Source organism: Vibrio sp. 1641 (genome assembly GCF_033339995.1).
Taxonomy (GTDB): domain Bacteria; phylum Pseudomonadota; class Gammaproteobacteria; order Enterobacterales; family Vibrionaceae; genus Vibrio; species Vibrio alginolyticus.
On the sequence record NZ_JAWOVP010000003.1, the window covers coordinates 1 to 57,671 of the forward strand.

A 57,671-nucleotide genomic window follows, 5' to 3' on the forward strand; every position below is an offset into this window, starting at 1 on the left:
CTTTAAAATACAAAACGCCCGATGAAGTACATCGAGCGTTTTAGTTAAAAAGTGTCAACCCATATCAGGACGGGTCAAATACTTCAAAAAAGTGACTAAGCGATGTTCGTCACCTCTAGGATCAGTTCGGCTTTTTTAGGTAAATAAATACTGAATTTACTGCCTTTTCCCCATTCAGACTCTGCTTTTAACTCACCACCCGTTTGGCTGAGAATACTTTGGGAGACCGATAGCCCTAACCCTGTGCCTTCTCGTTTAGTTGTGTAAAATGGCGAGAAGATTCGACTCAAGTTTTCTGGTTTAATACCGCAGCCCTCATCGATAACATGAATCGCGGCTCCTTTCACTTCGCCCTCTTCAATCCAGTCTTCACTGACTACTGTTAATGTTCCTTTACCGCTCATTGCGTGAATGGCGTTCATTTGCAAATTAACTAAGATTTGTAGCAAGTGGTGACGGTTTATCTCAACGGACGTATGCGCTTGTAGGTCAGTCACAAACTCAACGTCGCGTTTCTTGGTGCCAGTTTTAACCAAGGTGATGCTTTCATCAATGATAGGATTGACATGTTGCCAAGTGATTTCATCTTGAACACCGCCTTGGCGACTGTATTGCAATAAACTGCGTGTGATATTGCGGATACGATCAATTTGCGCGTGAATCGCATCAATTTCTTCTTGTACTCGACTTGCATCGTCACCCAATTCAAAATGGATCAATTCTACGTTGCCAAGAATCACGGCGGTTGGGTTATTAATTTCGTGAGCAATCCCCGCGGTGAGTTCTCCCAGCGCTGCCAGTTTTTCATGAACAACGAGTTTGTCGCGGGTTTGGTTGAGCAATTGAATATGCAGTTCAAGATCTTGGGTTTTTTCTCTCAGGCTTGCCGTACGCTCTTGAACTTTGCATTCAAGTTGAGCTGCGGAGTTTTTCAGTTCAATTTTGCGCTCTTCTAGCGCGTCTAACATATCATCAAACTGTCTGGCTAACTGCGCAAGTTCATGATCGGCATCTAATCCTAACGGGCCAATCCGTTTTTCTTTACCTTGTTGGACCTGCTTCACCACTTTGTGAATGCGTTCGATCGGTCGAAACAGATCATAAGAACCGCGATATACCATCACGCCAGAAACCAGCAATAACATAACCGTAATCAAGCTGATTTCGGCAATGTTGGTCATGTAGGCTTTAACGAATGGCCACATGAGGTAACCGGTATAAAGCATACCAATAACATTGTCGTATTGGTCTTTGATTGGTTGATACGCCGTAATATACCAAGCGTCATACACATAAGCGCGATCAACCCACTGTTCACCCTTAGAAAGTACTTGGTTATACACTTCGGCGCTCACGCGAGTGCCTATAGCGCGCCCTAGTCTATGATCGCTGTCTAAAGGAACGTTGGTGCTCACACGCAAATCATCGAGAAACACAGTCAACGTACCCACAGGGCGAAGGCGGTCATTATCACTTAAGTAAATGAGATCGCGGATTTGATCCACCAACACTGTACTGTTGTTAAGGAGCAAACCACCATCAAGAAAGCCGATCAAATCGTTCGCTTGGCTGTATACCGGAATCACGGTTCGACTGACTAACCCACGCGCCTCCCTGTCACCATCAGCAAGAATAGGCACTTCTGCTCGTTTGGCGAGTTCAGGATCGAGGCGTTCGAGTTCTTCTTTATTGAGTACATCAAAAAACGATTCGCGCTTGGTGAGATCCATAAAGCGGAATTTGTTTTCCATGGAATTAACGCGTTGGAAAGAGAGAAAATCTAAAGCATATCTTTTCTTCTGCTCTGTGACCCACTTTTGCAGGTCACCTTGTGGCGTTCCTTGATTAATGCGAATACGGAAATCGTACGAATCGGCAAACGCCCGCACGTAATTGGCTTGCTTTTGCTGTAACAACGTTACGCTGTTATTTGCAACACCAAGACGCTCCGAGACATCAAGCAGCGCATTTTGCCACGTGTAATGAATAGACCAATAAATGGTAATGCCGATCAGAGCTAACAACGTGAGGAAAATCGGCGCAGAGGTTAAGAATAACAAACGATAACGCACCATGGTTTTAAAACGGTGCGTCCATTTTGACAATCCTTTGTGCTGTGGGCCGTTAGTCGGCATATTCCTCATCCTCAGAATCCCATTCTTTGTATTTACGTTCTAAGGTCTTGCGAGCTACGCCCAAGTCGCGAGCAGCGGCTGATTTGTTGCCTTCGTGCAAGTTAACGACTTGTTTAATATGTGCTTTCTCGACTTCTTTTAACGTCCAGCTGTTTGGATAGCCTTCGCCAGTAAATTCTTTGCCTTCTTTAAAGGTTGGTAACTCAGCTGAGTGAGAAACAGTAATCGATACATTAGGCAGTGAATGCCCGCCATTCAGCTCTCGCCAATAGTGTGCAGGTGGTTTGCCAAGCAAGATACAACGCTCAATCAAGTTTTTCAGCTCACGAATGTTTCCCGGCCAATCGTACTCACTCATGGCTTCCATGTCCTCGTGCGCCCATTTGGGCGCGGGCATACCTAGCTCGCGCGTCAGCATGTTGCTGAAAAATGGCACCAACTCAAATAAGTCGGTTTTGCGCTCTCGTAGCGGACACACTTCAATTTTCAGAACGTTTAAACGGTAATAGAGGTCACTGCGGAAATTACCTTGATTGACCTCTTCTTGCAGGTTTCGGTTGGTTGCCGCTACGATACGGACATCAATACTGATCTCTCTTTCTGAACCGACAGGGCGAATCGTACGCTGCTCTAACACACGTAATAATGATGCCTGCATTGCAAGTGGCATCTCCCCGATTTCGTCAAGAAATAAGGTGCCACCGTTAGCAACACGGAACAAACCTTCACGCGATTTTTTTGCACCGGTAAACGCGCCCGATGTATGACCAAACAACTCACTTTCTAAAAGCTCTGGTGCAATCGCACCGCAGTTGATTGGCACAAACGGGCCCGTTCTCCCACTCGCCTGGTGAATACCTCGTGCAACTAGCTCTTTACCCGTACCCGACTCACCTTCCACCAAAACAGAAGCGCGTGATGGTGCAAATTGGTTAATAAGTTGCTTAAGCAGACGCGTTTTTTCTGAGCCGCCGATGATCTCTGAGGTATTGTGACGTTGGTAATCGCGTGTCATCGCGTACTGCATGCGTTCGTTCAAACGGCGATCCATACAGCGACTGACCGCTTTTAACATCTGCTCAAGGTTGAATGGTTTGAGGATAAAGTCGGAAGCACCGAGCTGTAGCGCTCGAATGGCAATTTCTAAATCCGCATAGCCCGTCATAAAAATCACATCGGCACGTTTGTCATCATCTTCAAACGCTTCTTCCCACTCAATTCCAGAACGCCCTGGCAGATTAATATCCAGTAAGATCAGATCATAATGTCGAGAATTACGCAGTTGTTCTGCTTCTTCGATGCTACCAGCTGTATCGACATGTGAAAAAAGCTTACCCAATGCCTTTTTCAAGATGGCTTGCATGCCTAATTCATCATCGACGACCAGTACGGAAAAGGCGCTATATTGTTGGTTTGTACTAAGATGGGATTGAGTAGACATATTTACCCCAGATGGATTTCGATGGGACAGAGTGTACCAAGTTTAAACAGAGATACCCTACAAAAAGTGCGACATTTTGTACCAACGCAAACTTTTATGCAAATAACCCCATGATTTAGTGCATAAACCAAGCACTTTAAGCTTGTAAAAGGTTGGCATCTTGTTTGCTATAAGGTGGATACGGAGCGCATTTAAGTGATCTCAGGATGTTGATGTTTGCTTATTCCAACACCCTAAGACAACTTGCGTATTACGCTAATCGCTCTCGTCCAAAAAGGCTTCTCCCTAAAACCTGGAGAGATTCCAAAGAATCATTGGAAAGGAACACATAAAAATGAAAAAAATTGCGCTAACTCTGGCTGCAACGTCAATCACGCTTGTAAGTTACTCTGCGTTTTCTGCTCAAGACGGAGAACACGTTCGCCTTGCAACCACAACCAGTACCTACCATTCAGGTTTACTTGATTACCTACTTCCACAATTTGAAAAAGACACGGGCTACAAAGTCGATGTTATTGCTGCAGGTACGGGTAAAGCCTTAAAAATGGGCGAAAACGGTGACGTAGATTTGGTGATGACACATGCACCAAAAGCTGAAGGCGCATTTGTTGAGAAAGGCTACGGCGTCTTGCCTCGTAAACTGATGTACAACGACTTTGTGATTGTAGGCCCGAAAGCTGACCCAGCAACAATCAAAAATGACGAAGGCGTGTTAGATGTATTCAAAGAGATCGCAAACAAAAACGCAACGTTCATCTCTCGCGGCGATGATTCTGGTACGCACAAAAAAGAAATGGGCTTCTGGGCTCAAACTAAAATCGAACCGAACTTTGGTGGCTACCGTAGCGTAGGTCAAGGTATGGGCCCAACTCTAAACATGGCGTCTGAAATGCAAGGCTACACCATGACGGACCGCGGCACATGGCTGGCTTACCAAAACAAATTGGATCTAGAAATTCTGTTCCAAGGCGATGAAAAACTGTTTAACCCGTACCAAGTTATTCTTGTTAACCCTGAGCGTTACCCAACGATCAACTACCAAGGTGCGAAGGCATTCAGTGACTGGTTGGTAAACCCTCGCGGACAGGAACTTATCAATGGTTTCCGCCTAAACGGTAAACAACTGTTTGTTGCGAATGCTGAGAGCAAATAACGCAATATGAATCTTGCTGATACAACACTGGAAGCGCTTCGCTTACTGGTGAATTTTGATGCAGACCTATGGGAGATCGTTGCGGTCTCCTTTAGTGTTTCTATTACGGCAATATCCCTAGTGGTATTGCCGGCTATTTTGATGTCCTTTGTACTGGCGTATACCGACTTTCGCGGTAAATGGTTTTTGTTGTCGATCGTAAATACGCTGCAAGCGGTCCCTACCGTGGTGATTGGCCTGTTGCTGTACATGTTGCTGTCGCGTGCTGGCCCTTGGGGAGACTGGCAAATGCTGTTCACTCAGAAGGCAATGATCTTCGGCCAAATGGTGATCTGCTTCCCTGTTTTGGTATCGATGATGCATGGTGCATTACAATCTAGCGACCGTCGTGCAGTGGAAACTGCCATCACGCTGGGCGTCTCCATTCCGCGCTTGGCAGCTACGATGATTTGGGAAACCCGCTTTCCTCTACTTGCGGCTATCATTGCAGGGTTTTCACGTATAGTGACCGAGGTGGGCTGCTCAATGATGGTTGGTGGGAACATTATGGGCGTGACGCGAAATATTCCCACGGCTATTGCAATGGAAAGCAGTAAAGGTGCTTTTGCGCAAGGAGTTGCATTAGGAATTGTATTACTATCTTTAGCGTTGGCTCTAAACTTCTTCTTATCAAGCATGAGAGGCAAAGGCTACCTCAGAACATAGAACATGAAGCAAACAAACGACTCACCTTTAACCCCATGTCGAGGCGAATTATGACTATAAAAATCACCGCCGAACAGTTATCCATGCGCTTTAAAGAGCGTGTGCTTTTCCACATCCCTGAGTTAGCCATCGGCCCAAATGATGCCATTTATCTCAAGGGTGACAATGGTGTGGGCAAAACTACCCTACTCAAAATCCTTGCTGGCTTGCTCAAACCCTCTACTGGCGATGTTGTTGCGCCAAAAGATACGTGGCTGAAAAGACTGACGTGTCGCAATGGTCGTGTCGATGTGATTTATCTCCATCAATCCCCTTACCTTTTTGACGGCACTGTATATGAAAACGTAGTCTATGGAGTGAAATATCAACAAGACACGCAAAAAGATAAGCGAGCTCAAGTTATTCACGCGCTGCGCATGGTAGGTTTAGAAACCTTAGCGGACGAACATATTTCCGTGTTGTCCGGCGGTGAAAAACAGCGCGTTGCCATGGCAAGGGCTTGGATCTTAAAACCGTCGATTTTATTGATGGATGAGCCAAGTGCGTCTTTAGACCAAGAATCCATTGAACGATTGGTGGTGATGGCGAAAGATCTTTTGGATCGCGGTTCCAGTATCGTGGTGACAAGCCATCAGGCAAACGCACTGACCGACTTATGTAAAAAACAGTGGTGGATTAAAGACAAGACTTTGATAGAGTCTCCTCTGTTGTATGTCATACCAAAAGAAACATCCCAAGAGAATGCATATGCTTCAACCAACACAAACTAGTTGGGTCATTTTGGCTGGTGGCCAAGCCAGCCGTATGGGTGGAAAAGATAAAGGTCTGATTGAGTTAAATCAGAAGCCACTCATCGAACACGTTATTGAACGTTTATCTCCACAAACTCCACGCATTTTAATTAATGCCAACCGAAACCAAGATGCGTACAGCAAATTTGGTTTCGTATTTAGTGATCAATTCAAAGATTTCCCTGGGCCTATGGGCGGTATTCACGCGGGTTTGATGCATGCTGAAACCGACTGGGTCGGATTTGTACCTTGCGATAGTCCACAAATTAACACCGACCTTGTCGAGCGTTTCTGCCAGGCCGTCAAAGAAGACAGCGATATTTTGGTCGCGCATGATGGTGACCATCAGCAACCTGTTTTTACGCTCTACCACAAGCGCGTACTGCCAAAACTCACCGCGTTTTTAGAACGTGGCGACCGCAAAATCATTCTGCTCTACAAAGAGTGCAACACCAGTTACGTTGACTTTAGCGACTCACCAAACTGTTTCGTCAACTTGAACACTCCGGAAGAACTGGCGCAATTTGGACAATTAGAATCATGAAACACACGCTAAACATTCCTATTCTTGGTTTTGCAGCTTATTCAGGCACAGGCAAAACCACGCTACTTGAAGCCCTATTGCCAAAGCTGACCGAAGCAGGTTTACGCATTGGCATGCTAAAACATGCGCACCACAACTTCGATGTCGATAAGCCGGGTAAAGACAGCTACCGTTTACGCAAAGCTGGCGCATCTCAAATGCTGATTGCTTCTCGCAACCGTTTTGCGTTAATGACAGAAACGCCAGAAGCCGAAGCGGAGTTTGAATTCCTATTAACACGTTTTGATGAAGACATGCTTGATGTGGTTTTGGTCGAAGGCTGCAAAAACATCGCGTTTCCTAAAATCGAATTGCACCGTGAAGAAGTCGGCAAGCCTTGGCTTTATCCAAACGATGAAAACATCATCGCTATCGCTTCAGACGGCGGCGAGTTGGACTCTGAACTGCCACAAATGAACATCAATGATCTTGAAGCGATTGCTCAGTTCGTTATTCAGTATGTTCAAGAAGCGAAAGCACCAAAAAACAAAGAGAAAGAAGCCGCATGTTGCGACACACTTTCTCCTGCTTTCCTTTCTGTGGTTCAAGGCCAAGAGAAAATCCTTTCTTTGGTGAACACGGTTTCGGAAATAGAAGCATGCAAGATTGAAAACGCCTATGGCCGCGTTCTTGCGGAACATATCGTTTCACCAGTAAATGTGCCGCAATACACCAACTCCGCGATGGACGGTTATGCCATCCGCAGTGATGATGTTGACCGTGATAGCTACCAAGTGGTTGCTGAAGTGATGGCGGGCCATGCTTACGATCAGCCTCTGGAAGTTGGTCAAGCAGTTAAGATCATGACTGGCGCACCAACACCACGTAACGGCGATACAGTGGTCATGCGTGAGCAAGCCACTCAAGAAGGTGACAAGGTCACTTTTAACGGTGCGAATATCAAAGCAGGTCAAAACGTTCGTCAAGCAGGTGAAGATCTCGCTATCGGCAGTGACGTCTTTACCGCAGGCACTCGCCTCGCCTCTCCAGAAATGGGCATGGTCGCTTCGCTTGGCTTTGGTGAAGCGAATGTATTCCGAAAATTGAAAGTTGCCGTGTTCTCCACCGGTGACGAAGTACAAGCGCCGGGAACAGAGCAAAAAGCGAATTCTATCTACGATTCCAACCGTTTTACCATCATGGGCATGCTTGAAAAGCTCGGCTGCGAGATCTTGGACTTCGGTATTCTGGAAGACAACGAACAGTTAATGATTGAAGCGTTGGAAAACGCATCGGCGCAAGCAGACGTGGTTATGACTTCTGGTGGCGTGTCCGTTGGTGATGCGGATTACATCAAACTTGCCTTGGATAAACTTGGTCAAATCGATTTTTGGCGAATCAACATGCGTCCGGGACGTCCATTAGCGTTTGGTCAAATCAACAACAAGCCGTTCTTTGGTCTGCCGGGCAACCCTGTGGCAGTGATGGTTTCATTCATCAACTTTGTTGAGCCTGCACTGCGTAAGATGCAAGGCGAACAAGGCTGGAAGCCTCTGAAAGTGAATGCCATCGCGACTGAAAACCTTCGCTCTCGACAAGGTCGTACCGAGTTTAGCCGTGGCGTCTATGAACTGGATGCAACTGGCCGTTTAACCGTTCGTACAACAGGCAAGCAAGGCTCTGGTATTTTGCGCTCAATGAGTGAGGCAAACTGTTTGATCGAAATCTCCCCAGCTATTGATACAGTAAAAGCGGGAGAAAGCGTGACAATTATCCCACTTCAAGGCAGAATCTAGCTCAAACTAGAAATTCAAAGGTCAGCGAGTCTGGCCTTTTTGTTTAATATACAGAAACCTTTTCAGAGAGACAGCTATGGCTCGCACCATTCTTTACACTTACAAAGACCAAGACAAAGAACTGACGTTCTCATACCAGCAACACCGCAACATTCAAGAAGCAGTTGCAGAAGCCGAAGGTATCGATATCACTGAGTTCCTAAAGATGGAGCAACAAATCGAAGCAGTGTCTGACACTAAAGCGGTGCGAAACTACCGCGACAACTACTTCAGAAAATTAGGCTTTAGCAAAATCACCCTAGCTCAAAAAGAAAACCTGGGCGTAGGCAAAAAGAACAAATAAGCTTAGCTGCAAACAGAAAACTCACGATTCGTCGTGAGTTTTTTATGCATGCTACTTTTGTTCATGATCCATACCCGAGCATACCGAAATTACTTAGGTATGTGAGTTACTTGGGTATACAAGTTACTTCGGTATATAAGTAAAAGCCCCGTTTAACCTTGAAAGTCTAAACGGGGCTTTAAATTTCTTCTTACTTTATATCGAGTAAGGTTTAAGTCATTACTTGATGTTTAAGAACGCAGCGCCGCGTACACCACCTGAATCACCGTGTTTTGCTTTGATGATCTTAGGACACTTAGCCAAAGACAATAAGTGTTTAGGGATGCGTTTTGGCATCTCTTCGTAAATCAATTCGAAGTTAGATAAGCCGCCACCAAGTACAACGGTGTGTGGGTCTGTTGCAGTAAACAGGTTTGCAAAGCAGATCGCTAGCAGCTCCATAAAGCGCTCGACGTGCTCTACTGCTTTCTCTTCACCCTCTGCGTGCGCTTTAATAATGTCGATCGCTTTCTTCTCTTCGCCGTAGTAATGCGCGTAAAGAAGCTCGAAGCCACGACCCGATAGGTAACTATCTAAACAACCTTTGTTGCCACAGCCACAGCCAAGTAATGGTGCGTTTTCGCCCAGGTGGAACCATGCGTCGATAGGAAGACGTGTGTGACCCACCTCACCCGCTACGTGGTTGCGGCCAGAGAATACTTTACCTTCGTAGATAAAGCCACCGCCAAAACCAGTACCAAGGATCAAACCTAGTACAGATGGTTCATCTTGAAGATCTTCGTCCCACGCTTCAGAAAGCGCGAAACAGTTTGCATCGTTTTCAATTTTTACGCTGCGACCGATTTTAGCTTCCAGATCAGCACGAAGTGGTTTGCCTTTTGCCGCAGGAACGTTAACTGTTAGTACCGTTGCATCATCGGCGTCTTCCATACCTGGCAAGCCAAGACCAATCGTACCTTCGCAGCCAAACTCTGTATCGTATTTATTCACCAATTCCGCAATGGTATCAACCAGCAGCTCGTAGTTGTCTGTTGGTGTAGGTACACGTTCCGTCGCTACACGCTCAAGCTTCTCGTTAAATGCACCAAATTCAATTTTAGTGCCACCGACATCAAAGCCGTAATACATGTATTTCTCTCCTAAAAAATGCTTCAAACGACTCTCAAAAATGGCTAGAGTCAAAAGTATAAACTGATGGCATTATCCATATCTGTACGCCTGCAAACCGTGACCGAATGCAGATTTATCCCCTCACCGAAGCCAGTTGAACAACATACCATCAACAAAAGCTCATTCCTTAGAGTCAGCTCTCGGTTTTCATCCACTCTTTGAAACGTTTCAAGTGTGGCTGGTTAGGGTCGTTTTTGACTCGAGTCTTGCTCAGCATGTAAGTTTCTCTGAAGGCTTCAAACCACAATTGAAGGCATTCCGCAGCTTTAGGCTCACCAGCTTGTTTTAAAACTAATGTCGCGACTTCGGCGGTTGAAAGATGCTGCTCATTCTCGGAGCGGCGCATGATGTATTCAGACAGAGATTCCGGCTCAATGGAAAGCACAGGCAAAGATTTAAGAAAATCAGAACGACGGAATATCTTTCGTGCCTCACGCCAGCTACCATCAATAAAGATCAGCAACCATTTTTTGTTCTCGACATCTTCTTTTACTAATCGCGCTGGCTCTAGATCTTCAATTAAACGAGAGGGATCATCCACATAGTCTGCAGGAAATACAATCACCGGTTGGTAACTGTCATCCTGTAGTAGCGCTAGCATCTCTTCAGACGGTTCTGTTCGGTTCCATTGATACACGTAAGTCTCTTGAATCGTATCAGCGATTAGACGACCGGTATTACTTGGCTTAAACACTTCGTTTTCAGAAACAATCAACATACATGCAATATTGGCCTTGATGTTTGGCTGAAGGTCGCACAAACAGTGTTGCTCAGAAACCTGGCAATATTGGCAACGAACCACTTTACATCCACGCGCGTTGAAAGGCTTGGTTGAGATAGATTGTCGGTACTGATATAAACGGTGGAAAGCGTGAATTCTCATGGTAAGTAATGCCAAGTAAAAAGTAGAGCGCGATTCTACTGATATTATGGTTTCGCCTCAAGATAAGCCCATCAGCAGTGTGTTGAAATAATTTCACTCTTATCTCGGTCATAGATAAAGAAATAAATAAGGGAATGACAGTGACAGAAACGACATTTCAAGAACCCTCATGGCTCAGATTAGGCTTTTTCCTTGGCGTATTATTGCTTTGTGCCATTTGGGAAAACAAATTGCCTAGAAAAACACTGACCGCTTCGCGCAGGTTTCGCTGGGTCAATAACTTGTCATTGGTCGCTTTTAACAGCCTAGTTATTGCTTTAATCATGCCTATCGCCGCCTTTCAAGCTGCGGTCATAGCTCAGGAGCAACAATGGGGGCTGCTGAATATTCTGTCCCTCCCCGATTGGTTAAACATTTTCCTAACCGTCATTTTGCTTGATTTCGTCATTTACGCTCAGCATGTTGTCTTTCATCATGTAAAACCGCTGTGGAAGATTCACCGAATGCATCACGCCGATCTCGACATAGACGTCACTACAGGCGCACGCTTTCATCCCTTCGAAATAATCATTTCAATGGGAGTAAAAATTGCAGCCGTGTTTATCTTAGGTGTTTCACCTATCGGAATTGTGGTATTTGAAATTGTGCTTAATGCGAGCGCGATGTTTAATCACAGTAATGCAAAACTGGCTTTATCTATAGACCAAAAACTGCGAAACGTCATCGTTACACCAGACATGCATCGCGTGCACCATTCAGTGATAGTAAAAGAGACCCACTCAAACTTTGGTTTTTTCCTTTCAGTTTGGGACCGGTTTTTTGGGACATACCGAGCTCAGCCTAAGTTGGGTCATGATGATGTTGTTATTGGTGTGCCGGAAATTAGAGACGAAGAAGAGCAAAGATTAGACAAGCTGTTAACGCAGCCCTTTCGCTACAATAAAGAGAAGAAGTAATGGTTGAAAAAATATTGTTGGATGAAGTATGTCAACAAAACGAATAGACCAAGCCTAAACCCCAGTTAAACACTACTTCATCAAGAACAGATTAGTTTTCTGCTAGCTGACGCTTTTTGTTTAGCTGAGTAATACCAACAAATAAACCAACAACACCAAGCACTGCACATGCCAAAGCATTGGTGTTCATTACTTGCTGTGCTTCTATTGAGCTGTATAGAAAAGCAAGGCTGAAGAAAGTGGTGGCAAAGCTCAAACCTGTCAGTACGCTGAAACCAGCAAAACTGGCCAAGTCTTTAAAATCGTTCATAACGAGTCCCTGTTTACAATCCTTAATCGAGTGTTGTGAAAATAATAATTAACGAAATATTTGGCGCGATTGACTATGTTTTCGCGCATTCCATAACCAGATAGATACCCCAAATGAGAACCCTAAAAACAGTGTCTTCATTTGTAGGGCGACGTTGTTATCCAATATTTCTAATGTATAGTGAGCGTGGGAACTAAAGATAACATTGGTTATAAGAATCAATAACATAACGACTAGGCCAGAGCGGCGATGCTTGACCAATAGATACGCTGCTAATAAGTCCAATAGTCCCAAAGCGCTCCAATACATATTCAACCAGCGTGGCGCAAAATCGTAAGGTAAAAAGCCACCAACAATGTTGTCATAAAGATGAACCACTCCGCCAACTGTCATAAAAAGGCATAAGAGAAACACGACGAATTTATCCATTACCGTTTCCTTATCTGAATGAATGAGCAAAGCATATAGAAGTCACTTAAACATTTGTAATCTCATCGCCATTTTTGAGATCGACAGTGCCATTATCAACACGATGAGAACAGTAACGGCTGCTCTACCTTCTTTATTTGCTTCTAGTAGAAGCATAGTGTTTGCTGTGGCGTTTCGCCCAAATCCGCCAATGCAATGACAGAATCCTCCTTTAAATCACGCCTTGGTTTATCAATTCTCGTACCTTTTCCAGCCCGCGCTGAAACACAGTATGTGCATTCGCGGGAAGGCCGCTCTCGACATCGTGCCAGAAGAACGCAAAATCATGTCCGCCATCGTCTTGCGTATGAAACAGCCATGAATTAGCGAGGCCAGCACACTCACACAAAACAAAATGCCATACTTGATTTTGAAAGCCACTGTCCCATGAGCATAAATATCGTGCGGAACGAACATGTGTGATACCAGACTCCTCAGCGAGCTCCCGCTTGGCTGCTATGATGTAACTTTCATCAAACACTTCAACAGTGCCCTTGACGAGCTGAACACCCGCCAACGGATGTTTAAAAAGTAGGATCTCTTGATTTTGATTACGTAGAACAACGGGGCAAACTTTATCGATCACAAAACCACTCCTTATGCTTCAAGTAAAAGGCTTTAGCTTTCTCTGGATATAAAGAAATCGAGTGAAGTTGCATGATTCATTCCTTTGAATTCTGACGACATTCTAGTCAACGAGTCCCTCGAACAAAGCATTAACATCACGTTGTGATAACTAAACCCTTTAGAAATGAACGAGATGAGATGTAACTCACTCTTGCAATGCAAATAGGAGCCATTGAATGGGTAGCCGTAACAAAAAAGCAGAACCGAGGTTCTGCTTTTAGTCGGTGGAAACATCTCATTTACTCGGTCTGATGAAGCTCATACTTGTGCAGCATTGCTTGCTGGTGCCCGGCAATTTCCGCCACTTGCTCAGAACTCTCAACCATAGACTCAAGCTGCAGCTTTGTGCGTTCGCCAAGATCAGAAATATGCGTGATGGATTGAGATACATCTGCCGTCGCTCGTTCTTGTTCTTCTGTAGCAACTGAGATTTGTTCAACACGTTCTTGAATGTGCTTAACCGCGAGGTTGATATCAGAAAATGTCGATTTCACTTCATTGCTGGACTGTAGCGCGTGGGTCATTTCTTCTCTTGAATCATTAACTGCTTGGCGCGAACGCTCTGCGGCAGTAATAAGCTCGCTCATCATTTCTCGGATGTTCGTAGTTTGTTGAGAGGTATCACTTGCAAGTTTGCGAACTTCATCAGCGACAACCGCAAATCCACGCCCTTGCTCACCAGCACGGGCAGCCTCTATTGCCGCGTTGAGAGCAAGTAAGTTGGTGTTGTCCGCGATCCCACTGATCATATCCACCATTTCACGAATCTGTTTAACACGCTGGTCTAGCTCTAACATTGACTGTTCATTTACATCCAAAGAGCTTTCTAATGACTCCAAACGTTCGCGGTTTTGTTCCACGACTTGAACCCCTTTTTCAGTGTGTTGGGTTGCAAGGAGCGAGTCCTGTGAAGATGCATTTGTCACCATTGCGATTTCACGAATAGAGGCTTCAAGCTGCGTTATGGTCGTGATCATACTCGACAACGCTTCATTTTGTGTTGCCAACCCATCACTTGTTTGTTCGGCTGCACTGTGACTTACTTCTGCCGTCTGATAAAGCGTTTCACAATTGCGCGTCACCGTTTGAATGGAGTCATGTGTGGAATCGATTACTTGATTCAACTTTCGTGCTACTTCTTTCAGCTCATAGGGGCCGACTTCTTCTGCCTTGTCACGAAAATCATGTTCGGTAAGTGCTGAAAGACGCGTTAGTACATTCCTTAACCCTCGGTTTGTCCATGACTTGAGACTAAACCAAGTAACCAGAATAATAAAAGAAATCACACACGCCGCAAACACGAGCACAACGCTCACCGATTCAATGGTCTCGTTGACCACCCGCTCTTTTTCATCGATCAACTGACCAGCGGTTTGGGAGATTTGATCAAGTAACCGCATGGTTTCATCCGCAAGCATCGAAGCCTGTTTAAACTCTGAACGTTGCAATTCCCCTTGTTCTAGTTTGGCGAGGATCAAACGCAGCACGCCCTTTTCACTAAAGCCTTGTTTCACCATCTCATATGGTGCGGTTAAGCTTGCATATTCATTTACTTCAGGATGAAAAGATTGGAAGTCTTCATAGGCGAGTTTAATACCTGCTATGCGATTTCGCATTTCTCGGTATTCTTTTTCGGCTTTGTTTAATTCTGAGTGCATCATCATGACTAAGAACGTACTTTCCATTGAGCTTGCAGAAGCAATGAAACGGTTAGCGGCATCGCTCGACTCAGGATTATCAGCACTAAGAAACGAACTGATTCGATTCATTTCCGGACCGATAGAGCTAAGCCCATAGCGAAACCCACCAACAGCGGCATCAATATCCATTTGAATTTGTATCACCGAAGATTGCTTCAACAAAATGGACTGCGTGATGTTATGTAAACGCGCTAGTTTGGTGTCTAACTCCTCCGAGAGTTGCTGCGCTACACCAGACGCTTCCACAACCAAAGTTGTGCTTTGAGTTGCAAGAGAGTCGATTTGCTCTTTTATGAGAGGCAACTCTTTCGGCTCAGTAATCTGCATACCATGGTTGAGTAGCTTAACCATCTCCAATACATTCCTGGTTAACTTTGCGTTTGCCATCGCGATTGGTAATGCTTTTTGCGACAAGTCTTCAAATTGTTCCCCTACCTGTTCCATTCCTTTGAAACTTGAGACAGAAAGGGCTATAACAAGAGCAATGATAGTTAAAAATGTTGCACTGACAGCCTGAATCAGTGAAAGTGATGTGCGTGAGCGTTTTCGCTTTGCCATAATCAATTTTTATTCTTTCTTAAGGTTGAATCGGTTCTGCAGTGATTCCGTCACATTTGTGAGACAAAACCGTGATTTGCAGCCCATACTATGGATTGGTTATGACACTAATATTTCAGTTGTGAGTCATAGAGATGACAGGTGGTGATTTGCGTCGAGTATATTTTCCTTTGATAATCAGTGTGCTACTAAGCGCCTGCTCTTCTGGGCCTGAGCCTAGTGAGCAAGCACAGATGACAACACCTACAAATCAGCTATTGTCGGACAACCCTGACTTGTTCGACTTTTACACAGAGTGGCACGGCACGCCTTATCGCTTAGGCGGGACACAGAAATCTGGAATTGATTGCTCAGCATTTGTACAAAAAGCGTTTATTGAGGCTTATCAGCTCTCGTTACCAAGGACAACGAAGCAGCAATCAAAGCAAGGTGTGGAGTTAAGTTGGACGGATGCCAAGCAAGGGGATCTAGTGTTCTTTAAAACAAGACGTACAACTTATCATGTCGGAATTTACTTGGGTAATAAGCAGTTCATGCATGCATCGACGTCTAGAGGTGTGATTATTTCAAGAATCGACAACCCATACTGGGCATCTAAGTTTTGGCAAATAAGAAGAGTTACAATGTAACTCTTCTCACTCTTTAACTGGACATTGCTGTAAGTTAAAACAATATCAGTCGTAAGTCGCAACAGCATTATCGAACAGATTTTTGACCAGAGCGATGTATTCATCAAGGAACGTGATCTGTTCATTGGTCGCTTTTTTATGCCATACCCCAGCCAATATCTCACCAAGATCTTCAACAACTGCATCAGCCTCTTTCAACAATTTGAAGCGTACGCTCGAGTGAAGTTCTGGATTTTGCTCAAAAATCGCCATGATGTTTGAAGCCACCATATCGGTGACAACATCTTCGATGCTTTCGGATCCAGTGTCGCCAATTTCGGTCGTAAAAATATCTAGATTTAGAGACAAGTGCTCGATAAGAGCGAGATATCCATCGGTTTCTAAAACCACTGTTTTTCTCCGTTTATTGCAAGCCTTCGAAGCTGAAAGCAGAATAGTTTCAATAGTAAGACATGCCGAGAAAATTTCATTAACTTATTTCATATTAACAAACATTCACGAACCAACTGGATGATTTTCAAACAATTGAGCTTTGCTTCACTGAATTCGGATACAGGGTTTCTTCAAACCTTTTTATATTTCAGCCATTTTCATGCAAACAGGTTTGGTTACGACCATTTTCTTTTGCACGATACAGCGCAGCATCGGCACTCTTTAACCATTGAGTGTGAGTTTCAAAATAAGGCTTATACTCGCAAACACCAATACTTATCGTGTAATTAATCAAAAAATCTTCCACTTTCACGATCTCTTGCTCAATTCTTTTGCGCAAACGCTCTGCGAAATAGCAAGCTTGCTCCTGGTTTGTGTGAGGAAGTAGTACGGTAAACTCTTCACCACCAAAACGACCGCAGATGTCACTGCTTCTTGCTGTTTTTCTCAACAAGGCAGAGGTTCGACGAATGACTTCGTCCCCTGTCGGGTGACCATAAGTATCATTCACCTTCTTAAAGTGGTCGATATCGAATATTACTAATGAGCATGGTCCGTCGATAACTTTTAAGTGAGCAAACTCATCTTTCAATGATTGCTCCCAATAAGCGCGATTAAATAAACCTGTTAAACCATCTTTGCGACTGATTTCCGACAAATGTTGATTTGTTTCTTTCAAATGAATGCGATTTCTCGCAGTTTCAGAAACATCATTGACTTGAATCGCTATGTGGCTGACCTCTCCTGAAAGCCCAATTAACGGCGTGATCACGATATCTTGATACATAAAATCACTGCTGTTTGAAACCGGAGAAAAATTGTTGAACTTAAAAAGGTACGGTCGGTTTTCCCAGCTAGAAAAAGAACGAGTTTCCAGATCGGCGGCAGCTTTTATCTTGGTTTCTAGCCAAGTTCTTGGCAGCTCTTCAAAATGCTCAAATAAACATTCACCAAGAATTTCTTGTGATAGAACGCCACTGTATGACTGCATAAAACTGTTCCACACACACACTTTATACTCTTGATCCAAAACAATAAGCCCTGAATCCATCGTATCGAGAATTTGTGTGACCCAATGAAAGTCTGCTATGTCCAGCGTGATATCGGACATTAGATTAGCTCCATGATTTCATAGATAATTTCTACGGATGGCTTATCAATTAAAAACAGTACCTCGCACTCGAAATCGAGCGCTTCTGCCATGTAGGTGTATTCGATAGTAAAGAGCTCACCCAACTCGCCTTGCTCTTCACAATAAGGTGTTAAGGTATCCACAATGCCTGGCTGACGAAGTGAGAACTGCTTGTCGAGTTGATCGCCCAACGATGTGAGAAATGACGAAACCAGTAGGTTAGAGATATTCAAGATGATTTCATTATGAGGCGTAAACTCAAGGAGGTAACCTAATTTTTCCCCTATCTGATTGATATCCCTACCACGTAAGCACACCAGTGCCTCTCCGTGAATACCACCACCGACAAACCTCTGCGCTACCGCAACGGAACTGTCACGCCCAACCACATCAACCAGTGTCATATGAAGCTCGCCGTAGGACAAAGGTCCAACATGAGGAACAGGAAGTTGGATGAACTCATGTAAATGGTCGGCCATAATCGCAGCCCCTTTACCAAGGGCAATGTTCGCAATTTCACGGAATTTGGCTAGTAAGGAAAGCTCTTCGCAACCCTGGTTTTTAGAATCAACCGAATGACTAGGTTTGAACGCATAATGCAGCCCTAATTGTTCGTATAGTGGGAGCACCTGCTCTTCTGTCAGAGGCTTAGCGATAAAAGCTTGAGCACCAAGATCGAGACAGCGCTGTTTTGCCTCTTGTTGAACATCTCCAGAAATAATGACGATTTTGGTCGGGTACTGACTAACAGGTAATGATTCGAGGACCTCAAAACCATCCATTATGGGCATCGTTAAATCGAGAAACAAAATATCGATATTTTGCTCAGCAAGAATATTAAGCGCCTCATAACCATCTTGCGCTTCAATAAGATGCAATGATGTATCTTGTACGATAGAACGCGCAATAAGCTTTCTTGCAACAGCTGAGTCATCACATATCAGTATTTTCATGCCACCAATGGAACTAACGTCAAAAAAATCATAATACCTGTTGTAAACGTTCATCTCCATATGCTAAGCCAACAAATCAGAGGCTTATAAGCGATTTGATTCACATTTATACAAATTGACTACACTAAGAGGAAGGTTTCTTTACTAAGTATGCTCAACATAGCGCCAACTCCCTGCTATTTATCCTAAACTATTGGTGGTCAAATAGATTCGCGAGGTTTTGTATGTGGCAAGCAATATCGCAACAGCTTTCTGATACTTTATTGTTCGATTACCAGATCACGGAAAAAGTAAGACTGTCTGGTGGGGATATCAGTGAAAGCTACATGATCAATGATGGCGAGCAACGTTATTTTGTGAAAATTAACGATCGCGAGTTTTTGTCTAAATTTGAGGTAGAAGCTGAAAGCCTGCATCTTTTGCGTGAAACATCCACCCTATTTGTACCTGAGGTGGTATTGGTTGGTAAAACCAAAAATGCCTCATTCTTAATTCTTAACTACCTTCCAACGAAACCATTAGAAGATGGTCCCAACAGCTTTAAATTTGGGCAGCAATTAGCTCACCTACACCAGTGGGGCGAGCAAAAAGAGTTTGGTTTTGATACCGACAACTATCTCGGTTCGACTCTACAGCCCAACAAATGGCACAAGAAATGGTGTGTATTCTTTGCTGAGCAACGCATAGGATGGCAATTACAGCTCCTTAAAGAAAAAGGCGTCACCTTGGTTGATATCGATGACTTTATCGATGTCGTAAAACAGCGGCTAGCAAACCATGCTCCGGAACCTTCTTTGTTGCATGGCGATTTATGGAATGGAAATGCGGCACTCACTGCATTCGGTCCTATCTGTTACGATCCTGCGTGCTATTGGGGGGACAGGGAGTGTGATATTGCGATGACGGAGCTTTTTGGTGGATTTCAACCAGAATTTTATCAAGGCTACGAATCGGTTATGCCACTTTCTTCAAGCTATGAAGAGCGTAAAGATATCTATAACCTTTACCATGTTCTCAACCATTGTAATTTGTTTGGCGGCCATTACTTGGAACAGGCTCAACTGGTTATTAATAAAATCATTTCTTATTAATTTGGAAGCCACTGCATATTTCAAGATGTAAAATCTCGAGGCACATCACTACAGAAGATCACCCTAAGCTCAAGGTTGAGTTTGGGGTCAAGTTTTGTACTTATTTCGACTCAATTAGCAACAACTCGACCTAATATCAAAGGAGACTTAACTTTGGATTGTGCCTATTTTCCTTGTAGGCAAAGTAAGTAAAGGGCTGTGCTTCCTTGATGAATAGTGTGTTTAAAAGCCCTGCGAGATTAGGAGTTGTTGTATGAAAAATTATACCGAAAGGTATGTAAAGTGCCCGCATTGCGGACACTCTATCGGCATTACATTGGATGCAAGCAATGGTGACCAAGAGTTTTATGATGATTGCCCAGCTTGTTGCCACGCTATCCACCTAAATATGCGAGTGGATGAGTTACAAGATAAGGTCGAACTATTTATCGATGACAATTACGAATAGCAGCTCGAGCATGTGAACATCAGAAATATAAAAACGCTTAAATGAAAAAGGAGCACTAGGCTCCTTTTTCTCATTCTAAAGCTGTTTTGCTGCAAGAACGCGCTCAACAGTATCAACAATTGCTTGAGTCTGAGGATCAAACTCAATATTAACACGCTCCCCTACTTGTCTCACTCCGAAAAGCGTTCGCTGCAAGGTTTCTGGAATTAGATGTACTGAAAAACGACACGCTTCAACTTCACCAATAGTTAGCGAGCAGCCATCTAAACCAATGTAACCTTTCGCTAATACATATTTCATTGATTCTTGCGGCAGTTGGAACCAAATCGTGCGGTTATTGGGCGTATCGATGATATCGACAATATCTGCCGTCAAACTAATATGACCAGACATGCTATGCCCGCCTATTTCGTCACCAAACTTAGCCGCGCGCTCAATGTTTACGCTATCCCCTTCCACCAGCTGACCTAAATTAGTAAGAGCCAATGTCGCTTGCATTAAATCAAAACTGACAAGGTTGCCTTCGATCTTAGTCACAGTTAGACAACATCCGTTGTGTGCAACGGATGCACCAATTTCTAACCCTTTACAAAGTTCATCGCTTAACTCGACAACGTGCGTTTGAAAGCGTTCTTTTTTATCAATTTTAACGACCTTCGCCGTACCCTGAACTATTCCTGTAAACATTTCTTTTTACCTATTGATTTAATACCAACTGTAGTCGAAGACTAAGCCCTAAACACTGCGCTACAGGTCGGAAATAAAGACCGCAGACGATAAAGCAACGGCTTAATGAACACTGGTTTGTTCTCATGCATGCTTCAACATTACCATGATTCGCTGCTGTTCTCAGTAAAAGCGTATCCTTAGCGTGGAGAGCGTCCAGTCACTGTTATCGACTATTCACTACCTAGCTATGGAATATAAACATACAATTGTTTATCATTTGCGCGGAGTTTCTCCGAGGCATTTTTTCACCTTATCGTGACTAAAATCAACCATCAGATCCGTTCACCACATCTTTTGCCCTCGAGTACTCTCATTCTTTCAACTTATTGTTCCGCTCTGGAGTATTTTTCGTGCATCGCTATAAAGAAGAAGCATCAAGTCTTATCAAATTGGCGACCCCGGTATTGATCGCATCTGTCGCTCAAACTGGTATGGGGTTTGTTGATACCGTAATGGCTGGCGGCGTTAGCGCCACCGACATGGCTGCGGTTTCTGTCGCTTCAAGTATTTGGCTACCATCCATTTTGTTTGGGGTGGGTTTATTAATGGCATTGGTCCCTGTTGTCGCACAGTTAAATGGCTCTGGTCGTAGAGTGAAGATCCCGTTTGAAATTCAGCAAGGCGTCGTCTTGGCATTGCTGATCAGTGTGCCGATAATTGCAGTCCTGCTTCAAACCCAGTTTATTCTCGGGCTGATGGATGTTGAAGCACTGATGGCTGAAAAAACGGTGGGATACATTCACGCCGTTATATTAGCAGTACCCGCTTTTTTACTTTTCCAAACGCTTAGAAGCTTTACGGATGGTATGTCATTGACGAAGCCGGCAATGGTGATTGGCTTTATCGGTTTGCTGCTCAACATTCCTCTAAACTGGATTTTCGTGTACGGCAAGTTTGGTGCACCTGAATTAGGCGGTGTTGGCTGTGGTGTAGCAACCACGATTGTTTACTGGGTCATGTTTGCCATGCTATTGCTGTATGTGATGACATCAGAGCGATTGAAAAGCATCAACCTATTTGGAGAATGGCATCGCCCACAATGGAAAGCGCAAGTTCGTCTATTCAAGCTCGGCTTTCCTGTTGCAGCAGCGCTGTTTTTTGAAGTGACACTGTTTGCTGTCGTTGCACTGCTCGTTTCACCACTGGGTCCTATCATTGTGGCAGCGCATCAAGTCGCGATTAACTTCTCCTCGTTGGTATTTATGCTACCAATGAGTATTGGTGCAGCAGTAAGCATTCGTGTCGGCCATCGACTTGGTGAAGAAAACGTAGATGGCGCGCGCGTAGCGTCACTAGTCGGCATTATGGTTGGACTAGCATTGTCCGTTCTCACAGCGATTTTAACCGTCTTGTCTCGTGAGTGGATCGCCGAGCTTTATACTAGCAACCCAGAGGTCATCACTCTGGCGATGCACCTGCTCGTGTTTGCCGCTGTTTATCAATGTACGGATGCGGTTCAAGTGATCGCAGCTGGTGCATTACGCGGCTATAAAGACATGCGAGCCATCTTCAACCGTACTTTTATTGCTTATTGGATTCTTGGCTTGCCAATTGGTTACGTCCTTGGCCGTACAGACTGGATTGTTGAGCCAATGGGAGCACAAGGCTTCTGGCTTGGTTTTATCATCGGCCTATCTTCTGCGGCCTTTATGTTAGGCGTCAGAATGCGTTGGATGCATCGCCAAGAGCCAGAAGTGCAATTGAACTTTTCAGTTCAATAAAAAGTAAAAAAAAAGCCAGCATCCGCTGGCTTTTTTGATCGAATAATCACACGGTTGAGTATACTTATAACAAGATTACGAAGCGGTTGATTTTGCTCTCTAGACAACGGATACGAAGTTATAAAAAAGGATATTTGTGCGGTCTATTTTATTGTTCTTAATCTTGCTTCTTAATGGTTGTGATAACTGGTTCAATCCAGAGAACGCCATGTTTGATAAGTATCATCAACGTGTAGCCAATGTATTGGACGTTTCTGCTATTCCAATAACACTACAGTCTACGGTAACGATTCCTGCGAAACGCGTTTTGTTCGAGCCATTGCCAAGGCTATCTATTGGCCTGCTAGAGAGCTATCAATTACGACAGTGCGGACTCTTTAATTTACTTGCCGAGAAAAACTCACAACTTGGCAAGGTGCAGGATGCCTTTCATGATTTTGATTATCAAACTGCCCTTTTAAGAGTCATGAATCGATGTTTATCCGAATTTCCACTTAGCGATGAAGAACGCGCGACATTGGCAGAGCTTTACGCAACCAAGTGGCAACATTTAGACATTCATCTCGACAACTTACTACTCGTAAGTGACGCCATGCAAAAGCAACTAACTGCCTCTGATTGGCTATCTCAAAATACGACGAATGATATTGCACGCATTAACGATGTCTATCGTATTTTCAGCGAAATGTATGATTTACCCCACCGCGCCGTCTCACGTCTACCCGATGTGGAAGTTACGCAATATCAAGAAGAGTTAGAGAAATCTCGTTTACTCGGACGACTTTACTATTCAATGGTAAATACATCCCTTTGGTTAAAAGCGACAACTCAGCTACTTGAGCAGAACCAGAGCAATGTATTGTGCGGGCCGAACAGAGACACCACTCAGTTCCGCTACTTAAGAAATGTCTTTCAATCCATTTACGTTGAAGAAGTGCAACCTTATTTGGCTTATTTAGACAGTACCTATCAACAACTTAATGATGGTGCCACTTTGGTGGAGAACCGTATGCAACTCCATGGTCACCAGTATGGCATCATTGAGGCACATAGGACATTTAGGCAAGAAACCCTAAACCACGTTCAGTTTTGGCAGGGTCTCTTCAAACGATGTGGCGTAACCGTTGGCAACTAGTAAGTGCAGAGCGTTCTATTCCTTCAACCTTTCACGCAAGAATCGAGCAAAACGCGGTTTACCAGTATGTGTAAAACCGTTATATCTAAATGTAATGGTTGAACCAATTTTCGGAGGCTGGCGACGCACTTCATCGGTAAATCCGCTACCGATGTAAAACTCAATGCCATTTGGTAAGCGAACTAACATTGCTCCCATCATACCTAATAAGCGCCCTGTTCCTGGCTTATAACCCACAACTAACGCTTCATCATCTGCGTATCGTTTTAGTTTAAGCAAATCACTACCGCGTCCAGCCTGATAGCGGCTTGATACCTTCCGCAACATCACCCCTTCACCGTCGGATATTGAAATTTTATCCAACTGTGTGAACAGATGAGCTTCATTTTGAATGGCTCGGTGCTCGACATATTTGATATGAGGCTGGTCGACTTCAAGCACTAAATCTTTGATGTTGTAATAACGCTTCCGATAATCACCAGCGGAATATGGCATATCAAAGATCATAAAGTCGATGTGTCGCCAAGCAGACTCAACAGGAGTTTTATCTAATACCGTTTGCTGAACAAGATGGAAGTTACCTCTCCCAGCCCAAAGTTCACCGTCCAACGGATAATCAGGTAAAGGTCCTGTAAACCAATCTGGGGCGTAGATTCGATTACCATTTCTCGTCACGAGATGTTGCCCAGTCCAATAAGCGCGAACACCATCAAGTTTTTCGCTATACCAATATTCAGACACATCAATGCCATCCTGATAGCTTTGTGCAAGAGAAACTGGTGGTGCGAGAGACGTATCCGCTTGAAGCTGTGAAGACGCTGCCATAACAGCCAGCGCAATTAATGTCATTTTTAATGGCATAAGAAGACCTTGTACAAAAAATCGTCTTTATTGAAACGTAAGTCCTCTCGATGACCTATTTATTACTAGTTGTTCTTCGACTCATAACAATCAACATTAGTAATAATTTGCAAAGATAATCATAAACTTTAGACGGGTTTTGCATTTAGTCGTTACACGTTATTCACTTAAGGCGGATGGTTCGTCAATCGAGTTGAAATCTAATCATGACGAGGTCCCCCGCTCTAATGACTTTTTAGGTTCAACACCTCTTATAAGCAAACCATTTCTCTGTGCATTTTTGATTCTCAATTTGAGAATCAGTCCTTTCTCAAATTGAACAATATTATCAACAGCGCTTAAACTTTTGATTTTTAAATAGTTTAAAATTGGCACGTTACCTGCTCTATATCCAATTAGAAAAACAAACGGAGACAGAGTCATGGAATTACGCAAACTAGAAATCAATCAAGACAAGTTAGCCATTGAGTTTTTTGGTGACTTAGACGCAAGCGGCTGTCGACAAGCACAACATCACATTGATGAAGTAATTCACAACAATCATCACAAAGAAGTCGAAATTAACTTACAGCACGTCCAATTTCTTGATTCTTCAGGGATTGGTGCCATTGTTTACTTATATAAGCGTCTAGTTGAACGTGAAAGAAGCATGAGTATTGAAAACGTATCAGGCCAACCTTTAGAAATCATGAGCTTGCTTCGTATCAACCATGCCATTCCCGTTAACTCAAAAGGACACTAAAAATACCGGTTTAAACGGAGGTTGGCATGGTAAATCTTATACGACGATATGTAGTAAGCGGTCTTGTTGTCGGCATGTTTGGTTGTTCGTCGTTTGACTACCCAGTACACGGGAAAGGTGGCTTGGCGGAAAGCTATCAAGATATCTCGATCGAGAATTATCAGTTTTCCCCAGTGATGCCTGACGAGCCTTTAGGTCCAGAACATGGGTTAAGGTTTGATTGGCAACTGACCAAGTTACATCTAGACGCACTAATCCAAGAGGGCGCGCGCTGGTGTTTTCCTGCGGCAGTTGTTCAGGCCCTTGAAAAACAAAATAGAATTGCGCGCGAGTTAGAAGGTGGGCTTTTACTCGACGCTGCCAACGACCTTGTGATTCAGCGTCGACGCTTAAACCAGCTCGAACAACAACTCGACTACGTACTGAGCCAAACCACTTGCACACCGCCCGATGATATTGAAGCACTACGTAGCGACCTAAACATAGTCTCGGATATCTATGCACTACTTAATATCGACAACCAGTTTGCTGTCGATTCAGCAGAAATCAACCCGAAGTACATGGGACATTTGGCAGAAGCAGCCTACATTTTACGTGACCACCCCAACCTATCTCTTGTAGTAACGGGGCATGCGGATGCAACTGGAACCCCCGATTACAACCAGAAACTTGCTCAAGCGCGTGCGGAACAAGTAAAGCGTTACCTAACCGTATTTGGTATCACTTCAGAGAGAGTCACTACCAAATCTGTCGGAGATAACCTGCCACTCTATGAAGGTGAAACATCTGCCGTGCGTTTAACTAATCGTCGAGTAAGCATCGAGGTTATTAGCCCTAATTCAGATAGCGATACCTCAATAAACCGCAACCCAACGGCAGGAGGCGCGCTATGAACACGATGAAACCATTTATCCTCTTAATGTTGTTGTGTCTGGTCGCGTGGGTACCTTCTTCCATAGCGGATGAGAGCAATACTGTTAAGGTCGGTGATTTAATACAGATTAACTTACCTGGAGAGGCGTCGTTAAACCAAGGGTTTCAGGTTGATCGTCGTGGACGAATTAATTTACCAGAAGTCGGCCCTGTATTAGTGGCCGGCTACAATGAACAACAACTCCAAGACGTGATTATCGACAGGCTAAAGACCGTGTATCGTGACGTTAACAACGCTCGAGTTTTTATTCAACAGCAACAGTTGTTAGTGTCCGTTCAAGGCTACGTGGTCAAACCCGGTGAATATACCTTACCTTCTGGGTCCAACATTCAAATGTTTGTGTACGAAGCTGGCGGCCTGCGCGCTGGGGCTCAGCTTGATAAAATGATCGTGAAACGTGGAAATAAAAACATTGAATTTGACTACAAACGCTTCCTTGATACGGGTGACAATAGCCAACTGCCAAAACTAGAATCACTGGATGTCTTATTTGTCCCCGCTTCCCCACTCGTAGGGAATATTGAGCAAGAGTTTGATGCAGCAAAACTCGCGAATTCAGGTGACAGCGCAGATTCCGCTCGTGCAATCAAAGTCTTTGGTGAAGTCAACGCACCTGGCTCGTTCTCATACAAGCCAAACACCACGCTAGTTGATGTCGTAATGCGAGCTGGCGGCGTGACACGATATGCCAGTGTTGAGCAAATTCGCGTGATAACAAACAATAACCCAACCATGTTTAACCTGAAAAAGTACCTTGATAGTGGAGACCAAAGCCTACTGCCGGAGATCCTGCCAGGTGCCACCATCTTTGTCCCAAAACAGGAAGAAGAAATCAAAGCAGGTGCAAATGTGGTTTACGTGATGGGTGAAGTCGCTCATCCTGGGGCATACGAAGGCAAGCAAGGCGCTAGCTTCATGGATATCCTCGCCAACGCTGGCGGGCCCACTCGCTACGCAGAATCTCGCCAAATTCGCGTTATAAAAGCCGATGGCAAAGTCATCAAATTCGATCTTACCGCGCATACAGAAGGACTATCTTCAGCCAGACCACCAAATGTTGGACCAGGAGATGCGATTTTCGTGCCGGAGAAAACCGATTTCAATGAGAAGTCTTGGTTAAAAGTAGCACCTAGTCGAGCGGTCGCAGTGATGGGAGAAGTTGTTCGCCCTGGACGCATCGAGTGGTCAGACGAAATGGATTTGATTGATCTGCTTGCACACGTTGGTGGCCCAACTCGACGAGCTGATACCACCAAAATTGAAGTCGCCAATAACGGTCAAATGACACAATTTGACTTAGACCAATACATTCTGGATGGCTCACCAACATCAAGCCTACCTCGAGTTTCCGCTGGTACAGTCGTAAGGGTACATGCATTGCCTGACGACCCATCCGATAATAAGTCGCAATGGGTAAGCCAAAGCTCTGACGCATCGATATACGTTTTCGGGCAAATCAATGCACCTGGGCGCTATCGTTTCACCGAAGATATGCATTTTCTGGATATTTTATCTGCCGCCGATGGACCGACAATGGATGCAGATATTCACAACATCCGTGTCACACACCGAGGCCTAGGTTATGCCAAAGTAAGTAAATTGAATTTATCGATGTACTTTGAAACAGGCGATGAGTCAATTCTGCCCCACGTTCGTCCTGGTGATACCATTTACATTCCAGAAAAAAACAAAAACTGGTTAGATCGTTCAAAAGAGTCCACGGTACGCGTATTAGGTGAAGTAAGAGACCCAGGGCGATACGTATTCAATGACAACATGACTGTGCTTGATCTGTTAGCGGAAGCAGGAGGACCAACTGACAATGCCTACCTTGAAAAGATCAGTGTGGTCAATATGTCTTGCTGCCAAGGCCAAGCCCGAACATTTGATTTGGTGAACTTTAGTAAAACAGCCAACATTTATGAGCTGCCAGTCATTCGCGCAGGCGACACAATTTACATTCCCCATAAAGACGAAAGCTTTGTTGAAAAAGCGAGGGCCGGATTAAGAGATATTTTACAAATCACCACAACCATCGTGTTAATAGGAGCGTTGTAATGACTATTCCTGCAACTCACGCTGAGATTGAGCAAATTTATCTTCAGAGTGAACAGAAAGGCCACAAAACGATTTGTGTTGTGGGTTGTAAATCTGAAGATGGTGTCACTTCCGTGGCGTCATCTCTTGCAGAGCGCTTGGTTTTAGCAGGCCACAATACTTTGTATGTAGACCTTAACTTGTTCAAACCCGCTTATCACACTGTTCACGAATTTGATGATGACGAGAAGGTTGGCCATTTGATCACACGAGAGAATACACATCAAACTTTAGTCGGCCTCCCTGCTCCATCTCTCGCCAGCACTCAGTTAGCGTACCGAGACCCAACAATGCTGAAACGAAACATTGCACAATGGTTAACGCAGTACGAGCGCGTCGTGATAGATACATCACCACTTCTCAGTGTCAACCGAAGCAATATTGCGCCTCAAGTGATTGCTGGCGTATGTGATGCTACTTTGTTAGTAGCGCATTATGGTTCTACGACTGCAACCCAGCTCGAGCAAGCCAAAAAGCTACTCGATGCTAGCGATGCGAACTTGATTGGTTCTGTACTGAACATGAAGCACACTCCAAGCCTGAAAGATGAGTTAATCCGCCAAGTTTCCAAGCTGCGTTTCTTACCAAAAAAGTGGAAAGAAAAACTGTCTCAGCAAATTAAAAAAAGCGAACTGTTTATGTTATAGGGAGCGCTATTATGACGATAAATAATACATTGACTATCGAGCAAGAATTAGTGGATGAGCATATTCTTCAGCAAATGATCAAAGATACGTGCGCCGAAATCATCCCTACCTTGATTGATCACTATGTCGAAGAGTCACGCGATCGCATGGAGAAAATAGAGCAAGCATTAAGCACAAAAGACCTTCAAACATTAGAGTTCGAGGTTCACACACTGGGCAGTTCTGCTCTCGCTTTAGGCAATCGAACGCTTTCAAGACAAGCAAGAATGATTGAGAAGTACTGTGTCGAAGGAAAAATACCAAAAGCATTGGAGCTTTGTGAAACACTTCCGCAACTCGCCAATGAATCGTTTGATGCGTTAGAAAAGCGAAAAGCTCAAGGGTTTGAGTAGTATCAGTGTCTTACTCCCTAGCGAAGCATCGCGTTTGATAAAGCGCGATGCCGACATCATCTCAGAAATTTAGGCTCCAAATTCAATCACCCTCGCCAAGCCACACACCTTTAAATTATTTGGGCATAACTTAATCAATTAAAAAGTATGGATTTTTCGCAAATTTCCTACCTTGTGCTAATACTTAAATAACGCTTTTCTCAAATTGAGAATTTTCAGCACTAGAGAGCTATAAACCACTCATAATGCCAAATAGTAGTGCTGACAAAAATCATAAAAAATGAAACAAACTACGTTGGGATGGGACTATGAGACCAAGGGTGTTACTGGTAGAGGACTCTACTTCACTAGCCATACTTTATAAGCAGTATGTGAAAGACGAACCTTATGACATTTTTCATGTCGAGACAGGTCGCGAAGCGATTCAATTTATTGAAAGAAGCAAACCTCAGCTCATCATTCTCGATTTGAAACTGCCCGACATGTCTGGCGAAGACGTGTTGGATTGGATCAACCAGAATGACATTCCTACGTCCGTTATTATTGCTACGGCACACGGCAGCGTCGACTTAGCCGTTAATCTAATTCAAAAAGGTGCGGAAGATTTCTTAGAAAAGCCCATAAACGCTGATCGCCTAAAAACATCAGTCGCATTGCACCTCAAACGCGCCAAATTGGAAGATTTGGTGGAAAATATTCAGTCCAAGTTTGATCGCCACAACTATCACGGATTCATCGGTTCAAGCCTCCCGATGCAGGCGGTATACAAGACCATTGATGCTGTTGCGCCAACTTCTGCCAGTGTGTTTATTGTGGGAGAAAGCGGCACAGGTAAAGAAGTTTGTGCTGAAGCCGTCCACCGCCAGAGCGACCGTAAAGACAAGCCTTTTATTGCAATTAACTGTGGGGCTATTCCACGAGATTTGATGGAAAGTGAGATTTTTGGTCACGTTAAAGGGGCCTTTACTGGAGCAACAACAGATCGAAAAGGTGCGGCGACGCTGGCACATGGTGGTACGCTTTTTCTTGATGAGCTGTGTGAAATGGAACTTGAGATGCAAAAGAAGTTGCTCCGTTTTCTACAAACGGGCACTTACACCCCTCTTGGTGGCACTCGAGAAATGAAAGTAGATGTGAGAATCATTTGTGCCACTAACCGAGATCCATTAACAGAAGTAGAAGAAGGTCGTTTTCGTGAAGACTTATACTACCGTGTGCACGTTATACCTATCGATATGCCCCCATTACGTGAACGAGGAAGTGACATCGTCACGCTTGCCAAGCACTTCTTGACCACTTACGCCAAACAGGACAAAAAGAAATTCTCAACAATCGACAGTGAAGCTCAACATATCATCAAGCATTACGAATGGCCGGGTAATGTAAGGCAACTACAAAACATCATACGTAACATTGTGGTGCTTAATAACGACGAAAAAGTCACGGTGAGCCACCTACCCGCTCAACTTACTAAAAAGTCTAAAGTGACGAAAACAACGACGCCTGCGCATGTTGCTCAAGAGTCAACAAACATTGCACCAATCACACCACCACCTGTTTATACTGAGGAACTTTCACCTTCTGCGGTCGAACCGTCGATTACCGCAGCGGAGCTGCCTGGTACACCGTCCTCTGCTGCTACCTCACCGTACTTTAACGCTGATGGAACCATTCGTCCTATGTGGCAAGTAGAGCGTGAAGCAATTCAAAACGCAATCGCGTACTGTGATGGCAACGTCCTCAACGCCGCTGTCATGCTGGAGTTAAGCCCATCTACGGTTTACCGAAAAAAACAAGCGTGGGAAGCGGATGAAATTAATCTCGAACAATCTTGATAAACCTGCCATTGGTGAAATTTGGATCTTGCTTGATAGCCGTCTATTCGGCGGCATTGAAAGTCACGTTATCGAGCTAGCTCGGGGATTAATCGCCTTTGGAAACAAAGCTCGAGTTGTGCTAACCACTGAGTATTCGCCAGCCGCTCAGATTGTACAGAAGGCAAAAGAAGCCGCGATCCCTGTGAGTTACTTAAACTATTTGTCTGGCGAGCCCAATAAAGCTTTAAAAATTAAGCACCTAACAAGCGCCGTCGCCAATCACCAACCCTCAGTGGTTCACTCCCATGGTTATAAAGCGTCGATTTTGTCGCGCTGCGCCAAACTGCTCACCCGAACGTTTCCTCGTTTGATTTCAACTTATCATGCTGGTGAATCGTCCTCAGGGAAGCTATGGCTATACGATTGGCTTGATAGAAGCTCAGGCAGCCTATCTGACCATTGCTTTGCTGTCAGTCCAAGTATTCAGCGCAAAGTTTTTTGTTCTTCAGAACTGCTGAATAACTTTGTTTCGATTCCCAACAGTCAACTCAACTATCAGGAAATCGCTTTTGTCGGCCGATTGAGTCAGGAAAAAGGCGCCGATCAATTTATTGAGGTAGCGAGGGTCTGTCCAACATTACAGTTTAGTGTGTACGGTGATGGCCCAGAAAAAGAGTCGCTTAATCAAACTGCCCCTTCAAATGTGACTTTCTTCGGCCATCAAACCGATATGGAAGGTGTTTGGGAAAATATCAGCGTACTTATTATCTCTTCTCGTTATGAGGGTCTTCCAATGGCGGCGCTTGAAGCCATGTCGAGAGGCATTGCCGTGATGAGCTTACGTGTAGGTCGTCTTCCAGATATTATCCAAACGGGTAAAAATGGTTTTATCGTCGAAGACATTCCCTCTCTTGCTAAATGTCTTCATGACTGGATGTCGATTGGTGAAGCGCAACAATCACTCATTCGCCAGAATGCTCGACAAACCATCATTGATGATTTCTCAGCGCAAAGTGTGATTCCCGTATTGCTACAAAAATATCAAATTGAAACGGATCACTAATCCATATTGGTTCTCAATATGAGAATGATGAGTTCCAAACATAAATATCATATAAGATTCAATCATATAAACTAATGGCATATTTTGGCATCTCTATTGCAGCTCAGCAGTTAACGCAGATTAATGATGAGACAGAGGTGACTTATGACTACGCCAAAACGCATTCTATATGTTCATTATGGTGATAATTGGATTCGCGGCAGTGAAGTGGTGCTTCTGGATCTCATTTCAGGAATCGACCGCAATAAGTTTGAGCCATTCGTATGGTCAAACTGCCAACCATTAATCGATAAGTGCCATTCGCTCGGAATTGAAGCGGAACATTCATCCTTCAATTTGGTTGGTGGTTGGAGCGCTCCACGCTGGGATATTAGCGGGTGGAATATCCTTATCAAACAAGGCTCAGCATTGATCGAAAAGCACAACATCGACTTGGTACACGTCAATAGCGGCGGCCCTTGTCAATGGATGTGTTTGGCTGCTCGCATGAATCATATACCACTTGTCACGCAACTTCATTGCCATTATACATTGCGCGATCGCTTCTCTCTCGGACTTCACCTCTCTCCAAAATTGATTTGCGTTAGCAAAGATGTTGGACGCGAAATTCTTCAGGACGGCTACCCACAAAACCAACTTCATGTCGTACACAACGGCGTGTCACTTCAAGGCGTGGATACACCCATCGACATTAAAGATCGCCTCGGAATCCCATCACAGGCCTTTACCTTTCTGTCGGTGGGTTCGCTGATTAAGCGCAAAGGGTTCGACCGCCTTATTCGCGCAATGCGCATGCACAACTACCACCACAACAACCCTCACCTTGTTATTGTTGGTGACGGCGAAGAAAGAGAAGCATTGCAACAGCTTGCCGCGGATCTTGGTATCCAAGAGCGAGTGCACTTTGTCGGGGAGCAACACAATGCCGGAGAGTGGATGTGTGGTAATGCAGACGCTTTTATTAGCGGCGCCTATGAAGAGGCCTTTGGTCTCGTGCTCGGGGAAGCGGCTTTAGCTCAACTGCCTATCGTGGCTCCTAAAACGGGAGGCATTCCTGAGTTGTTCGAGCATAATCACTCTGCATTGCTGTACCAGAACAGTGGAATGGCGAGCCTGTTAAACGCGATTCAACAAGTCATGCAAGACGCGGCATTAAGAAACAAGCTGGCGGAAAACGCTTACCTACATGCTAGCCAGAACTTAACGACGACTGCATCTATCAACGCTATTGAACGTATTTACGAAGGTGAACTTAATAACAACGCCATTACACCAATGCCAATGACTCACTGCATGAAGCCTCTTTCACGCTGGTTGAGCATCAATTGAGGAGCCCGGTCATGAAACGTGTATTGATGTTCGACGCCATCCCAATGCAAGGTGGATCCAAAATCGCGAATGCAGAGCTCCTTAAGCAGTGCGATAAGCTGAACATGATTGGTTATCTACTCACTACAAATCCAGAGCATTGGGCGTCACTGCTTAGTGATACACCGCGTGTGCAAGTTATAAAAATAAAACCATCACCATTTAACTCGACTCATGGACTGACCTACTGGTTGATGAACGCTTACTACTTTCTCCAACTTCTCTACGCGTGCATGAAGCTGCCAAAAATAGATAGCTTTTTGGGCCTATCTTGCCCAAGTAATGATATGCCTTTGTACTTACTACGATTAATTAGCAAAAAGCCTGTGGTACAGATGGTTCATGGCCCTATTGGACGATCGAGATCTGCTGGCTACTGCTTAGTAAAAGCATCGGCAATTTACTACTTGGCAAACACCCGCGAATCAATGGTAGAAGCATTACAGGCCTACCTCAAAACAGAGAAGCCAGCCACCGAACGCTATTGGTGTGGTTTGAATACATCTACGTTTGTTAATGGATTATCGAAAGATCGCTGGCCAAAACAAGCGAATCCGATTTCAAGCCGCGTTTTCTGGGCAGCTAGCTTACTAAAATGGAAGAACATCGATCTTTTGCTTGATGCTTTAACACTTGATGAGTCGAAAAAGATCAAATCCACCGTGTGTTACATCAAACCTAACGTGGCAGGTGTGGAATATTCAACACCGGACTTCAACACACAAGGTGTTGAATGGCATGAGTGCCCAAACAACTTAGATGAATTGCGTTCACAGTGTGGTGTGTTTGTTTCCACCAGTATCAACGAACCTTTTGGGTTATCTATTTTGGAGGCTCTCGCTGCAGGTATGTGTGTCGTCATTCCACATGATGATAGTTATTGGGACCGCGTGTTAACTCACGGCCGAAATTGTATTAAATACACGCCTAACAATGTGGCTTCGCTACACAACGCAATTCGCCTTTTGAATGAATCGCCGTGGATGAAAGTAACGATGGGTATCGAAGCACTTAATGTTTCTCAACTATACACAGCCGAACGTTGTTATTTGCCAATCGCCCAGCACCTTGCTGCCGAAATTGCTACCAACAATGATTGCACACTCAAGACACCGCGAGACATCAAAGGATATGATCATGTCTAAAGCAATGACCAACATGACGCTATTTGCTATCGCCTTAGTGATCAATAAAAGCATCAGCCTAATCATGCTGCCTGTATTGCCCCACTTTCTCTCACCAGAACAAATGGGCAAGCTTGAGCTTCTAACAACCTTTGGTGTTGTTACGACCTTGTTTGTCAGTTTCGCTTTGCATGAAGCGCTTTATCGATTCGTCGGCGTTGAAAAGGATCAAAATACGCGCACAAGCCTACTAAACCAGCTGTACTCACTTGCTTTACTCATCGCTGGCGTCGTCGCTCTTAGCTTGCTCACTATCATTTTAATCGCCCCCATTCCCGCGCCTTTTACGCGAGTCGAATTTGCTATTGTTATGTTTGCCATCGTTCTAGAAGGCAGTATTGCAATCGGCACTGCCTGGTTAAGAACACAAGACGACAAAGCAAGAACACTGCTTAACGTCATGGTCACTACCACCATTTTTCAGGTCATTTTTATCGTCGCGGCGCTGTCTGTTCATCCCCATGTTATTTCTGTTTTGTGGGGGGGCTTGTTGGCTGCTATTACTCAATTTGTTTGGCTGCACATCGTTAACCGTTACAATGTCACCCTTCCTAAGCTGACATTGGCAAAACAATACCTAAACTACTGCCTACCAATGATGATGGCCGGTTTAGTAGCATTTTGTCTCAATGGCGCTGAACGCTGGTTCATTGGTGCCAACACTTCTCTTGCGACGTTAGGGATTTACGCGATAGCGGTAAAATTTGCAGTGGGCATGTGTATTTTAGTGCAGCCGTTTGGCATGTGGTGGATGCCACGTCGATTTAACTACTTAGAAGGGCGCAAGTGCACTGAAGCAGTGCGCATCACACACTTAGGTATGATTTACATTACAGGTTTGAGTGTAGTGGTCGGCACATTAGCAATGGTGATGATCACCTACTTACTGCCAGAAACCTATCATGAGGCGGTACTATTCAGCTTATTCTTGCTACCTATCGCCATGTTAAAAGAATGGAGTGAGTTGATTAACATCTCCATTTTGTACAAGCGTCGTACTCGCTGGCTACTGGGTATAAATGTCGTCTCTGCGTGCGTTGCGATTGCTTTGCTGTTTGGCTTATCTTCTCTGGGTATTTATGGGGTGTTCATTGCGCTTTATTACGCACAACTGTGTAAGTTGGGCCTGACTTATGTAGTAGGCCAACAATGTATGACGTTGCCTTTTCACCTCAGTCTGATGGTTTTATTACAGATTATATCCGGTGTGGCACTGTTCCTGCTTCACTCTTCACAATCAATAGGAATCGCCATCGCAATTTGCATTTTGACATGCAGTTTGCTGGCAGGGATAGCCACTCGCTACATGAGTAAAGAGACGCTCAATGCTCTCACTCGATACATAGTGAAACGGCGTGGACAGGTGAAGAGATACTCGTTATGAATGAAACCAAGGTGAGAACAAAACAGTCCATCGCAGCACTGACGATTACAGTCTGTATCGGCCTGCTTTGGATTGTTATGCCTCATCCCATTTTGATTGTTGCGTTGTGTTTCGCACCACTCGCGTTACTGTTTGTTCTCAATCAAACGTTTTGGCTTGTCACACTGTTCGTTATTTTTTCATTCTTTCGTATTCACGAAGCCTTTCCTGTTATCTATAACTTCAAGATCCCATTACTGTTATCATTGGGGGCACTCGCCGCACTCGCTTTTCACCTTCTTATAAGCCGCCAGATTACAGCTTTTTGGCACCCTTCATTAAAGTGGCTGTGTATATTTTGGGGTCTGGTGATCATCGGAATCATATTCGCTTCCAGTCGTGATATCGCAATAACGGTGTTCAAAAACACCTATTGGAAAATCATCATTATGACGTTGGCCATCACCTGGCTTATTACTAAACCTTCACAGCTCGCACAGATGTCAAAAGCAATTATTTTCGCCGGATTATTGATTGGCTTAGTGGCATTACAAAACGCTGCGAATGGCATTGATTTGGTTGAAGGGACGCGCGTGTCGATAGGACGATCCATAGGTTCAGTACTTGGCGATCCTAACGATTTGGCACTAGTGCTGATGTTTCCCCTTGCCTTTACCGTTAGTCAATTGATGGAGAAGCATTCCCCCAAGCATCTCAGGCTCTTTGCCCTTATCACCTGTTTGGTTTTGTTCTTTGCGATCATTGAGACGCAGAGCCGCGGGGGGTTACTAGGTTCACTGTCTGTATTTGCCTACTTTGCTTTTAAACACATCAAAAGCAAAACATTAGTCTTGGTATTAGGCGCTATCGCAGCGATCGTACTCTACGCATTCGCTGGTATTTCAGGACGAGAATCGGGGGGAGCCGCTGAGGATGGTATAGATGCCTCTGCGATGGGGCGACTTTATGCGTGGGAAGCGGCATTTAAAATGGCGCTGCATCACCCGTTGACTGGCGTAGGTCTAGATAACTTCTACTTTAATTACTATTTCTACAGCCCACACTGGGATGGTATCAACCACGCCGTCCATAGCACTTGGTTTGGCGTGTTAGCAGAAACGGGTTTTGTCGGGCTCGCGGTGTTCATTACTTTAATTGTGTCATTGATCCGCACCTCTTTGCATTCCATCTCATTGTTGACACCAAAATCAGATTACACCCTCTCTGTAGGAGCAAACGCCGTGTTAAGTGGGCTTATCGGTACCATCGTATCAGGCACTTTTCTGACTCAAGGTTTCACCTGGCCAATTTACATTCTAGCGGCATTAACAGTTGTCGTTAGCCGAATTGTTCAAAGTGACTGTCAAAATGAGAAATCCTAGTTTCAAACATAAACAAAACCCATAACTCACTGTTTTAAAATGGCTAATTCCTTGGCACGCATTGTGATTACTCACTTAATTAGTAATCAAATAACCAAGACTCAAGGAGAGCCACATGACAGACATCGTAGTATTTGGAGAAGATTTTGGTGGGTTACCCTCTTCCACTCAGCATATTGTCAAGCGACTAGCAGCGAACCATCGCATCCTTTGGGTGAACTCCATTGGCCTTCGTCAACCTAAGCTGGATTCTAAAGACATACAACGTGCGTTAAACAAACTCACTCGTGTATTTCATAACGTAGGCTCACACAAGCCAACATTGGACTCTGAAACAAACCCAAACATTCACATCATCAACTTGCTCACCATTCCTGCCCCTAGTTCTGCATTAGCAAGAAAAGTGGCCGCTAAGATGATGAAACACCAACTCAATAAACAATTACAAGCTCTTGGTTTTGATAAGCCTGTATTTTGGACGTCGCTCCCGACTGCTGCCGATCTTTGTGCAGAAATGAACCCACGTGGACTGATTTACTATTGTGGCGATGACTTTAGCGCTTTAGCTGGTGTTGACCACGACACGGTGGCCAAGCACGAACGTACTCTTGTTAATGCGGCCAGCGTTATCTTTACGGCAAGCGAAACACTCTCCACCAAATTTCCATCTGGTAAAACCGTCACTTTGCCTCATGGTGTCGACTTTAGTCTGTTTTCTGAGCCAGCACCTAAGGCTGAAGATTTTCCTAATAATGGTCGCAAAGTGCTGGGCTTTTATGGCAGTTTGTCTGAATGGTTAGATTACGACTTAATTGCCCAAGTCGCAGACCAAGCGCCTGACTGGGATCTCGTGTTCATCGGCCCTAACGAGTTCAGTGATAATCCACTTCCACAAAGATGCAACGTATACTACCTGGGCCCGAGAGCGCATCACACTCTGCCACGTTACTCCCAACACTGGGATGCCAGTTGGTTGCCCTTTGTTAATAACGCTCAAATCAAAGCGTGTAACCCCCTCAAGCTTCTTGAGTATTTGGCAACGGGAACCCCCGTTGTTAGCACGTCGTTTCCTGCATTAATGCCGTACAAGCATATGCTCCACATAGTTCAAAATGTCGAAGATGTATGCGCCAGTCTCGATCACCTGATCCCACCCCCGGCAAACTCAAAGCAATATGTTCAACAGCAAAGCTGGGAAGCAAGAGCCAACCAAGTTGATAAATTAGTGAGGGCGCTATGAACGATTTAAGAGAAAACCTCAGCGTACTGTTACATGGAGCTTGGAGACGTCGCTACATGATCGTTATTCCTATGCTTGTCTTGCCGGTGCTGGGTTTCATCGTAAGTAAACTGGTTCCGACGACTTATGTTGCTCATACCAGCATGCTTATTCAAGAGACAGCGAAAATGAACCCGTTCCTTCAAGACCTTGCCGTCTCAACAATGCTGAAAGACCGATTGAGCGCACTCAGTACTCTGCTAAAAAGCCGACACGTTTTGTATTCAGTCGCAAAAGAACAATCGTTGATCAATGACGAGATGAGTGCAAAAGAGCAAGAGTTCATCATAAAAGATCTCGCGTCGCGCCTGTCTGTTCAGCCACTCGGTAAAGACTTCATTCAAATTCAATTGCAAAGTGGTAAATCAGAAGGAATGGAGTCGATGCTGCTGTCTGTCAGAGAGCATTTTGTCGAACAGCTTTTGGCTCCTGAGCGTTCTTCGATTAAAGATTCGAGTCATTTTTTGACTATCCATATCAACAAACGCAGGGAAGAACTAGACAAGGCTGAACAAGCTTTTGCAGAGTATAAAAATACTTACTCAGACGCGACACCCGAAATGCAAGCTCAAAGCCTTACTCGCCTTGCTAGCCTCAAACAAACGCTAGCCGAAAAGGAGGCGGAGCTTGCTGGTGTTTCACGAAGTCTAGGCAGTTTGGATCAACAACTATCCAAAACGAACCCGGTTATCGGTAAACTGGAAGAGCAAATCATCGACATTCGTAGTGAACTTACCCTGCTTCGAGCTAAATACACAGAGGCGCATAGTTTAGTGCAAGGTAAGTTGCGAGAATTAAACCGGTTGGAGCAGGAACGCTCGGTACTCTTGAACTCTAAACAACCAGAACTAAACAGTGCTCAACTATGGGATATCGCGAGCAATACCACAGTAAACAGTCTTGGCGAAGCACAGCCTCTACTTGTCTCCCAACTACATCAATTACAAATGATGCGCGGACGTTTTGAAGCACTTACGGAAGAAACCAACAGCTTGCGAGACATGATCCAAGAATTAGAGCGAAATGCGCACCAATTTGGGAGCACAGCAACAGAAATCAACCGCTTAGCTCGTGACGTCGCAGTGAAGAGAGAAATGTATGATGAACTCGTCGAACGCTATGAGATGGCCCAACTAACGGGTTCTTTGGGAGAGTTTGAAGAGAATAAGCGCGTAAAAATCATTGATGAACCGTTCACGCCAACGATTCCAACTAACTTACCTAGTTTTGTATTTGTCATTTTAGGATTTATTGGTGGCGCTGGTTTAGGCATTGGATTAGCGACGATACTTGAGTTAGCCGATAACTCTATCCGCTCTAAAAGAGCATTAGAAAAACACCTTGGTGTTCCTGTCATCACCACTTTACCTAACGTAGTGTACGGAAACTAACCGCCATAAGAACTCATTTACAAGCACTCGGTCTGCGAGTGCTTTTCTTTTACTACTGCCTTATACAGCCTCATAGCATGTCCACTAATATGAATCTCAAATTGAGAATAAACATAAAGCCTCACAAGCATCAATATTAACTTATTGTTTTTAAATGATTAATTTTTTGGCACGCAGTCTGCAATTCCTAAATAAACAACGAACTCAACGAGGGTTTGAAAATGGAATTCAGACAAAAACACAATAACACTAAGCACAGCAAAAAAGTGATATTACACGTCGTGCAACACTTAGCTCCTGGCGGTTTAGAAACGCTCGTACTAGAAATGCTTCGTTTTGCGCAGCCCAACCATTCCGTTTTTGTCGTGAGCTTAGAAGGAAGCAAAGAACATGCACTACAAGGCTGGCAAAAACTGTTGCCCTACCAAGGTCAACTACACTTTCTTAATAAAAGACCTGGATTCAGCGGGAAGACCATCGCTACGCTGACTTCAATGATAAAAAGAATGCGACCAGACGTGGTCCACACCCATCATATCGGCCCACTTCTGTATGGTGGTATTGCTGCACGTTTAGCGCACGTACCTGTAGTGATTCATACCGAGCACGACGCATGGCACCTTAATAACAAAAAATCAGCTCGACTACAGTCCCTTTTGCTAACGATGATTCGCCCGCAAGTAGTTGCCGATGCTAACTTTGTCGCCCATCAAATACAGACTAAGTTAAAGTATCGCAAAGTTTGTACTATCCATAACGGGATTGACTGTCAGAAGTTTAAAAGCGGTGACCAAACGGCAACAAGACACTTGTTTGAACTTCCAACCGACAAAATCGTGATTGGCGTTGCCGGGCGTCTAGAAGCAGTTAAAGGCCATAAAGTGCTTATCGAAGCCTTCTCTCATCTTGCGCCAAACACACACCTAGCAATAGCCGGTGATGGTTCTCAGCGAACTCAATTGGAAGCACAAGTTAGAACGTTAAAACTTGAAGATCGAGTAACCTTTTTAGGTTTGGTGGACGATATGCCCAGCTTTTACCAAAGCCTAGACTTGTTTTGCTTACCATCACTTCAAGAGGGCTTTCCTCTCTCAACCCTCGAGGCTCAAGCATGTGACATTCCTTGCGTCGCGACGGATGTTGGCGGCGTGAAAGAGACGCTCTGTCCGAACAACAGCACACTGGTTGAAGCAAATCGCGTGTTTTCGTTGGCCGAAGCGTTATCACAGCAACTGGAATCATCACACCATTCTCCTCGAACTTTTATTCTCAAACACTTTGATATCAGAGACATGGTGAGTCGCTACTCACGTTTGGCCAAGGAGGCTAGCTATGAATGATTTACTTTGGATTATAGGGTTTGGTTTATCCGCGTTTTTGATTGTCTATCATCACGTTGGGTATCCACTGCTCCTTAAGTGGCTTCCTTTAAAACAGCAAGACGAAACCAAAGCACCATTTGTAGAGCGAGCTTACAAAGCCTCCAAAACAGACAGCCAGCTACCCTCTATTACTGTCATCGTGCCCGCCTACAATGAAGAACAATGGATAGCAGAGAAGATCCGTAACCTTGCGAGCCTAGATTACCCAAGGGATAAGTTAAGAGTAGTGATCGCATGTGATGGCTGCACAGATAACACAGCCGAGATTGCTCAAGCGACAATTCAAGAAGCAATCTGCTCTGATACTCTGTTCATTATTAATGATCACCAAATCAATCGCGGTAAAGTTGCCCTACTCAACGAAGAAATGCGTCATGTTAGCTCGGACATTACCGCACTGAGTGACACGTCGGCATTGATTTCTTGCGATTCTCTGTTGCTAGCTAGTCAGCATTATCAAAATGAGAACGTTGGAGTGGTTAACGCAACATATCAAATAATGAGCACTAATAACCAAGGTGAAGCGGCGTATTGGCAATACCAGTCTCGAGTAAAGCACCAAGAATCCTTGTTAGGTTCAACGATTGGTTCCCACGGTGCGTTTTACACTTTCAGAACTCACTTATTTGAACCACTGGAAGTTAGCACCATTAATGACGACTTTATTCTCCCTATGAGAATCGTTTTGCGAGGCTATAGCGCTATTTACGAGCCAAACATGCTGGCTCTTGAACTAGAACAGAGCTCAGACAACGCAGATTTCAAGCGGCGCCTAAGAATTTCAGCAGGTAACATGCAGCAGCTCATGCAATTAAAGCAATTACTGCTACCTCGTTATCGTGGCACTGCCTTTGCATTTCTATCGGGAAAGGTTCTGCGCTTAGCAACACCCTATTTGATGATTGTTTGCTTTATTTGCTCACTACTACTGGCACACAATCCGCTGTTTCAAGTAATGCTGTTCGCTCAAGTTGGCATTTATAGCATCGCGCTTATCACTTACTTGATGCCAGCACTTAACACAATTAAACCTTTTAAGCTGATTAGCTACATCGTCATTGGTCATCTCGCTAACTTTATCGGCGGTATGAAGTATTTACTCGGAATGGAAAATGGACGTTGGAAACGCGTCAACCAATAAGGAAAGCATCATGAAAAACTCACGCTACGATTCAAATGTATGCCACGCGAAAAGAACGTTTGATGTACTGGTTGCAATGTTTATTTTGCTCGTCACTGCACCGCTATTCCCATTTATCGCGCTAGCTATAAAAGTCACATCGAAAGGCCCAGTGATCTATCGTCAACTGCGTGTTGGGCGCTGTACACCAGAAAAAATGGATCTTTTTCAAATCATGAAGTTTCGCACCATGTATATTGATGCAGAGCAACGCTCTGGCGCAGTATGGGCAACTGAAAATGATCCCCGCATCACGCCAGTAGGACGCTTTTTACGCAAAACGCGTTTAGATGAACTACCTCAACTGTTTAATGTGTTGAGAGGTGAAATGTCGATGATTGGGCCGCGCCCAGAACGCCCAGCTTTCTACCAGAAATTGGAAGATGAAATCCCCTATTTTGTAGAGCGCACATATGGCGTGTTACCAGGTATCACAGGCTTAGCTCAGGTTAACCAAGGCTATGATGCATGCATTGAAGATGTAAGACGCAAAGTTGGGTTTGACCACAGTTACGCACTAAGCTTAGGTTCGTTTTACTCTTGGATTTCAATGGACCTTTCAATCATGAGCAAAACATTCGTTGTGATGATTGACGGACGAGGTCAATAGCTTCCGGTTCTGGTAACAGTCACTCTTGCCACTGGCGGCGCATCTTTTCTATCGTCGCTGGTGGCACGTCATGAATGCTTTGATACGCTCCGTGACACACTTTAATTTCCACCTCGATGCGCTTCTTCATGCAGTAGTCCATGTAACGCTTCATCTCCCAATGTCGAACAAACGTATTGCTCACAATCACGACTTTCCCTTTGTTCAACCACTTTCTAGTTTGCTGAAAACACCACTCATGCGCTTGAGGTAATTGAACCGGTTCAAAGTGATAATCACCTTCATCATTTTCAAAATACATGTCAGCTTCAAAATGCTTAGCACCAAGCTCTATTGCCAGTTGTTTTGCTAAGGTTGTTTTACCTGAACCCGGAAGTCCACGAATAAGAATGAGTTTAGCCAGTGACATAATGCAGTTTAATGAGGTGGAAATAAGCCTAAACTGTAACGAAATTATTGGAAAAGAAAAGTAGAAATAAAAAATGCCGAGCACATAAGGCTCGGCATTTAAACTCAATCATGGATCGCGTTGTATTTATTTGTAAGCTGGCAGTTCAGTTCTTAACCCTTTCACCAAACTGACACACATCAACAGCAGAACAAAAGTAAACGGTAATCCTGTTGCAACAACGCCTGATTGCAATGCTTGCAGGGCTTCTTTACCACCAACCCAAAGCATTACGGCTGCAATTGCACCTTCAATACACGCCCAGAAAATGCGTTGCGGTACTGGTGCATCAATCTTACCACCGGCGGTAATACTATCGATAACCAGCGAGCCAGAGTCTGACGATGTAATAAAGAATACCAGAATCAGCACGATAGAAAGCATTGAAATCACTGAGCTATACGGAAGCGCATCGTAAACATGGAACAGAGTCAATGAAATATCAGTTAGGCCATTTGCACCTAGCTCACCAACTTTATTCACCACTTGGTCAAGCGCGATACCACCAAACACAGACATCCAAATCAAAGTAACAACTGTAGGAATAACGATGACTGCGAATAAGAATTCTCGAACCGTACGACCTTTAGACACACGCGCGATAAACATACCAACAAACGGTGACCAAGATACCCACCAAGCCCAGTAGAATACCGTCCAGCCGTGCATCCAAGTTTCATCTTCACGACCGTGAGGGTTACTCAATGGAATAATATTTTCAATGTAAGCCATTGTTGTGTCGCGTAGCGAGCTCCACGCCGTATCAAACGTGATGAAGGTAATGAAAATAAGCAGCGCAAACGCAACCACCATATTGACGTTACTCAGTAGCTTAACACCACCATCAATGCCACGAATCACTGATAACACCGCGATAAAGGTAACGAAGGTGATCACAATCATTTGTGTACCAATGCCGCCTTCTAGACCAAAGACATGGTTAATACCACTGGTCGCCTGCTGAGCACCTAGACCTAGCGACGTTGCAAGACCAAATAGCGTCGACAAAACGGCAAGGATATCAATAACGTGACCTAACCAACCCCATGCACGGTCACCAAAAATTGGATAGAACGCCGCGCGCAATGAAAGTGGTAAACCTTTGTTAAAGGCAAAAAACGCTAATGCTAGTGCAACGAGTGCGTAAATACTCCAACCATGCACACCCCAGTGGAACATAGTGGCACCCATCGCAAGGGATTTTGCTTCTTCGGTGTATGGTACTGCGTTAAGTGGCATTCCCCACCAATCAGTGAAATACGCGGTCGGCTCAGCCACACTCCAGAACAGAAGACCAATACCCATACCCGCGGCGAAAAGCATCGACAACCAAGAAACGGTTGAGTGATCCGGCGTTGCTTCTTTGCCACCTAAGCGGATTTTACCTAGCGGAGAAAAAAGAAGAGCAACGGCGAACAATAAGAAGAAGTTTGTCGACCACATAAAAAACGCATCAAACTGTTCGATAATTCCGTTTTTTAGACCGTTTAATACGTCACGAGCAGTGGTTGGCTCAACAAGAAGAAGTGAAATCAGACAGAAAACAACGAGCCCCGCACTAATGCCAAAAACCGGGTTATGTATATCGAATCCCCACTTTTGAACGTTATCCTGTCCAACCTGATAATCGGTTGTATCAATACTATATTTTTTAAATGCATTATCCATAAATACAAATTTAACGTGAATTTGAAACGCCCCTCAGGTGAGAAGAACTCCAATACCGCCCTCCATTAATTTGAACTCTAAAGTTTTAAAGCGGGACAAATTTTAGCAGCAATCACATATTTTTGCAAAAAGTCGTGATTTATTGCATTTTAAGCTCAATTCGAGACAGATGAAGGGAAAATAATATCAACACAAAAATTATGAGGTCTAACGATTGATTTTGTCGTAGGTTGTAGACTAGAAAAGACACAAGAAAGACTTAAGTTCATAGCCAGTCACAGCGCAAATAGAGAAGACCTGCGCTGATTTGGTTTCACAATTAACGACGAAACCAAATCAGCAAACCTTTCATCCAGCGAGCGTTATAAGAAATGGAAGGTGATGTTCCCTGTTACGCTGCTAACGGTATCGCTATCGCCTTCAATATCCACGCCAAACGCTTGATAACTCGCGCCCACAGACACATTGTCAAGCAAGAAGTATTCGGCACCAACACCATACATGTAAGAGACGCCATCATCTTTGTCTAAGTTTCTCAGTCCGCCGTCATAATCAACGTTGAATGCATTGATGCCGCCTTTTGCGTAAACGTGTAACGGGCCGAAGTCGATACTAGGTTTCGCCGCTAAATAGAATGAATCAAAATCAGCACTACCCCTGCTGCCACTCAAAGATAAATCCACTTTGCCGTGGTTAAAGTAGCCTGCTTCAATGCCAATGAATGGCAAAATACCAGTACCGACATGAATACCATAAGTTGTATCATTTTCGCTGTCGATATCGGACTGACCAATTTGACCACCAGCGTAAATCCAAGAGTCAGCCATTGCTGACGTTGAGCACAACGTTAGAGCGAATAACGAGAGTGTTTTTTTCATACTATCCCTTCCTGATCGATTCCTAAGCGAAACATTACGCAAATATGCGCATTTAATCGCCACTATATATTGGAAAGCATAGGCATTTTAAGACTCTAAAAGTGAATAATTTATGTTCAACTTTTGTTTTGTGACTTCCAGACAAAAAAACACCGACATAAAGCCGGTGTGTTTCATATGGTGTTAGAAAGCTTGACGCTTATAGGAAATGTAGTGTTGCGTTAACAGAGAACGTGCTGATATCGTCTTTGCCAGCAGTGTAGTTCATGTAGCTAGCACCAACAGACATTGGGCCAAAAATGAAGTACTCAGCACCCACACCGTACATTAGGTCCAAATCGTCATCGTCTTTGCCGCCTTTCACTTTTTTGTCCCACTGATGGAAACCACCTTTTGCGTACACGTGTAGCGGACCGAAGTCGATGCTTGGCTTAAGTGCTGCGTAGTAAGAAGTTAGCTTAGTGTCTTGACCATTTACGTTGAACTCACCGTGTTGTGTTACACCAGCTTCAACACCAATGATAGGTAGAATGCCTGTACCAACGTGAACAGAGTATGATGTGTCCGTTTCACCTTTGTAGTCAGACTGACCTACTGTTGCACCACCGTAAATCCAAGAATCCGCCATTGCCGCAGAAGATGCGCCAAGTAGCGCCACTGCTAATAGAGTTTTTTTCATCATCTACCTTTACTCTTTATTATTCCCACGTCTGCATAACTCAGTCGTTGGTACTACAAATAAAGGGAGGCGAACTATTGCCTCCCGGAACTAAAAAATAATGCTTATTGAGTTACTAGCAATTAGTGTACCAGCAACTTCTTAAGCGATAATTACAAATCTGACACTATTTTACTGGTTGATTAGCAAGCATCAATCGCGTTTTTGACTCGTTTATCAGAAACAGGATAAGGAGTGCCTAATTGTTGAGCAAAGTAACTCACGCGAAGTTCTTCAATCATCCAACGCACTTCTTTTACATTTTCAGGAATGGCCACACCTTTCGGGATCTTGTTCAGCAACTCTTTATAGTCTTGAGTCACAGATTCAATCTTCAGCATATGTAAACGATCTTTGTTTGGATCGATTGGCAACTTCTCCATACGGCGCTCTATCGCGCGCATGTAGCGAAGAATATCCGGCAAGCGCTTCCAGCCACATTCCGTTGCAAAGCCTTTGAAGATCAAGCCTTCAATTTGTGCTTTGATATCGGACAGAGCAAACGCCATTGTGAAGTCGATCTTGCCTTTTAGCTTCTTATTGATGCTAAACGCCGTGGTCAGAATAGTCTCAACCTGTTGAGCGATCTCTACAACGGTGTCACCCAATTCAGCACGAACGTGTTCTTTCAACGCTTCGAACTTCTCTGGCTCCCAAACTAAACCACCCTGCTCTTCAATAAGCTTATCGACACCGCAGGCAATGCAGTCATCTATCAGATCAAGCACCTTGCCGTAAGGGTTAAAATACAACCCCAACTTCGATTTGTTCGGTAAGTTAGCGTGCAAATATTTAATTGGAGACGGTACATTCAACAAAATCAAACGACGCTGGCCAGCGCGCATTGCGGTGATCTGCTCAAATTCGGTTTCGTAGAGTTTGATTTCAACGCTGTCTTTGGTATCAACAAGCGCCGGATACGCTTTTACATCGTAGCCGCCACGTTTTTGTTGATACACTTTCGGCAATTCTCCAAAACTCCACGTATGCAGACCTTGCTGTTCGATATCGTCATCCGCAACTTTGGAAAGCGTTTCTTGAACTTTGTCTTTCAAGCTTTCTTTCAGTTCATGAAGATCTTTGTTTTCCTTCAGCTTGCGATTTCGATGATCAACCGCGCGGAACGTAACTTTCAAGTGCTCAGGCACTTGTTCTAAGTTCCAATCTTCACGCAGCACTTCTACGCCCGTCATACGGCGCAGTTCTTTTTCTAGCGAGTCCAGCAGCGGCGCCTCCATTGGTGTTACGCGTGCTAAAAACGCATCCGCATAGTTCGGTGCAGGCACAAAGTTCTTACGAATTGTCTTCGGCAGAGACTTAATCAAGCTCACCACAAGCTCATGGCGTAAACCCGGGATCTGCCAGTCAAAACCTGCTGGCTCGACTTGGTTTAAAATCGGCAACGGCAAGTGTACGGTTACACCGTCACTATCATCACCCGGTTCAAACTGGTAACTCAACTTGAGCTTCAAACCATTCTGATGCCAGAAGTTCGGGTAATCCAAATCGGTGACATGACTAGCATCACCCTTGAACAGCATCTCTTTTTCAAAGTTCAGCAGTTCCGGATTTTCTTTCGATGCCTTTTTCCACCATGTATCGAAATGCTTACCAGACACCACTTCGGTACCAACGCGTTGGTCATAAAAATCAAACAGCTCATCATCATCCACCAAGATGTCACGACGACGAGATTTGTGTTCAAGCTCTTCCACTTCTTGCAAAAGCTTACGGTTTTGCTTAAAGAACGCGTGTTTGGTTTCCCACTCACCTTCAACCAATGCACTACGAATAAAGATTTCGCGGCTAACGGTAGGATCGATACTGCCGTAGTTCACCAAACGTTTCGGTACGATTGGTACGCCGTAAAGCATGACTTTTTCGTGCGCCATCACCGCCGCGCGTTTCTTCGACCAATGCGGTTCGCTGTAACTGCGCTTGATAAGGTGCTTGGCTAATGGCTCGATCCACTCTGGTTGAATCTTGGCGATGATGCGACCCCAAAGTTTTGAGGTTTCCACCAGCTCAGCCGACATGATCCACTTAGGTTGCTTCTTGAACAGCCCTGATGCCGGGAAGATATGAAAGCGAGCATTACGAGCGCCTTGATATTCATTCTTTTCTTGGTCTTTCATGCCGATGTGCGACAGCAAACCAACCAAAATGGCACTGTGTACGCCATGGTAAGAAGCGGGCTCGTCGTTAAGCTTGAACTCCATCTCACGCATCGACTGATGAATTTGGAAGTACACATCTTGCCACTCGCGAACGCGCAAGTAGTTCAAATAGTCTTGCTTACACTGTTTGCGGAACTGATTGCTAGACAAGGCTTTTTGCTGCTTTTGGATGTATTCCCACAAATTCACAAATGTCAGGAAGTCCGACTCTTCATGGAAGAAGCGACGATGTTTATCGTCTGACGATTGTTGTTTATCTGAAGGACGTTCGCGTGGATCTTGAATCGACAAGGCCGCTGCAATGATCATCACTTCTTTAAGCGCACCATATTTTGGCGCTTCCAATACCATACGCGCCAAGCGCGGATCGATTGGCAAACGCGCTAATTGGCGACCAATGGAAGTCAGGCGCTTTTTCGGGTCTTTTACCTCAGAGTTAATCGCACCAAGCTCTTCCAGCAAACGCACGCCGTCTTGGATGTTACGTTTATCCGGTGCTTCCACAAACGGAAACGCTTGAATATCACCCAAACCAAGTGCCGTCATTTGCAAGATAACCGACGCTAGATTGGTACGCAGGATTTCAGGATCAGTAAACTCTGGGCGTGACTCAAAATCTTCCTCTGAGTACAGACGAATACAGATACCCTCTTCCACACGACCACAACGACCTTTACGCTGGTTCGCACTCGCCTGAGAAACTGGCTCGATTGGAAGACGCTGAACCTTAGTACGGTAACTGTATCGACTGATACGCGCCGTGCCCGGGTCGATAACATATTTAATACCCGGAACGGTTAGCGAGGTTTCTGCTACGTTGGTTGCCAGTACAATTCGGCGACCAGTGTGAGGTTGGAAAATCTTATTCTGCTCACCTGCCGACAAACGCGCGTAAAGCGGCACAATTTCCGTGCTCTTCAGATTACGTTTGGACAATGCATCTGCGGTATCACGGATTTCACGTTCACCGTTCATGAAAATCAGGATGTCACCTAAACCTTCATCGCACAGTTCATCTACCGCTTCGAAGATGCCTTCAAGCTGGTCACGATCATTGTCGTCATCACCGCTTAGTGGGCGGTAACGTGTTTCTACCGGGTAAGTACGACCCGATACTTCAATGATTGGTGCATTGTTGAAGTGTTTTGAGAAGAGTTCTGGGTCGATGGTTGCCGACGTGATGATCACTTTCAAATCAGGACGACGTGGCAGCAACTCTTTCAAGTAACCCAAGATGAAATCGATGTTGAGGCTGCGCTCGTGCGCTTCATCGATAATGATGGTGTCGTATTGATTCAAGAAACGGTCACGCTGAATTTCAGCCAACAAGATACCGTCCGTCATCAATTTGATTTGGGTATTTTCAGAGATCTGATCGTTGAATCGAACCTTGTAACCAACAAACTCACCAAGCTTGGTTTCCATCTCTTCGGCAATACGGTTAGCAACCGAACGCGCTGCAAGACGACGAGGCTGAGTATGGCCAATCAGACCAAATTTACCGCGACCAAGCTCAGCACAGATTTTTGGTAGCTGAGTGGTTTTACCAGAACCGGTTTCACCCGCGACGATAACCACTTGGTTTTCTGCGATCGCTTTCGCAATATCGTCGCGTTTTTGGCTTACAGGCAGGATTTCTGGGTATTCAATCGTTGGTTTGTAGTTGCTGCGCTGCTCTGCAACCATCATGGATTTTGCGATGTCTAATGCGATTTCGTCGAACACAGCATTACGCGCTGCGTCCTTCTTAATTTTGCTTGCACCAGAAATACGTTTACTCAAGCGGAAACGGTCGCGCATCATGCACTGATTCAGCGCTTTACGCAGAGATGCCGCGCTATTCACTTGAGCCTGAGGTGTTTGAGCTTGTTTCGCTGTCGCTTTTTGCGCACCATTTGACGGTGTCGCTTGCTCTTCAGCTAGATTCTTTTTTGGGGGCTGTGACGAAGTCAAAGCGTTTCCTATTCTTTTCATTACAAAAACTGCGCGGATTGTATCACACAAGATCTGTAACAAGATAACCGAAAGCTCATTCAATTTTTTCGAACATGTTCAGCGAATCGCTAGGCTTTTGAACTCACTTACGTTGCTTATAATGGCTCCCATAGTCGAAAGCACTTATTTAAGGAATAACCATTATGTCTCGTGTACTAGCTCTAAAATCAAGCATCCTTGGCGATTACTCTCAATCAAACAAATTGGTTGAAGACTTCATCAAAAATGTAGACCAAGACAAGCTTACTGTTCGTGATTTGGCTGCAAACCCGCTACCTGTTTTGGACTTCGCCGTTGCGACTGCACTGCGCGCTACGGAAGATCTTTCACAAGAACAGCAAGCGGTGGTCGACTTGTCTGACACCCTTATTGAAGAAGTAAAGGCCGCAGACACTTTGGTTATTGCCGCTCCAATGTACAACTTCACCATCCCGACTCAGCTTAAAAACTGGATTGATTTGATTGCTCGTGCAGGCGTGACATTCAAATACACAGAAAACGGCGTTCAAGGTTTGATTGAAGGTAAAAAGGCGATTGTAGTAACGACTCGTGGTGGTATTCATAAAGATTCACCAACTGACAACGTTACGCCATACCTACGCACTGTGCTGGGTTTTGTAGGAATCACTGATGTGGAATTTGTTTACGCAGAAGCGCTAAACATGGGTGAAGATGCAGCTGAAAAAGGCATTTCAGAAGCGCAAAGCCAACTTGCAACAATGGCGTAAGTTAGAATAAACCAGAATACAAAAGGGATCGGTTCGCGCCAATCCCTTTTTGGATCCTGATGCCTTGATCGTATTTATAGGGTCTCTTACATCGTCAAAAACGATTCACTTTCTCCAAGTTGCGTATTGCATCGAGGTAGACTTTTTCTAAAGACCGCTCAGCTTCGCTTATCATATTCTCGATCATCGCATTAAACGCGACATCGCTACGGATTTCTATATTGTCTCCCGCCTTAACGTCAAGAGAGTTGACGTACAACACCAACCATTCATCGCCCTCCAAATGCCCTTCTCCGTGAATGGCAAAAAAGCGTTTAGCAAATTCAGCGTTGGTACAATTTATCGCTTCAATTTGAAGATTGAATGAGGAGTCGATACTCATGGTGCTCATGCCATCCGATTCATCAGATGCATCACAAACAGCCTTAACTCTGGCACGATATACGAAATTTCTCGTTGAAAGCAGCATAGTATTATTCATCATTACTCATAATGGGCGATAAATGAGTCAGTTGCAAATCCGACCTATATGCATCTCGCGATGCGCTAAAACTCGAACTGGAAATAAATAGTATTGTAGTTGCTCCCACCTTTAATTCGCCCAAACTGGGAAGCGCTTTCAAAAATCGCCGAGCGGTGATGCAATGAATAGCCCACCCACATATTGTTCCAGCTCTTTTGGTTGAAGAGATCGCCTACATTGACATCAAACGAGAAATCTAGGTAGTTGAGCAACTTGCTTGGTGTATAACCCTTGTCTTCCATTTCTGTGCCTTCAATATAGGTAATGCTATCAATGTATGACACACCTTCCGCTACACCAAATCGCCAAGTCGTAGGCCAATTAACCGTATAATAAGCCTTAATCGCCATGACGTATTCTGTGCTCGCAGACTGAACACTGGACGACCAGTGATGAACCAACCCTGGCGTTAAATAAATATCAAGGGGAAAACCAAACAGCTCATCCGTTAATGGATGCCCATAAAACAATGAAGTAAGTTGATTGTCGTATGGGTCTTTTTCTCTCTCAAAGCTAAATATTTCACCGATGTTCGAAGGCGTCGCCCAACCATGCGCAATACGTAGATATGCTTTATTGCTCAGTGTCGGTTTCGGAACTTTGCTTTTATCGTTGAAAAAGCCAAAACCGACAAACACTTCTCCCTGATATCGATCTTCTACAAGCTGACTGTTGTAGGCGTTATCATCTAAGCGAGTAACACTCGTCTCACCCAATAAATACAAATTTGAAGTTACATGGTAACGCGCTTTAATACCAAGATTGGTGTCAAGCCCAGCTCCAATTCTCTCGCCAGTAATATCCTTAAAGGAATAATATTCACTATTGAAATCAGCGTCTTTGTATCGAATCGTAATCGATGGCTCTAATTCCCAATCACCAAATACATAATTGGCAGCAAGGCGGTAATTAGAGTGAAACTGGAGTTCGTCGTCCGTCATCAACTCTACTTCTGCGCGCCAAGTGTCGTTAATGCTATAACGCACTTGCCCACCGAAATCGACTCTGTCCCCTTCATTAGCATTTTGTAGCGACATGGGAATATCGACAAATCTCAATCGCATGAGTGCGCTCGCGCGCCAGTCGGAATCACTCTCGTTATGCAAAAAAGCGCCACCTTCAATGCCATTGATATACACATGTTCGTTTTCAAAGAACATCATTGGTACAAATGTACTCACCGTAGAGTCATTATCGGCGGTATAAAACGGAATCGATGCTGTGCGATACATCGCAGCAATCCCCCACGTTTGTTCTTCTGCACCATGCGCAGAAGAAACTGCCGCAGCTAAAGGTAAAGCGAGTGTTGTTAGAATTAATCTCTTCATGAGTTCGAAAAATGTTGGTTGAGAAGCAGGCAAACATCAATGATTTGCCATTAAAAGCTTATGTTCTGCTGATGATAGCCGTTACAATGGCAAATGTTGTCATCCTCGTGACAGTTTGAGTCCCAAGATCATATTAATATTGCACGACTAGGTGAGCTTGTTTGCGAATATTTTACCATTACAACAAGCGCTTAAACTCTAGCTTAGTTCTAAATCAAACATAATGAAGTAAAAAGTGAAAGCATCAGAACTCATCTCTACCTTGAATCATTTACCCGCAGACACAGACATTGTGATGGGAGAAGCATGGCTGCCAGAGAGGTTGATAGGGACTCAACTCGATGGTGACATGTTGTTTTTGCACTTTGATAATGCACCAGAAGATGGTCAAGGTGACGAAGAAGGGCGTGGCTTCGTCGAACACGAAATCGACCTAATTAGAACTCGGCTTCAGCAAATTTTGGATGAAGACAGTGATAACGCGTCAAAAGCCGATGCGATGCTTGGTTTGTTCCTTATGGGACATGAACTTAGTAGCTCGCAAGTTATCGAAATATTAGAAGAAGAAGCTGACACATAAGGAGCCGTTTTGCCAGCATTGATGAACACGACTGAAATTTCTTCACTTCCTCTTGTCGTTGCAGGTCCGATCCTACGTAAAGTGACCGCAACTGAAATCAATATTTGGCTAGTCACCACCCAACGCTTGGAGGGTATGGTGCAAATTACGGATGAAAATGCCTCCATCCTTTATCAAGCCCCTTTAAGTGAACAAAAAGAACAGCTTCAAATCGGCCTCAATGCGTGGTGTTGCTTACTTAAATTAGAAGGCGAGTTTCCAACCCATCAAGCGTTACGCTATCAAATAAAAACGCAATATGGCTTAGTGACGGAACTGCTCCCTCACCTGACTTATGAGCGAGATAATACGCCAAACTTGGGTATTGAGTTCCTCGTTAGTGAAAAAGCGGATTATCTCTTACATGGCTCTTGCCGTAATCCCCATCACTTCAGTGATGATACATTGGTCGCTGCGGATCATAAAATCGCGTCTCAATCCATTGAAGAAAGACCAGATATGCTCATCATGAGTGGTGATCAAATCTATGCAGACCATGTTGCAGGCCCCACTCTCGATGCCATTGAGCAAGTCATAGCTTTATTGGGTTTGCCAGGCGAAGAATTCGATCAAGCTCCGATAAAAAATACCAATGACCTCTACCAACACCCTGCTTGCTATTATGGTCGAGATAAATTGTTGCCTCATTATGTGAGTGATGACAGTTTACTAAGTAAGTTTTTTCCACACCGAGGGACACCAATATTCAGCGCCAAAGAGTGTGAGAATCACCTAATAAGCTTTGCTGAGTGCTTTGCAATGTACTTATTGGTTTGGTCTCCGACCTTGTGGAAGCTTGTTCGAACGGATCGTTTATTAGAAAACGAATTTACTGTCGGCGGAGAAGTTCTTGAACCGAAATGGCAGCAGCAATGGCGCGAAGAAAAAAAACAAATTGATAAATTCGTCGCAGGTCTGGACAAGGTTCAACGCTTACTCGCTCACATTCCAACCTATATGATCTTTGATGATCACGATGTCACCGACGATTGGAATCTCACCATAGGCTGGGAACAAGCCGCATACAGCAACACGTTTGCAAAACGCATTATCGGTAATAGCTTGATTGCTTACTGGCTTTGCCAAGGTTGGGGAAATGCGCCAGAAAAATTCAATGATGAATTTATGAGCCTCGCTCAACGCTTTATCGATGAGCGAACCTCGCAAACCCAAGATGCATTTATTCAATATTTATATCGCTTTGAGAATTGGCACTACACCATTCCTACGACACCAAAAGTTGTCGTGCTAGATACACGAACCAGACGCTGGCGTTCTGAGTCTAAAATGAACAAACCTTCTGGCTTAATGGACTGGGAAGCGATGATTGAGTTCCACCAAGAACTCGTGCACCAAGACAAAGTTGTTATTGTTTCTGCCGCGCCAATGTTTGGTGTGAAATTTATCGAAGCACTACAACGTGTGGTGACCATGCTTGGTAAACCATTGATGGTTGATGCTGAAAACTGGATGGCTCACCCCGGAAGTGCGAATACTCTTATTAGTATTTTCACACACACAAAGACACCAACTAACTTTGTTATTCTCTCTGGCGACGTACACTACTCTTTTGCATACGATATTAAGCTCCGCTATCGAAAAAACAGTCCGAATATCTATCAAATCACCTGTAGTGGAATTAAAAATCAGTTCCCTACACAACTGCTCAATATTTGTGATGGCCTAGATAGACTGCTATACAGCCCTCGCTCACCTTTAAACTGGTTCACAAAACGTAAACGACTCAAGATTTACAAACGCGCACCAAGTACGCACAACTTTTATCGCTTGGTTAACCATAGTGCCATTGGTGAGCTACGTCTTGATGATGAAGGCAAACCAAGTCAAATTAGTATTCTGACGAGTGATGGTGACGAAGTTCATTTTCCACCGACACGTGCTGAAAGCTGAGTATCAATCCCAAAATGACTTGCCCTTTGTAAGAGGCAAGTCACCTTGAACTAACTCAGGAGTTTAGGTTTTTTGGGGAGAAAGTGGCCGTGCTTAAATGTCAACGGCGTGCTAAATTTGGTATCGCACCTTGAGATCTTCCGTATTTATTACCATGTTAACCAAATAAACAATAGCTCGGTGTTCATTATGTTTAATTCTCTCACATCATTATTTAAACAACTCATTGATGGCTCTGATTTAAGCCAAACCAACACACTTTCCCCTAACATGGCTATCGCGTGTTTGCTTTGTGAAGTTTCTGGTGCAGACCATAGTGTCGATGATAGAGAACAAGAAACAAAGCGCTCTTTATTGATGAAACTGCTTTCGTTAAATGAAGAAGAATCAAATACTTTGTTAGAGCAAGCGCAACAGAAAATAAAAGATTCCGCTTCGCTGTACGACTTTACCTCTCAACTAAGAGAACTGACTCAAGAAACTCGTTACAACTTAATCAAAAGCATGTGGGAAGTCGCTTACGCAGACGGCGAAATTGACCCGCTAGAAGACGCGGTGATCCGTAAAACAGCAGAGCTACTCTATGTTGATCACAGCGAGTTCATTCGAGCGAAGTTACAGTCTCAGTAAAGTGACGAGATGAGTATATAAGTCGCTGGCTAACTCTAAGCTACCCCTAGAATGACAACAGATATTGCTTCTGTAGCCATAAAAAAACGCGCACTCTGCGCGTTTTTCAATAAGCCAACGACATTGTTATTAAAATACTGGTCAAGGTATGTGTTTAGCTCTTTCCACACTAAACAGACTGCATGAAAAAACAACAATGGTTGGATGATAATTTAATTACAAGCTAGCTAGGTTCGAATAACTAAAACATGGTCAAAGCAAGCTTAGCTAAGTTGTATGCATCTACATAGCCAGAGTGTTGACGCCCTTCCCAGTCTATTCCTTTTGCTTCTTGAGCGGCTCGATGGCCTATACGTTTATCTTTAAGACGATTTTGAATACGGTAGAGTGTCGCTAAGTTGATGAACTCTGTGAACGGTGCTTCAATACCTTTTTGCTTACACTCTTCTAGAAGAATGAGGTCATCTCGCCCCCAAGATGCAAAGATTTTGTTGCGACCACCGAAGTTCTTAACCATGGATTTAAGC

Annotated in this window: 53 protein-coding genes (1 of these 53 running past the window's edge); 32 read left to right on the forward strand and 21 right to left on the reverse strand. The window is 44.3% G+C overall.

Annotation, left to right across the window (positions count from 1 at the left end; genetic code table 11):
• Nucleotides 1-95 precede the first annotated feature (95 nt).
• Entirely contained in the window at nucleotides 96-2,135 is a 2,040-nt protein-coding gene (locus R7Z47_RS07865; protein ID WP_005377562.1) for a cache domain-containing protein, read from the reverse strand.
• Nucleotides 2,125-3,576, reverse strand: coding sequence for a sigma-54-dependent transcriptional regulator (locus tag R7Z47_RS07870; protein ID WP_025766656.1), 1,452 nt, complete (start codon nucleotides 3,574-3,576; stop codon nucleotides 2,125-2,127). The genes R7Z47_RS07865 and R7Z47_RS07870 overlap by 11 nt, the downstream gene beginning before the upstream one ends.
• A 334-nt stretch (nucleotides 3,577-3,910) precedes the next feature.
• On the opposite strand from R7Z47_RS07870, the gene R7Z47_RS07875 reads away from it, so the two are divergent.
• From R7Z47_RS07875 to R7Z47_RS07900, 6 genes are all read left to right on the forward strand, one after another.
• On the forward strand, nucleotides 3,911-4,729 hold the full coding sequence (locus R7Z47_RS07875; RefSeq protein ID WP_005389522.1) for a substrate-binding domain-containing protein: 819 nt from the start codon (nucleotides 3,911-3,913) through the stop codon (nucleotides 4,727-4,729).
• A 6-nt stretch (nucleotides 4,730-4,735) separates the two neighbouring features.
• Nucleotides 4,736-5,434 carry an ABC transporter permease gene (locus R7Z47_RS07880; RefSeq protein WP_005389524.1) on the forward strand — a complete coding sequence of 233 codons (699 nt, stop codon included), beginning with the start codon at nucleotides 4,736-4,738 and terminating at the stop codon, nucleotides 5,432-5,434.
• Between the two features lie 50 nt (nucleotides 5,435-5,484).
• A complete protein-coding gene (locus R7Z47_RS07885) occupies nucleotides 5,485-6,204 on the forward strand; it encodes an energy-coupling factor ABC transporter ATP-binding protein (protein WP_017820675.1) in 720 nt (239 codons plus the stop codon).
• Nucleotides 6,182-6,769 (forward strand): molybdenum cofactor guanylyltransferase MobA, encoded by a 588-nt coding sequence (gene mobA / locus R7Z47_RS07890; protein ID WP_005453897.1) that lies wholly within the window; start codon nucleotides 6,182-6,184, stop codon nucleotides 6,767-6,769. Before R7Z47_RS07885 ends, mobA begins: the two co-directional genes overlap by 23 nt.
• Nucleotides 6,766-8,544, forward strand: a complete 1,779-nt coding sequence (locus tag R7Z47_RS07895) for a bifunctional molybdopterin-guanine dinucleotide biosynthesis adaptor protein MobB/molybdopterin molybdotransferase MoeA (protein WP_158156369.1) — start codon at nucleotides 6,766-6,768, stop codon at nucleotides 8,542-8,544. Before mobA ends, R7Z47_RS07895 begins: the two co-directional genes overlap by 4 nt.
• Before the next feature lie 76 nt (nucleotides 8,545-8,620).
• Complete coding sequence (locus R7Z47_RS07900) at nucleotides 8,621-8,887, forward strand: DUF2960 domain-containing protein (RefSeq protein ID WP_005377584.1); 267 nt, start codon at nucleotides 8,621-8,623, stop codon at nucleotides 8,885-8,887.
• 219 nt (nucleotides 8,888-9,106) lie between these two features.
• Here R7Z47_RS07900 and nagK read toward each other — a convergent pair whose 3' ends face one another.
• Nucleotides 9,107-10,015 carry an N-acetylglucosamine kinase gene (nagK, locus tag R7Z47_RS07905; RefSeq protein ID WP_262606537.1) on the reverse strand — a complete coding sequence of 303 codons (909 nt, stop codon included), beginning with the start codon at nucleotides 10,013-10,015 and terminating at the stop codon, nucleotides 9,107-9,109.
• A 175-nt stretch (nucleotides 10,016-10,190) separates the two neighbouring features.
• A complete protein-coding gene (locus R7Z47_RS07910) occupies nucleotides 10,191-10,940 on the reverse strand; it encodes a tRNA-uridine aminocarboxypropyltransferase (protein WP_137281986.1) in 750 nt (249 codons plus the stop codon).
• Nucleotides 10,941-11,080: 140 nt separating this feature from the next.
• On the opposite strand from R7Z47_RS07910, the gene R7Z47_RS07915 reads away from it, so the two are divergent.
• Complete coding sequence (locus tag R7Z47_RS07915) at nucleotides 11,081-11,896, forward strand: sterol desaturase family protein (protein ID WP_262606538.1); 816 nt, start codon at nucleotides 11,081-11,083, stop codon at nucleotides 11,894-11,896.
• Nucleotides 11,897-11,987: 91 nt separating this feature from the next.
• Here the strand turns inward: R7Z47_RS07915 and R7Z47_RS07920 are convergent, their stop codons facing one another.
• From R7Z47_RS07920 to R7Z47_RS07935, 4 genes are all read right to left on the reverse strand, one after another.
• Nucleotides 11,988-12,206 (reverse strand): hypothetical protein, encoded by a 219-nt coding sequence (locus R7Z47_RS07920; protein ID WP_005389537.1) that lies wholly within the window; start codon nucleotides 12,204-12,206, stop codon nucleotides 11,988-11,990.
• Between the two features lie 48 nt (nucleotides 12,207-12,254).
• A complete protein-coding gene (locus R7Z47_RS07925; protein ID WP_005377611.1) occupies nucleotides 12,255-12,635 on the reverse strand; it encodes a hypothetical protein in 381 nt (126 codons plus the stop codon).
• Between the two features lie 211 nt (nucleotides 12,636-12,846).
• Nucleotides 12,847-13,260, reverse strand: coding sequence for an NUDIX hydrolase (locus R7Z47_RS07930; RefSeq protein ID WP_005389540.1), 414 nt, complete (start codon nucleotides 13,258-13,260; stop codon nucleotides 12,847-12,849).
• Between the two features lie 280 nt (nucleotides 13,261-13,540).
• Nucleotides 13,541-15,559 (reverse strand): methyl-accepting chemotaxis protein, encoded by a 2,019-nt coding sequence (locus R7Z47_RS07935; RefSeq protein WP_262606539.1) that lies wholly within the window; start codon nucleotides 15,557-15,559, stop codon nucleotides 13,541-13,543.
• 134 nt (nucleotides 15,560-15,693) lie between these two features.
• On the opposite strand from R7Z47_RS07935, the gene R7Z47_RS07940 reads away from it, so the two are divergent.
• A complete protein-coding gene (locus tag R7Z47_RS07940) occupies nucleotides 15,694-16,188 on the forward strand; it encodes an NlpC/P60 family protein (RefSeq protein WP_262606540.1) in 495 nt (164 codons plus the stop codon).
• Nucleotides 16,189-16,233: 45 nt separating this feature from the next.
• Here the strand turns inward: R7Z47_RS07940 and R7Z47_RS07945 are convergent, their stop codons facing one another.
• The 3 genes from R7Z47_RS07945 to R7Z47_RS07955 form a co-directional block, all read right to left on the reverse strand.
• Nucleotides 16,234-16,578 (reverse strand): DUF3802 family protein, encoded by a 345-nt coding sequence (locus R7Z47_RS07945; protein WP_005377620.1) that lies wholly within the window; start codon nucleotides 16,576-16,578, stop codon nucleotides 16,234-16,236.
• Nucleotides 16,579-16,768: 190 nt separating this feature from the next.
• Nucleotides 16,769-17,731 carry a GGDEF domain-containing protein gene (locus R7Z47_RS07950; RefSeq protein WP_017634922.1) on the reverse strand — a complete coding sequence of 321 codons (963 nt, stop codon included), beginning with the start codon at nucleotides 17,729-17,731 and terminating at the stop codon, nucleotides 16,769-16,771.
• A complete protein-coding gene (locus R7Z47_RS07955) occupies nucleotides 17,731-18,705 on the reverse strand; it encodes a response regulator (RefSeq protein WP_021033872.1) in 975 nt (324 codons plus the stop codon). Before R7Z47_RS07955 ends, R7Z47_RS07950 begins: the two co-directional genes overlap by 1 nt.
• A 224-nt stretch (nucleotides 18,706-18,929) precedes the next feature.
• Between R7Z47_RS07955 and R7Z47_RS07960 the strand changes: the two genes are divergently transcribed.
• A complete protein-coding gene (locus R7Z47_RS07960) occupies nucleotides 18,930-19,796 on the forward strand; it encodes a fructosamine kinase family protein (protein WP_005377623.1) in 867 nt (288 codons plus the stop codon).
• 253 nt (nucleotides 19,797-20,049) lie between these two features.
• On the forward strand, nucleotides 20,050-20,244 hold the full coding sequence (locus R7Z47_RS07965; RefSeq protein WP_017634925.1) for a CPXCG motif-containing cysteine-rich protein: 195 nt from the start codon (nucleotides 20,050-20,052) through the stop codon (nucleotides 20,242-20,244).
• A gap of 75 nt (nucleotides 20,245-20,319) precedes the next feature.
• Here R7Z47_RS07965 and R7Z47_RS07970 read toward each other — a convergent pair whose 3' ends face one another.
• Complete coding sequence (locus R7Z47_RS07970; protein WP_318129955.1) at nucleotides 20,320-20,931, reverse strand: riboflavin synthase subunit alpha; 612 nt, start codon at nucleotides 20,929-20,931, stop codon at nucleotides 20,320-20,322.
• 392 nt (nucleotides 20,932-21,323) lie between these two features.
• Between R7Z47_RS07970 and R7Z47_RS07975 the strand changes: the two genes are divergently transcribed.
• Both R7Z47_RS07975 and R7Z47_RS07980 read left to right on the forward strand, forming a co-directional pair.
• Nucleotides 21,324-22,694 carry an MATE family efflux transporter gene (locus tag R7Z47_RS07975; RefSeq protein WP_318129956.1) on the forward strand — a complete coding sequence of 457 codons (1,371 nt, stop codon included), beginning with the start codon at nucleotides 21,324-21,326 and terminating at the stop codon, nucleotides 22,692-22,694.
• Between the two features lie 136 nt (nucleotides 22,695-22,830).
• Complete coding sequence (locus tag R7Z47_RS07980; protein WP_318129957.1) at nucleotides 22,831-23,829, forward strand: DUF3080 domain-containing protein; 999 nt, start codon at nucleotides 22,831-22,833, stop codon at nucleotides 23,827-23,829.
• 15 nt (nucleotides 23,830-23,844) lie between these two features.
• Here R7Z47_RS07980 and R7Z47_RS07985 read toward each other — a convergent pair whose 3' ends face one another.
• Nucleotides 23,845-24,690: a DNA ligase gene (locus tag R7Z47_RS07985; protein ID WP_086046755.1), complete on the reverse strand. Its 846-nt coding sequence runs from the start codon at nucleotides 24,688-24,690 to the stop codon at nucleotides 23,845-23,847.
• Nucleotides 24,691-25,111: 421 nt separating this feature from the next.
• Here R7Z47_RS07985 and R7Z47_RS07990 point away from each other — a divergent pair, with 421 nt between their 5' ends.
• From R7Z47_RS07990 to R7Z47_RS08065, 16 genes are all read left to right on the forward strand, one after another.
• Nucleotides 25,112-25,432 (forward strand): STAS domain-containing protein, encoded by a 321-nt coding sequence (locus tag R7Z47_RS07990; RefSeq protein ID WP_017634929.1) that lies wholly within the window; start codon nucleotides 25,112-25,114, stop codon nucleotides 25,430-25,432.
• A gap of 26 nt (nucleotides 25,433-25,458) precedes the next feature.
• Nucleotides 25,459-26,325: an OmpA family protein gene (locus R7Z47_RS07995; RefSeq protein ID WP_136977088.1), complete on the forward strand. Its 867-nt coding sequence runs from the start codon at nucleotides 25,459-25,461 to the stop codon at nucleotides 26,323-26,325.
• A complete protein-coding gene (locus tag R7Z47_RS08000) occupies nucleotides 26,322-28,424 on the forward strand; it encodes an SLBB domain-containing protein (RefSeq protein ID WP_136977087.1) in 2,103 nt (700 codons plus the stop codon). Before R7Z47_RS07995 ends, R7Z47_RS08000 begins: the two co-directional genes overlap by 4 nt.
• The gene (locus R7Z47_RS08005; RefSeq protein WP_017820661.1) at nucleotides 28,424-29,110 is read left to right on the forward strand and encodes an AAA family ATPase; all 687 of its coding nucleotides are present in this window, start codon (nucleotides 28,424-28,426) and stop codon (nucleotides 29,108-29,110) included. Before R7Z47_RS08000 ends, R7Z47_RS08005 begins: the two co-directional genes overlap by 1 nt.
• 11 nt (nucleotides 29,111-29,121) lie before the next feature.
• Nucleotides 29,122-29,502 carry an Hpt domain-containing protein gene (locus tag R7Z47_RS08010; protein WP_005377636.1) on the forward strand — a complete coding sequence of 127 codons (381 nt, stop codon included), beginning with the start codon at nucleotides 29,122-29,124 and terminating at the stop codon, nucleotides 29,500-29,502.
• A gap of 308 nt (nucleotides 29,503-29,810) precedes the next feature.
• Complete coding sequence (locus R7Z47_RS08015; protein ID WP_065274521.1) at nucleotides 29,811-31,337, forward strand: sigma-54-dependent transcriptional regulator; 1,527 nt, start codon at nucleotides 29,811-29,813, stop codon at nucleotides 31,335-31,337.
• Complete coding sequence (locus tag R7Z47_RS08020; RefSeq protein WP_137281981.1) at nucleotides 31,312-32,382, forward strand: glycosyltransferase family 4 protein; 1,071 nt, start codon at nucleotides 31,312-31,314, stop codon at nucleotides 32,380-32,382. The genes R7Z47_RS08015 and R7Z47_RS08020 overlap by 26 nt, the downstream gene beginning before the upstream one ends.
• Before the next feature lie 144 nt (nucleotides 32,383-32,526).
• Nucleotides 32,527-33,711 (forward strand): glycosyltransferase, encoded by a 1,185-nt coding sequence (locus tag R7Z47_RS08025; RefSeq protein WP_213906445.1) that lies wholly within the window; start codon nucleotides 32,527-32,529, stop codon nucleotides 33,709-33,711.
• A gap of 11 nt (nucleotides 33,712-33,722) precedes the next feature.
• Complete coding sequence (locus tag R7Z47_RS08030; RefSeq protein ID WP_318129959.1) at nucleotides 33,723-34,895, forward strand: glycosyltransferase; 1,173 nt, start codon at nucleotides 33,723-33,725, stop codon at nucleotides 34,893-34,895.
• A complete protein-coding gene (locus tag R7Z47_RS08035; RefSeq protein ID WP_213906447.1) occupies nucleotides 34,888-36,318 on the forward strand; it encodes a lipopolysaccharide biosynthesis protein in 1,431 nt (476 codons plus the stop codon). The genes R7Z47_RS08030 and R7Z47_RS08035 overlap by 8 nt, the downstream gene beginning before the upstream one ends.
• On the forward strand, nucleotides 36,315-37,679 hold the full coding sequence (locus R7Z47_RS08040; protein WP_005377645.1) for an O-antigen ligase family protein: 1,365 nt from the start codon (nucleotides 36,315-36,317) through the stop codon (nucleotides 37,677-37,679). The genes R7Z47_RS08035 and R7Z47_RS08040 overlap by 4 nt, the downstream gene beginning before the upstream one ends.
• Nucleotides 37,680-37,794: 115 nt before the next feature.
• On the forward strand, nucleotides 37,795-38,919 hold the full coding sequence (locus R7Z47_RS08045; RefSeq protein ID WP_262606548.1) for a glycosyltransferase: 1,125 nt from the start codon (nucleotides 37,795-37,797) through the stop codon (nucleotides 38,917-38,919).
• Nucleotides 38,916-40,349 carry a GumC family protein gene (locus tag R7Z47_RS08050; protein WP_005377649.1) on the forward strand — a complete coding sequence of 478 codons (1,434 nt, stop codon included), beginning with the start codon at nucleotides 38,916-38,918 and terminating at the stop codon, nucleotides 40,347-40,349. Before R7Z47_RS08045 ends, R7Z47_RS08050 begins: the two co-directional genes overlap by 4 nt.
• Nucleotides 40,350-40,570: 221 nt before the next feature.
• Nucleotides 40,571-41,689 (forward strand): glycosyltransferase, encoded by a 1,119-nt coding sequence (locus tag R7Z47_RS08055; RefSeq protein WP_262606549.1) that lies wholly within the window; start codon nucleotides 40,571-40,573, stop codon nucleotides 41,687-41,689.
• A complete protein-coding gene (locus tag R7Z47_RS08060) occupies nucleotides 41,682-42,872 on the forward strand; it encodes a glycosyltransferase family 2 protein (protein ID WP_262606550.1) in 1,191 nt (396 codons plus the stop codon). The genes R7Z47_RS08055 and R7Z47_RS08060 overlap by 8 nt, the downstream gene beginning before the upstream one ends.
• A gap of 10 nt (nucleotides 42,873-42,882) precedes the next feature.
• Nucleotides 42,883-43,521: a sugar transferase gene (locus tag R7Z47_RS08065; RefSeq protein ID WP_301615056.1), complete on the forward strand. Its 639-nt coding sequence runs from the start codon at nucleotides 42,883-42,885 to the stop codon at nucleotides 43,519-43,521.
• Nucleotides 43,522-43,540: 19 nt separating this feature from the next.
• On the opposite strand, the gene R7Z47_RS08070 is transcribed toward R7Z47_RS08065, so the two are convergent.
• From R7Z47_RS08070 to hrpA, 5 genes are all read right to left on the reverse strand, one after another.
• Nucleotides 43,541-43,930 (reverse strand): AAA family ATPase, encoded by a 390-nt coding sequence (locus R7Z47_RS08070; protein WP_151514762.1) that lies wholly within the window; start codon nucleotides 43,928-43,930, stop codon nucleotides 43,541-43,543.
• Between the two features lie 126 nt (nucleotides 43,931-44,056).
• Nucleotides 44,057-45,637: a BCCT family transporter gene (locus R7Z47_RS08075; protein ID WP_005377659.1), complete on the reverse strand. Its 1,581-nt coding sequence runs from the start codon at nucleotides 45,635-45,637 to the stop codon at nucleotides 44,057-44,059.
• A 362-nt stretch (nucleotides 45,638-45,999) separates the two neighbouring features.
• Entirely contained in the window at nucleotides 46,000-46,515 is a 516-nt protein-coding gene (locus R7Z47_RS08080) for an outer membrane beta-barrel protein (protein ID WP_005377661.1), read from the reverse strand.
• Between the two features lie 199 nt (nucleotides 46,516-46,714).
• Nucleotides 46,715-47,194 carry an outer membrane beta-barrel protein gene (locus R7Z47_RS08085; RefSeq protein ID WP_021033871.1) on the reverse strand — a complete coding sequence of 160 codons (480 nt, stop codon included), beginning with the start codon at nucleotides 47,192-47,194 and terminating at the stop codon, nucleotides 46,715-46,717.
• A gap of 182 nt (nucleotides 47,195-47,376) precedes the next feature.
• A complete protein-coding gene (gene hrpA / locus R7Z47_RS08090; RefSeq protein WP_262606551.1) occupies nucleotides 47,377-51,363 on the reverse strand; it encodes an ATP-dependent RNA helicase HrpA in 3,987 nt (1,328 codons plus the stop codon).
• A 185-nt stretch (nucleotides 51,364-51,548) separates the two neighbouring features.
• On the opposite strand from hrpA, the gene R7Z47_RS08095 reads away from it, so the two are divergent.
• The gene (locus R7Z47_RS08095; protein ID WP_017634939.1) at nucleotides 51,549-52,133 is read left to right on the forward strand and encodes an FMN-dependent NADH-azoreductase; all 585 of its coding nucleotides are present in this window, start codon (nucleotides 51,549-51,551) and stop codon (nucleotides 52,131-52,133) included.
• Nucleotides 52,134-52,227: 94 nt separating this feature from the next.
• On the opposite strand, the gene R7Z47_RS08100 is transcribed toward R7Z47_RS08095, so the two are convergent.
• Together R7Z47_RS08100 and R7Z47_RS08105 are read right to left on the reverse strand one after the other, a co-directional pair.
• A complete protein-coding gene (locus R7Z47_RS08100; protein WP_081007903.1) occupies nucleotides 52,228-52,614 on the reverse strand; it encodes a hypothetical protein in 387 nt (128 codons plus the stop codon).
• A 65-nt stretch (nucleotides 52,615-52,679) separates the two neighbouring features.
• Nucleotides 52,680-53,984, reverse strand: coding sequence for a MipA/OmpV family protein (locus tag R7Z47_RS08105; RefSeq protein WP_154204608.1), 1,305 nt, complete (start codon nucleotides 53,982-53,984; stop codon nucleotides 52,680-52,682).
• A 235-nt stretch (nucleotides 53,985-54,219) separates the two neighbouring features.
• On the opposite strand from R7Z47_RS08105, the gene R7Z47_RS08110 reads away from it, so the two are divergent.
• The 3 genes from R7Z47_RS08110 (at nucleotide 54,220) to R7Z47_RS08120 (ending at nucleotide 57,144) form a co-directional block, all read left to right on the forward strand.
• A complete protein-coding gene (locus R7Z47_RS08110) occupies nucleotides 54,220-54,564 on the forward strand; it encodes a hypothetical protein (protein WP_017820645.1) in 345 nt (114 codons plus the stop codon).
• 9 nt (nucleotides 54,565-54,573) lie between these two features.
• Entirely contained in the window at nucleotides 54,574-56,514 is a 1,941-nt protein-coding gene (locus R7Z47_RS08115; RefSeq protein WP_017634943.1) for an alkaline phosphatase D family protein, read from the forward strand.
• Nucleotides 56,515-56,703: 189 nt separating this feature from the next.
• Nucleotides 56,704-57,144 carry a TerB family tellurite resistance protein gene (locus tag R7Z47_RS08120; RefSeq protein WP_017820644.1) on the forward strand — a complete coding sequence of 147 codons (441 nt, stop codon included), beginning with the start codon at nucleotides 56,704-56,706 and terminating at the stop codon, nucleotides 57,142-57,144.
• 241 nt (nucleotides 57,145-57,385) lie between these two features.
• Here the strand turns inward: R7Z47_RS08120 and R7Z47_RS08125 are convergent, their stop codons facing one another.
• A protein-coding gene (locus R7Z47_RS08125; RefSeq protein WP_005377684.1) for a 3'-5' exonuclease crosses the window boundary here: on the reverse strand, nucleotides 57,386-57,671 show its 3' portion. It continues 245 nt past the right edge of the window; the window shows 286 of its 531 coding nt (coding positions 246-531); the start codon falls outside the window, past its right edge; the stop codon is at nucleotides 57,386-57,388.

Coding starts and splice junctions, on each gene's coding strand:
- nagK (WP_262606537.1), bottom strand. CDS start 10,015: ATGTATTACGGCTTTGATGTCGGTGGCACTAAAATTGAATTTGGTGCA.
- R7Z47_RS08105 (WP_154204608.1), bottom strand. CDS start 53,984: ATGAAGAGATTAATTCTAACAACACTCGCTTTACCTTTAGCTGCGGCA.
- R7Z47_RS08080 (WP_005377661.1), bottom strand. CDS start 46,515: ATGAAAAAAACACTCTCGTTATTCGCTCTAACGTTGTGCTCAACGTCA.
- R7Z47_RS08035 (WP_213906447.1), top strand. CDS start 34,888: ATGTCTAAAGCAATGACCAACATGACGCTATTTGCTATCGCCTTAGTG.
- R7Z47_RS08095 (WP_017634939.1), top strand. CDS start 51,549: ATGTCTCGTGTACTAGCTCTAAAATCAAGCATCCTTGGCGATTACTCT.
- R7Z47_RS08025 (WP_213906445.1), top strand. CDS start 32,527: ATGACTACGCCAAAACGCATTCTATATGTTCATTATGGTGATAATTGG.
- R7Z47_RS08030 (WP_318129959.1), top strand. CDS start 33,723: ATGAAACGTGTATTGATGTTCGACGCCATCCCAATGCAAGGTGGATCC.
- R7Z47_RS07880 (WP_005389524.1), top strand. CDS start 4,736: ATGAATCTTGCTGATACAACACTGGAAGCGCTTCGCTTACTGGTGAAT.
- R7Z47_RS08055 (WP_262606549.1), top strand. CDS start 40,571: ATGGAATTCAGACAAAAACACAATAACACTAAGCACAGCAAAAAAGTG.
- R7Z47_RS07985 (WP_086046755.1), bottom strand. CDS start 24,690: ATGCCATTAAAAATGACATTAATTGCGCTGGCTGTTATGGCAGCGTCT.
- R7Z47_RS07925 (WP_005377611.1), bottom strand. CDS start 12,635: ATGGATAAATTCGTCGTGTTTCTCTTATGCCTTTTTATGACAGTTGGC.
- R7Z47_RS07935 (WP_262606539.1), bottom strand. CDS start 15,559: ATGGCAAAGCGAAAACGCTCACGCACATCACTTTCACTGATTCAGGCT.
- R7Z47_RS07900 (WP_005377584.1), top strand. CDS start 8,621: ATGGCTCGCACCATTCTTTACACTTACAAAGACCAAGACAAAGAACTG.
- R7Z47_RS07865 (WP_005377562.1), bottom strand. CDS start 2,135: ATGCCGACTAACGGCCCACAGCACAAAGGATTGTCAAAATGGACGCAC.
- R7Z47_RS07885 (WP_017820675.1), top strand. CDS start 5,485: ATGACTATAAAAATCACCGCCGAACAGTTATCCATGCGCTTTAAAGAG.
- R7Z47_RS08100 (WP_081007903.1), bottom strand. CDS start 52,614: ATGAATAATACTATGCTGCTTTCAACGAGAAATTTCGTATATCGTGCC.
- R7Z47_RS08040 (WP_005377645.1), top strand. CDS start 36,315: ATGAATGAAACCAAGGTGAGAACAAAACAGTCCATCGCAGCACTGACG.
- R7Z47_RS07940 (WP_262606540.1), top strand. CDS start 15,694: ATGACAGGTGGTGATTTGCGTCGAGTATATTTTCCTTTGATAATCAGT.
- R7Z47_RS07965 (WP_017634925.1), top strand. CDS start 20,050: ATGAAAAATTATACCGAAAGGTATGTAAAGTGCCCGCATTGCGGACAC.
- R7Z47_RS07955 (WP_021033872.1), bottom strand. CDS start 18,705: ATGAAAATACTGATATGTGATGACTCAGCTGTTGCAAGAAAGCTTATT.
- R7Z47_RS07895 (WP_158156369.1), top strand. CDS start 6,766: ATGAAACACACGCTAAACATTCCTATTCTTGGTTTTGCAGCTTATTCA.
- R7Z47_RS08000 (WP_136977087.1), top strand. CDS start 26,322: ATGAACACGATGAAACCATTTATCCTCTTAATGTTGTTGTGTCTGGTC.
- R7Z47_RS07875 (WP_005389522.1), top strand. CDS start 3,911: ATGAAAAAAATTGCGCTAACTCTGGCTGCAACGTCAATCACGCTTGTA.
- mobA (WP_005453897.1), top strand. CDS start 6,182: ATGCTTCAACCAACACAAACTAGTTGGGTCATTTTGGCTGGTGGCCAA.
- R7Z47_RS08005 (WP_017820661.1), top strand. CDS start 28,424: ATGACTATTCCTGCAACTCACGCTGAGATTGAGCAAATTTATCTTCAG.
- R7Z47_RS07990 (WP_017634929.1), top strand. CDS start 25,112: ATGGAATTACGCAAACTAGAAATCAATCAAGACAAGTTAGCCATTGAG.
- R7Z47_RS07950 (WP_017634922.1), bottom strand. CDS start 17,731: ATGTCCGATATCACGCTGGACATAGCAGACTTTCATTGGGTCACACAA.
- R7Z47_RS07995 (WP_136977088.1), top strand. CDS start 25,459: ATGGTAAATCTTATACGACGATATGTAGTAAGCGGTCTTGTTGTCGGC.
- R7Z47_RS08065 (WP_301615056.1), top strand. CDS start 42,883: ATGAAAAACTCACGCTACGATTCAAATGTATGCCACGCGAAAAGAACG.
- R7Z47_RS08015 (WP_065274521.1), top strand. CDS start 29,811: ATGAGACCAAGGGTGTTACTGGTAGAGGACTCTACTTCACTAGCCATA.
- R7Z47_RS08050 (WP_005377649.1), top strand. CDS start 38,916: ATGAACGATTTAAGAGAAAACCTCAGCGTACTGTTACATGGAGCTTGG.
- R7Z47_RS08060 (WP_262606550.1), top strand. CDS start 41,682: ATGAATGATTTACTTTGGATTATAGGGTTTGGTTTATCCGCGTTTTTG.
- R7Z47_RS07870 (WP_025766656.1), bottom strand. CDS start 3,576: ATGTCTACTCAATCCCATCTTAGTACAAACCAACAATATAGCGCCTTT.
- R7Z47_RS07920 (WP_005389537.1), bottom strand. CDS start 12,206: ATGAACGATTTTAAAGACTTGGCCAGTTTTGCTGGTTTCAGCGTACTG.
- R7Z47_RS08075 (WP_005377659.1), bottom strand. CDS start 45,637: ATGGATAATGCATTTAAAAAATATAGTATTGATACAACCGATTATCAG.
- R7Z47_RS08085 (WP_021033871.1), bottom strand. CDS start 47,194: ATGAAAAAAACTCTATTAGCAGTGGCGCTACTTGGCGCATCTTCTGCG.
- R7Z47_RS07960 (WP_005377623.1), top strand. CDS start 18,930: ATGTGGCAAGCAATATCGCAACAGCTTTCTGATACTTTATTGTTCGAT.
- R7Z47_RS08020 (WP_137281981.1), top strand. CDS start 31,312: ATGAAATTAATCTCGAACAATCTTGATAAACCTGCCATTGGTGAAATT.
- R7Z47_RS08120 (WP_017820644.1), top strand. CDS start 56,704: ATGTTTAATTCTCTCACATCATTATTTAAACAACTCATTGATGGCTCT.
- R7Z47_RS07970 (WP_318129955.1), bottom strand. CDS start 20,931: ATGTTTACAGGAATAGTTCAGGGTACGGCGAAGGTCGTTAAAATTGAT.
- R7Z47_RS08070 (WP_151514762.1), bottom strand. CDS start 43,930: ATGTCACTGGCTAAACTCATTCTTATTCGTGGACTTCCGGGTTCAGGT.
- R7Z47_RS08010 (WP_005377636.1), top strand. CDS start 29,122: ATGACGATAAATAATACATTGACTATCGAGCAAGAATTAGTGGATGAG.
- R7Z47_RS08045 (WP_262606548.1), top strand. CDS start 37,795: ATGACAGACATCGTAGTATTTGGAGAAGATTTTGGTGGGTTACCCTCT.
- R7Z47_RS07910 (WP_137281986.1), bottom strand. CDS start 10,940: ATGAGAATTCACGCTTTCCACCGTTTATATCAGTACCGACAATCTATC.